This window comes from Amycolatopsis sp. NPDC057786, assembly GCF_042797905.1.
Classification (GTDB): Bacteria; Actinomycetota; Actinomycetes; order Mycobacteriales; family Pseudonocardiaceae; genus Amycolatopsis.
In genome coordinates this window covers 1-57,671 of the sequence record NZ_JBHVKW010000013.1, presented here as the reverse complement: position 1 = coordinate 57,671, position 57,671 = coordinate 1, and the positions used below count along the sequence as shown (strand labels likewise).

Sequence of the window (57,671 nt, the reverse complement as noted above, 5' to 3'; positions counted from 1 at the left end):
ACCGCGCCTGCTCGGCCAACTCCTCTGGCGAGGGCAGCGGCGCGGCACCTGGTGCCTGACCATCGGGAATCCACACCGGGGCCCGGTAGAGCGCGTCCCGCTGCCCCTGACCGGAACACTGGTAGACATACCACGCGCCGCCCGGCCCTGGACCTTGTGCCAGCACCACATTCTGGGGCCGCGGACGGGCCAGCGACACGAACTGCACCCCACCGGAATCCGAGCGGCGTGGGTGGAAGCGGACCGTCTGCACACCGTTCCCCGGTGGCTGGTAGTTACTGCGCACGTACGAGCAATCGGCTTGGTTCTTGTCACCGCCGACAACCCGGTCGCCAGGCGGCGGAGCGGCTTTGCCCTGTTCGCCTGCCGGCGATTTCGGTCCACCAGGTTTCGGGCCGGGCGCTGGGCCCGGGATGGGAGCGGAGTGGCCGCCGCGACCAGCGCCGAGATCACAGGACGGGTTTCCGGCTTCACCGCACTTGACGTTGCCCCAGCCATCGGCCAAAGCCGAGCTTGCCGCAGCGAGACAAAGGACGATCGCCGCGCCCGCTGTCAGCGCGGTCCTGCTTACCCGGTGCATGATCCGACCTCGTGTACCGCGAAGGTCGTCACTTTCCAAGAGCCATCGACGGCTTTCTTCACCAAGGCCTCGATCTGCCGGCGTCCACTTGGCCCGTCGTTGGCTGGTTGACCATTGTCAGCCCGGTACTTGAGCCAGTTCGTCGAGTCGCCGCAATCGGTGAGCGTGACCGAAGTCGGGTTGTCCAGTGGCTCTACCGAAGCTGGCTTCGGGTTATTGACGGGCAGCCCTTTGGTGACCAGGCCATTGTAGTGATCGGCGTACAAACTTCGGGAAATGGTCTGCAGCGCTTCGCCTGTCGCGTTCTGAGCCAGTTTTGGTGTTTGCCAGTCCGAGGTCGTCGCAGCTTCGGCCATGTCGCTCCACATCCCCAGGTAGGCAGCAGTGGCCTTCTGCTTGGCGATGTCGGCGGGCGAGGCGGCTGTGGTGCTGGGTGCGATTGGCGGTGCCGGCGACGCGGAAGCCGAGGTCGAGCTGTCGTCCGAGCTGCAGGCGCTCAAGCCAAGTCCGGCCGCGGCGGCAAGGCCGGTCAGGGCGAGGCGGGTGCTGCGGTAGTGGGTCATTACGGTCCCCCGTTTCATCGACGATCGCAGATCAGAGCGGGCGGACCGCACCTCCGTGATGCTCCACTGCAGCAGGTTCGCCTCAAGACCGACTTTCGTGGTGATGGCGCTCCGGACAGCAGCTCTCGCGTGAAGTTCACCCGTTGGTTTGAGAGCCGGTCGACCGGAAGATCGGGCGGGCAGGATGGCGTACAAGGTGATCAGACGAGGGGTGGAGGACTTGTGCAGCTGACGGCGAGCAGCTGGTGGTGGAGTTGCGGTGCCGCCGCCGGCCTGGTGCTCGGTGCGGCGGCGAGCGGGCTCACACGCCGGTTCCTGCGACAGGAGCGGAGGCTGGTCGCAGCGTGGTGGTTCGGCGCGGTGCTCACGGCCGCCACCCTCGGCTTGCTGGGCTGGCGAGTGGGAGCACGCGGCGAACTCGCCGTCTACGGGTTCGTGACCGTCCTGGCGGTTCCCCTGGCGGTAATCGACTGGTGCGAACACCGGCTCCCCCGGGCCTTGATGTGGCCTCTGCTTGCCGGCGCCATGGCGGGTTTCGCTGTCCTGTGTTTGGTCCGTCGCGACCCCGCGCCAGGTGTACGAGCGCTTGCCGCACTCGCCGCAGCGGGAGGACTGTTCCTTATTCTCGCCGTGGCCACCAGCGGGGGTATCGGTGCCGGCGACGTCAGCGCCGCCGCCGTGGTCGGGCTGGTGACCGGTTGGATCGGCTGGGCCCAGGTCGCCGGGGCACTGCTGACGGCCTCGTTGCTCGCGCTGGTCATGGTCGCTGCGCCCGGCGTCCGACGCCGTGATGACGACGACGCCGTGGTGGTGCCGTTCGGCCCGTGCCTTCTGGCCGGCACGCTGGTTATGGTGCTGGCGAACGGTTAGAACGCCTGTCGCCGTGTGATGTGACTCCACGGGTGCCTGGCTCATCATCGTTCTTCCCTGCTTCCCTGACAAACCTCGTAGCGGGACTGTCCTACCTGCTGGCTTTGTGCGCTTGAGGGGTTGCCGGGGTGGCGCTTGAGGGGAGGGGCGCCACCCCGGCGGCTTCCGTCGATTTCCCGAGGACACCGACGGAGCGCTTTGCCGCTGAGCGGCTAGTTGGGGTGCGGCGTGACGGGCCAAACTGGGGCGGAGAGCTTGGATTCCCGCCACGCCGCGTCCGGGGCGCTGACCTCCCCGGAGCACCAGAGCAACCGCCGATCAGCAAGTCCCGGGCCAGCGGTGGCAACTCTGGCGAGTCTCGATCACGCTGGGCCGTAATAGCCCGGAATACAGCCGAAGCCCCCGTTCCACCAGGCACCAGTCACCCGCCATCTGATCACCGGCTGGAGATCGGTCGTGCCGGGCCCGACGCAGTAGCGGAAGAGACCACCAAAGATATCCTCGACGTCCAGCATCACAGTGGACCCGGTACCGCCATCGCAGTGCCGATACTTCCCCCAGCCGAGAAAGCCACATCCCTCGCTGACGGTGACAGGACCGCCAGCCGCTGCTTCCCTTGCCATGGCAGCGTTTGCCGTCACACCCGACCCCGCGACCGCGAGCGCTGCGACCACTCCAGCCAAACCGTATCGGACTGCACGGGTCCGCGAAATTCCAATCATATCCTCAGCCCTTAAGAGTAACGGAACAGAATAGTCGAACGACGAGCCTCTGAAATCCACAAGATCGATGAAATCGATCTGCGGCGGGTTGCGTTGTTCTGCTAATCACTATCCACCGTCGCAAGATGAGCGGGAACCCGTCAGGCGAGTACAACGTTGTGCCGATTCTGTGTTGATCTTGTCATGACCCTGTCAAGACGGCAACGGTTTTCATTAAGCATGAAGACTTCTAGAACCTGGAAGACAACGTGCTACCCGGCGCCAAACCAGTGTGAGCCCAGCCAGATCTAGCCTGAGTGAGCTCACACTGAATACCAAATTCATGAACTAGAGAGCGCGTGCCAACCTAGCCGCACCTTAGGCTGACACCATCGCATTCAACCGCGACTAAAAATGCTCTACCGTGCCCACAAAGGAAAGTGCAACACTGTTCCAGCTGGCTCGTTCTTCGCTGCCCACTCAGGTTTTCCGCCCAACGCGGCGCGAGCGCGAATTTCGTGTGCCCGGGAATCACGGAGGCTCTCCAGTATGTCGGCAGCTTTTTCGTAGGCGGCTACGGCCTGCGGACGAAATCCCAGGGCTAGCAGGGCGTCCGCTCGGGCGATCAGTGTGTCGGCGAGGTTCCATCGTTGCCATGGACGCTGCCGAAGGGAGGCCGCGGCATCGAAGTGTGTAAGAGCCGCCCTATGTTCGCCTCTGCGCTGCAGCAGGATGCCGAGGCTGTGGTGCGCGACGCTGTGGATGCCGTCAGAGTCGTGCCTTTGAGCGAGGCTCAGTGCCTCGCGCGCGGTGTCGACGGCTCGCTCGCGATCACCGGCCTCGTGGAAGGCAAGGGCGAGTGCTGCCCGGTTCATGACGACGCCGATGCCGTGGTGAAGTGCCTGGAACCGGTCGTCCGCCGCCAGGAAGTGGGTGATCGCTTCACCGTGCCGTTGACTATCGGCGAGAGCGAGCGCTAAGCCGTGTGCGGTCCATGCCGTGGGCAGCTCGTCGCCGAGTTCGGCGAATAGCTCGAGGGCTTGTGTGAGATGCGAGATGGCTTCAGATGTCCGGCCGAGGTCACGCTCGGCCCAGCCGAGGACTTGCAGGCTTCGAGCAGTGCCTGCAGTGCTTTCCACTGCAGTCGCGGCGTCGAGCCCGTCGTTGGCGGCAATGAGCCAGTCCGTCCAGCTTCGAGTGATGGCGAAGTACGGGAGGAATGCCGTCGGCAGGACCCACAGGAGGTCCTTTGCGAGGTGGCTGCGGGTGTTCTTCGCGATTTGCAGGGCGGTCGCGACCTCGGTCTGACACCAGGACATCGCCTCATCGAAGCTGGGGCTGCCTTGGTCGAAGTCTGCGAGCAGGCTGTCGATCGTCGAGTCACGCCAGTTCGGGATGAGTGAGTTGTTGGCGGAAAGCGCTCGTGCCGTGTACCACCTGAGAACCCGGTCTTGGGCCTTCTCGACGTCGCGGAGGTGTTCCTCGACCAGGGCGCGCTGGTGTGCGTATGCCCGGAGGAGGTAGTCGATGCAGTAGCGGCCGTCCGGCATGGGCGTTACCAGGTGAGCCTGCCGAAGCACGGTGAGAAGTGATTCCGCGAGGTCGGGTTCGATGTCGGCGAGCACTGCAGCGGAGTCCGCGCTGACGGTGTACGCAGGACTTATCCCCAACAGACGGAACAGCCGTGCCGCAGCCGGCGGCAGAGCGAGGTAGGACAGGTCGATCACGCCATGGATGTTGACCGTGGGGTCCGGCGAGGTGAAGAGGTCCAGTCGGTGGCGGTCGGTCGCCAGCTGGGCGGCGATCTTGCCCAGCGTACTGTCGGGACGCTGCTGGAGGTGTTCAGCGACGATCAGGGCCGCCATGGGAAGCCGGCCGCAGCGCCGTACGATCGCTTCGGCGGCAACGGGGTCCGCGTCTAGCCGATGACGGCCAGCACGGCTGGCGAGCAAGGTCAGTGCGTCGGCGGGCGGCAAGGCGGTCAAGTCGATCGACGCGCCGCCGGTCCGCAGCAGCAGGCTGGCTTGGTGCTCGCGGCTGGTAGCGACGACGACGCTGCCGCCGCCGGGCAGCAGCTGCCGCACCTGGCTGTAGTCGGCGATGTTGTCGAGGACCACCACGGCGGGGCGTTCGGCGAGGATCGATCGGAAGCGTGCGGCCCGGACCTCGAGTGCGCCGTTCAGGTCTGCCTGACCGGCGCCCAATGCCTGCAAGAAGCCATCGAGTACCTCCTCCGGCGTCCTGGGTGCACCGGGGCCGAGCCCGCGCATATCGGCGAAGAGGCAGCCGCCGGGAAACCGATCCAGGTTTCGGGTGACCCAGTGCACGGCCAACGCCGTTTTCCCGACCCAGAAGCCTCCTTCGATCACGATCGTGTGGGCACCCCCCTCTGCCCGGCTCGCGAGTGCGGCGTCCATCGTCCGCAGGACGTCTGCGCGTCCGACGAAGCCTGGGACGTCGGCGGGCAACTGCATCGGCTTGCCCCCACCCGCCGAGCCTTCGGAGCGTTGTTGTTCGGCGAGGCGTTCGAGTTGCCCCTTCGCGTCGAGGGCCGTGTCGATCTGGCGCACGACTTCCGGCAGAAGGCGCCGGTGGCCATGGAGCAGCTTGGATAGGTAGCTCGGGCTGTAGCGAGCCTTCGCGGCCACGTCACCCAGGCTCATTCCACGCTCACGGCGCAGCCGGTGCACCGCCTCGGCAAAGCTGTTGATCTGTCGCATCTGCGTCTCCCCATCCGCAGAGCAATCGACCGCGCTAGACGCGAGCCGCTCTTGCCCCGCTGCGCCGGGGCGAGCCCGGACCTGCCTTCTGCACTGGCGCCATTGCGGTCACCATCAACTTCCTCCGACCTTGAGGCTCCACGCCCGCTAGCCCACCTGGGTGGCGAACTTTCTCCTCAGTTGAGGCTTCGTGGAGTCGAGACTATTCTCAGGAGAAAGTTCTTTTCAACTGACGAGAAAGTGATCACCCGATTGGGTGTCTCATCAGTGAAGACACGGCGGCTGTCATGGAGGCCTGGGGTGGCAGGGCAAGCGACGCGAACGCTCGCCGCGAAGCTGAACAACCTCTTCGCGACGAAGAAGCGACCGGACGGCAAGGAGTACAGCAACGAGCAGGTCGCCGAATTCATTGTCGCTGGCGGATACGCCAGGACGGCATCTCAGAGCTACATCTGGGGACTCCGTAACGGCACGAAGACCAATCCGACGAAGAGCTACCTGGAAGGGCTAGCCGCCTTCTTCGAGGTCCCGGTCGCGTACTTCTTCGATGACGACAACGAGCTGGTGCGGCAAGTCGACCAGCAGCTGGAAGCGCTGAAGGCGGAGCGCGCCAGGATGGCCAGCCTTTCCGGTGACGAGGAGATTCAGCTGCTGGCGATGCGCGCCGGCCAGCTGTCACCCGAACGCCTGAAGCTGGTGAAGGACATGCTCGAACTCGTCTACCAGCAAGAGCAAGCCGAGAGGCCCCCGCCACCCGATGGAGGGCTTCCAGGCGTCTAGAACGGACTGGCTATAGCGATTTCTGCGATGCTGCCTGAAGTCGCTGCTGCGAAGGGAGGTGCGGGTGTCTGAACGGCGCATACGCCGACAATGCCGTGAGATGCTGAGCAAGCTCGATATTCGCCCACCCCTGGACGTGACCGAGCTATGCCGTCAGATGGGCGAGATCCGCGGCAAACCGATCCGCCTGATCGCCTACCCCATCCCCGTCCCCGGCCCTTTCGGCATGTGGATCTCCACCCGAGAAGCGGATTACATCCTCTTCCAGAAGGAAACGTCCAAACTGCACCAGGACCACATCGTCCTGCACGAACTCGGCCACATCCTCGGCGGCCATCAGGGTGCTCTCGACAGCGACGTCCTTCCCGACGGGCTCACAACGCCAGGAACACGATCGCTGAGCGAGCAGTACCCGGATATCGGCGATGACGCGGTGAAACGGGCGCTTCGGAGAACTGCCTACGACACCGACCACGAGCGGGAGGCCGAAGCAGTCGCGACGATCATCCTCGAATGGGCGTCCATCCTGAACATCGCGGCCCCGCGGCCCTCTGACGGCGCCGCGCGCGGCATGGACACCGCTCTCGGCGCCCGGATCGGCTGGCTATGAGCTGGCTCATCAGCGCCGCACTGATCAGCTGCCTCCTCGGCGGTCTCATCTGGAAGGGCTACCAGCTCAGCAGGCAACCCTGGAACCTCCCCCTACAAGGCATCGTCGGCTTCCTCGCCTTCGCGCTCATCGGGCGCATCCTGCGTGACGTCGTCGGCGACGCGTCGCTCGTGCGCGGGGGTCCAGTGTGGTCCGCCGTCGCATGGCACGCTCCCACGTCGGCCGCCGTTCTCTCCCTGCTGTTCTTCTTCGATGCGGCGACGCTGCCTCGACAGGTGGCCAAACGCCGCACCCGCCGCAACGTGCTGGTCCTCCTCGCCGCCGAAGTCGTCATGATCGGTGCCGCCATCCTGGCGCCGGCGCCGATGTCCATCCCGTACATGTCGGTCATCTACTTCGCCGCGAACGCATTCATGGGCTGCGCGCTGGCCGCCTGTGCAATCTCAGCATTGCGCTACGCGCGCCAGGCCGAGCGGCGACTGGCCCTGGGACTCCGCGTCGCGGCTGTCGGCTTCGCACTGACAGCCGTAACCAGCGGAATATTCGCCGCGATCGACGTGGAGTACTGGTTCACCGGAACCCTGTTCATGAACATCATCGGCGTGAACGGGACGCTGTCGTTCACCGGCATCGTCGCGATCGTGGCCGGCCTTCTCTATCCGGCGGCCCGCATGCGACTGACCGCCATACGTATCTGGTGGCGGCAACGTCAGGCCTACCATGCACTTGGGCCATTGTGGACAGCTCTACACCACGCGTTCCCTGAAGACGAATTTCTCCGAGCCTCCACCACGCCATGGGACTCCCTCCGCGTATGGGACGTACACCGGCGCTACTACCGACGCATGATCGAATGCCGAGACGGACTCGTCCGAATCAGCCCACGCGTAGCGAAACTCCGCGAAGACCATCCAGCCGACACGCCTCTGTCAGACCTCATCGCCGAAGCGCTCCAGGGCTCCCCTGACGACCACGGCGACCATCAGCGGGCCGTCCCTCTCGCAATCCCGTATACCAACTCAGCGCACGACGAGGTCGACGAACTCATAGCGCTCTCACGTGCCTTTGCTGCCACACGTTCAGCTACTTCAGGGAGGGCCGCGTGACCCATCACGCGATCATCGTCGGCGGCGGCATCGCGGGGTCCGCAACTGCCCTAGCTCTGCGCAAAGCCGGCATCACAGCCGAACTCTACGAAGCTCGGCACGACGGAGGCGACTACGGCGGAGCCGCACTACGCCTTCCACGCAACGGTCTCAACGCCCTGCGCGCCATCGACGCACACGACATCGTCACCGACATCTCCTACCCAGTCGCCAACACCGAACTCAGCTCAGGTACCGGCCGACACCTCGGCACGGTCTCCTTCACCGGCAACGGACCCAACGACGTCCCCCGCACGATGCCCCGTGCCCGCCTCGCCCGCGTCTTGCGCACTGCGGCCGCCGATCGCGGAGCGGCCGTCACCATGAATAAGCGCCTGATAGCCGCGACTTGCCACTCCGGCAGCGTTCTAGCGACCTTCGACGACGGATCCACAGCCGAAGGCACCGTGCTCATCGGCGCAGACGGACTCAACTCCACAACCCGCCGGCTGACCTTTCCCTCCGCGCCAGAACCCCGCTACGCCGGAACCCACCTCGTCTACGGCTACGCCCCCGCGAGCACCGCAGCTCCTCCGTCGCCGGACGCCTTTCACATCTACTGGGGGCGGAAGGCGACGTTTGGCTATACGACCGCCGGCGGCGACATCTACTGGTATGCCAATATCGCCTCGCCAGAGCCACTATCCGCGAAGGAACCGCGCGACACCGAAACCTGGCGCAAACGCCTCGTGAAGCTGTTTCGGCGCGACCGTACGCCGGCCGTGGACATCATCCGAGCCGCGACCGTCATCCTGCCCTCCAACACACGCACCCTCGACACCATGCCGACATGGTGCACAGACCAGGTCATCCTCATCGGCGACGCCGCCCACGCCGTCCCACCAGCTACAGAGCAAGGCGCCGCGTTAGCCCTCGAAGATGCAGTTGTTCTAGCCCAACAACTTCGCAGCAACGAAGAGGCAGCGGCGGCACTCGAAGCCTTCGAAGCCTTGCGGCGCGAAAGAGTCATGCGAGCTGGGGCAAGCCGTCGCAGCCGCACGGCGCACCGCCGCGGCACGCCGCGGTGGATCGAACAGCGAGGCCGCGATCGCAGAATCGCCCAAGCAGCTCGAAGCGGTGCCATGGATCCACCGGCGTGGTTACACGAGCACCAAATCGTTTGGGACTAAGCAGTTTTTCAGCCACTACTACCTGTTCAACTTCTATTGCTGCGACCCTACGGGGTTCGACCGAACTCGGCGTAATACGTCGAACCGTCAAGAAGTGCTCGATGCGCCAGGCTAACTCGCCGAGCCATTGATGGGCGAAGGTGTTGTTTGGCAGCGTCAACGTGGAGGAACTCAAGGCGACTGACCTCGTTGGCCGCCGGTCGAATCGCCTCGATCTGTTCGACACTGAGGACGCCGCCGTCAAAGATGAACTGGACACTGTCACGCCACACACCATGAGTCGGCATCCAGTCGATGAGTAGCAGCCGGCCAATCTGCAAGTCGACCCCAAGTTCCTCTCGAACCTCGCGGTAGCAAGCGGCTAGCGGCGATTCTTCGTCCTCGGTCAAGCCTCCCGGTATGTCCAGAAACGGCTTGTAGGTCGGTGATATAAAGAGGATCCGACCTGACTCGTCACGGATGAGCACACCTGCTGCAACGTTCTTTCGCGGCAGCCGTTCGGCAACTCCCACGTTGAACTCGGGCTCTGGATCGCCCTCGTCCTTCAAGTCGTGCTGGAAGACTGTGCGATCACCGCAGTGGTTGGGCTGCTCATGCGTCAAGGTGCCTCACTTGGTAGGAGCGTGGCCACCGTCTCTGTCAACTCGCGTACAGGCCGCAGCTGCCGGTGCCCTTCAAGCTGGCTGAGCAGGTCGCGGACGATGTGATGCGAGCGCTTCGAGTTGGCGGCCGCAGCGGCTTTGGCCGCCATCGTGCCATAGTGAACACATCGCTCCACATCCTGCTCGAGCAGGGCAGCCTTGGCGCGTTGCCCAGCCGCGAAAACCTCGCGACGCACCTGCCCCTGGGCCCTGTCCGCCAGGAGCTGCAGGTACGGTTCCGCCGCGCGGACATCTCCTAGATCGAGCCATGCCGAGCTGGCGAAGCTCGCGAACACCGCGTCATCCCAGTGTGCCATCCAGTAGGGCGTCTCATCTGCCGAACCGTGATGGTCGTACGACTTCTCACCTCGGCGTAAGGCCTCAGTGCTACCCCTGTGATCGCCAAGGGCCGCGGATGCAGTTGCTTCGAGCATGGCTGCTTCGGTCTTCACTGCCGCGACGGAGCCGGACGAAGCAGTCTCCTGTGCAGCCCGAGCTAGCGCCAACGCCTGGTCAGGTCGATCAAGGTACAACGCCTGATGGCTCATGGTGGCGAAAACGAACGATCCGTACGCAGGGTTACCCGCTTCTTTGGCAAGCCGGAGAGAGTGGACAAAATAGTGCTGCGCGAGACGATGAAACTGAGAATCATAAGCCATGTATCCGATAACCTCGGCCAATACCGCCGAAGCCTGAAATAGCTCACGACGCACCGAATCAGATGCAGGCCTCCGAAGGGTCGGCAATACACGGCTCGTCAGATACTTCACAGCTAGCCCGCGGCAGTAGTCTCCACCAAACTGGCGATCGAGGCGATCAAGCGCAGTAGTCGTCGCTTTAATCTCGTCGATGTCGCGCACACTTGTCGGGGCTCCGGTCGTCGGCACATCGAAATACTCCACACCGAAACGCCAAGCACGGACCGCCTGCGCTGGCAGTCGCCCCTCAAAGACACGCATACCGGGCTTCGTGTCCGCCCCGTTGTCAACGAGAGCCACTGCTTCCAAGGCACTTAACGCATCATCAAGCGACGGGGCATAGCGGGGCGACGTCGTCAGCTCTAATGACGGAGCCTGCCGGGACGGCGAGAGCAAGACCTCCAACTCGGCCAGGCCCACTTTGAGCACCTGAGCAATGCGCGGCCGCCGGTACGGCTGCGGAGTCAACTCGCCCCGTTCCCAACGCCCGACGGTAGAGAACTCCACCCCGACCGCTCTACCGAAGCTCTGTTGGGTGTAGCCCATCTGCTCGCGCCGGTCAGCGAAGGCAACTCGCCGGTCCCCCATGAACATCACCTCACCCGTCGGTCACCGTCACAATAGCCAGCTATCCGTCAAGTCTGATCACCCACTCGACGAGCTGCACCCATTCGGACTACGAACCCGCAATGAGGTGTTTGTGCAGGTCAGACCTAGTGGCGCCTCATAGCCGCCTCATTGTCGCCTTATAGCCGCTCTGGCTGCCGCTTGATCACCGAGCGTTTACTAGCTTCCCTGCAATCCGGAAGGCCGCGCGGGGTGGACGCGCGGCGTCTGCGGATGTGGAATGTCTCGCTTTCCGACCAACCGCAGGCGTACCCACAGCGGCCTGTCTGACGACCCGGAATCGGTCGCAGGCGTGCGTATAGCGCTGGCGTCCACCCGCCGTTATGGAGGAGTCGTTCCATGCCCCACCCGCTCGATGCCGTCACTACGGCTCAGCTTCACACCGTCAGCGGCGTCGACTATGCCGACGTGTTCACCGCCGCTGCCGCGTGGTTCGCCGCGCCAGCCCAAGCCGATGTGGCGATTTGGAGCCTTGAGCTCGACCAGCAAGGTCGGCTATACATCGAGTCCGACGAACGTCTCTATCTCGAAATCTACTTTCAGCGCTTTGACAAACCGCACCTCCTACGGGGGGAGAGTTGAGCTGGGCGGCCAGCGCGCCGGCGCTGGTTTCCTGTCCGCCAGGCACGGCGGTGCTCCGGACTTCGGGCAGGTCAGCGTGGGCAACGATCTATGAACGCCGCATCGCCGCCACATAACCGCTCTGGACAGGGGCCTGTGCAGACGTTTAGCTAATTGGCGCCTGCGGACCGCTGCTACACCGGGCCATGGACCGGCTGGACACCGTGAGGCTTACGAGAACGCTTTGACAACCTGCGCGGACGCAATCCAACGCAATAAAACAAATAGGGACTCGCTGACTATTGGAGTAATTATGCTCTTCCAGCGATTCGTGGCGCCACGCGCGTCACGATACCCAAAGACTCAGCTCGCTGTGCCGTGTTTGTTCGTGCAGCCGGTGTGTCGACGGGAATGGAGTAGGGACACCGCGCGAGGTGGTGGCCGCATGACGAACACCGGACCCTGGTCCATCGCGTGCCGTGACGTGAACGGCCGTGAAGGGACGCTGCGTGTTGCCGTGCGCGACTCGGAAGTCGTGGTCGTGGCTCCCCCAGGAGAGAGCTCGATCCTCGACTACGGGGCCGCCGCGAAGTTTCGCTCTGCCGTTATGAAAGCCGCCGAGGTGGCGGCCACACCCGTGCCGACCACATCTGGCGCCGTCACGACCACGGACACGGCGAGCACGGCGGAGCAGAACCTCGGCGGTCTTCCCCCAGCCGCCGTGGAGCGCCCTGCTCTGTCGCCATGTCGCGGCGGGACCACGACCCCGATATCTGGTCCCGCCGCGATCCCCGCCTCCAGGGGTGAGGACGCATGATCCCCTTGAGCATCACGGCGAGCGCCGCGCTGACGTTTATCTGTTGCCTGCTGCGTATGGCGTGGCGGCGACGGCAGCAAGCCGAGTCCGTCTACGCAGGTTCGCACCGCCGCGCGCCGCACCAGCCTCCCAACCGAGTCCTGCGGTACGCGATTGCGACCGCCGGGACTCACGGCCTCGGCTTGATCAGGAAGGCCGAAGGCCCATGAGGCGGCCATGTCACACCGTGCCCGCCGCCGCCTTGCTTCGTCGGCTGGGTTGGCAGCACCGCAGGGTCGACTGCCGCGACGGTGACGGCCAGCGGTCCGCGCTGCACCTACGGCGGCGTACTTCCGCGGACGTCGAGATCGAGCTGCCGGGCGGGCGACTCGCCCGGTTGACCAACGTCGAGGCCGGGCAGCTCCGTGCGGCATTGCGCGACGTCCTGCTGGCGGATCAACCGTCGCACCGAGCGGGGGCCGTCTAGCCAGATCTTGCGGGCCAGGTCGGCTATCCCGAGGTGCCTTATCGGCTGAGCACGTCCGCGACACCGACTGCGGCCGGGCGGGAGTGGTTACTCGACGCCTCCCGTCCGGCCGCGCCCAACGCCCAACTCTCTCGAGGAGGAACGAATCATGACCACCGTCATCGACGCCCCACCCGCCCAGACCGAACAGCAACCCGGCCAACGTGTGCGGAATTACCGCGACGTATTCGCGTGGCCAACTACCATCGACAGCGCCTCCGGCGACGTCTACCTCCAGCTCGGCACCACCGTCGACGCGCTCATCATGCGAGCCGGAGCTGGCGCGGAGGTCAACAACTTCCTGGCGCGGCACATGTTGCGTGTGCCCATCATCGTGGTTCCAGGTGATCCCAATGACTGGATTTTCCTTACCCAGCCGCGCACGACCATGCGCATGTCGTCGTGGGGTGATCTGGTGCGCACTCAGATCGGCTGGAAACGGCACGGCGACACTGTTCTGCTTCCGGCGTCGGACAACGTGAAGGAGGGCGTCCGGTGGCTTGAGCGGCCACAGCCGCACATGACCCTTCCGCCGTGGACAACAGTCGCCGACGCTGCCCGCCGGGCGTCCTCACCGTGCGGGACGTGGTGATCGTGCCGATCGGCTCGCCTGCTCACCGGCACCCGAGGCACGCCATTGTGATCGCCTCCGGAGGTCTGGACTCCACTGTGCTGGCGTACTGGCTGGCCGCGCGCGGGGCCGAGCTGACCCTGTTGTCCTTTGACTACGGTCAACGGCACCGGGTCGAACTGGAGCACGCGACTGAGATCGCGCGGTTGCTTGACTGTCCACATGAGATCGTTGACCTGGCGATGCTTGGCCGGCTGCTGGCCGGGTCCGCCCTGACCGACGCCGACGTGCCGGTGCCAGACGGCCACTACACCGACGAGTCGATGCGGGCGACAATCGTCCCGAACCGCAACGCGATCATGCTCGACATTGCGGTCTCGCTAGCCGTTGTCCGCAACGCCGACGTGGTCGCGTTCGGCGCACACGCCGGTGACCACGCCGTCTACCCGGACTGCCGCCCCGAGTTCGTCAAGCGGTACGCCTGGTCCGCCCGCGTCGCCAACGACGGACTTCTGGACGACGATTTCGAGATCCTCGCCCCGTTTATCACCCAAAGCAAGACCGACATCGTCCGTATCGGCGCGGCATTCCGCGTGCCGTTCGAGAAAACGTGGTCGTGTTACCGGGGCGGAACGACGCACTGCGGCAAGTGCGGGACCTGCACCGAACGCAAGGAAGCGTTCCAGCAGAACGGCATCCCCGACCCCACCAACTACGGCAGCGCGTGAGGAGATGACGACGATGGCGGACGCGGAGTTCGGATCACCGGCAGGGCCTGGGCGGGGCCGTCGTTCCCAGCGCCACAGCTCACGCGTGTCGGGTAGCGAGCCGGTACAGCGTGGCGAGGGGATCGTTCCTGCCGCCCAAGCACCCAGCACGGTAGCGCACCCGGACGCACTCGCGCCAGCGTCCCCGGCCGCCGGGCCGCAGTCGCACTCGTTGATGCCGCTGCTGTCCGAGCCGCGTCTGCGCCGCGCGTTGCGCCAGTGCGGCAGGCGGGCCTCCACCCCCGGTGCCGACGGCATGACCTGGGGGCGGCTACGCAGCGAGGCCCACGTGATGCTGCCGCAACTGGCCCTCGAACTCGCCGAGGGCACCTGGCGACCCGGACCTGTCCGGGAGGTCCAGCTGCCCACCTATACCGGCAAACAGATGCACACCTTCATCCCCACCGTGCGAGACCGTCTGGTGCACCGCGCGCTGCGCACCGCACTGGAGCCGGTGCTGGAAGCGAGCGCCTTCCACGACTGGGTCTCGGGATTCCGCCCACGCCGAAATCGCATAACCTCGTTGCGGCAGGCCGCAGTGCATCATCAGGCAGGCTTCCGTTGGATCGCCGATCTCGATGTCGCGTCGGTGTCCGAAGGCGCGACGCTCGACGAGGTCATCGACTGGCACGCCGAGCACATCCACGACGGCACCTTCCTGGCCCGCTTGCGTACGGCGCTCGCCGCGATGCCGAGCCCGATCGCGGCAGGCTCCGGCCTGGCACCCCTGCTGATCAACCTTCGATTGTCCCAAGTGGACACCCGACTCCCGCAGCTTCGGGTCGTCCGCTTCGCCGACAACTATGCCGCCTTTGCCCCGACCCGCGAGGAAGCGCACGGGGCCTTCGACACCATCAGCGACGCGCTCCTGCGGCTTCGGCTACGTCCCAACGAGCGCAAGAGCCGCATCCGGAACGACGCCAACGTCGAAGACCTGTTCCTGATCGGCGGCTGAGGCATGCACCTGGAATGGATCAAGATCGCCGGCGGAGTCTGCGCGTACGGGGATGCCGGGCGTGCCGTCAAGGTCCCGACCCTGTTGTGGACGCGCACCCCGATCGCCTGCGGACACCTGCCGAGCGACCGCCCTGGTCTGGGGCCGCGGTACCCGGTCACAGAGATCAGCCACGCCGAGGCGACCCAGATCGCCGGTCGTCTGGGCGGCCGGTTGCCGCGCTCGGCGGAGTGGGAATGGATGGCTGCAGGTCCCAGCCGCCGTCGCTGGCCGTGGGGCGCCAGCCCTTGGCAGCCGGCGTTCGCGAACCTCCGTGATTCCCTGCACGACACGGTCACCCCGGTCGACACGCATCTCGCCGGAGCCACACCCGAGGGCATGCTCGATGTCGCGGGCAACGTGTGGGAGTGGACCGCCAGCACCTCGATGAGTGAGGGAGCCGTCATCCGGGGCGGTTCTTATGCCTCGCCACCGTTGTACGCGCAATGCACGTTCCTCAACGCCGCTCCCGCGGAATTGCGCTCGCGTGGCATCGGCATGCGGGTGGTGCGCGAGCTATGACTCTCCGGCCGCCCGCCACTCGCGTCCTCGCACCCGACCAAGGGTTGATCATCCTCAACTGCTCACGGCGGAAGCTTGTTACCGCCGCACCGGTCGAGGCGCTCGACCTCTATCAGGGCGGATGCGTCCCGAGCGCGCGAGAACATTTCGCCGCGGATCCCGCTCGCCGAGCTCGGATCCGGATCCTGTCCGGCGCCTTCGGCCTGCTGCGACCTGAGACACTGATCAGCACCTACGACCACCGGCTCACGACGCGGGCCGCGGCCGCGCGCCTGCACGAGCGGACGGTCGCCGCGCAACTGGACACCGAGCTCGCCGACGCACCGTCGCTGCGGCACGTGCTGATCCTGGTCGAGCCTCTGTATCTGCACGCTCTACAACGTGTGTTCGACCATCCCGCCCGATTCGGGCAGATCACGATCATCCCGGATCCGAGGGCATGGCGCGACGCACTGCCCCACCTCCGGGACTGGGGGTGGGCGTGACCACGCTGCACCAGGAATTACTGCACCGGAACAACTTTCACACCAGCAGCACCCGAAGCTGGGAAGCCGTGTCCGGAATCGGCTGGCACGAGCCCACGCCGTCAGGCCTTCCGCTGGCCGCCGTGCGCACCCTCTCGGTCGTCATCCCGGCCCACAACGTCGGCTACTGCCTTGCCTCCGTGCTTGACGCCTTGGAAGGCCAGCACCACCGGTACAAGTTCGAGGTCATCGTCGTCGACGACGCCAGCACCGACACCACCGCCGCCATCGCCGCCGTGCACCCGATCGTCACCACCGTCCTGCGGATCCCTGAACGCGCGGGCGCGGCCACCGCGCGCAACCTCGGCACAGCGCTCGCCCGCGGGCAAACCGTCCTCTACCTCGACGGCGACATGGTCCTGCCCCCGCACGTGATCACCGACATCGCCGCCCGCGCAACCGACACCACGGTGCTCGTCGGGTTCCGCCACAACCTCCCCTACGACCTGCACCAGGGCGGGCGCGGAGTGCTGGACGATCACCCGGACCTCGCCGCCGACCACCGAGTCGTCTGGCGGCCACCAATCGGCCGCCCGCTGCTCTACACCGGCATCACCCTGGATGAGCGCTTCGACGGCCGCCCGCTGGACGACACCCATGACTTCCTCGACCTCGGCTACGGCCGGCGCTATGTCGACTGGGACCTCCCCCGCATGGTCGTCACCGCCCTGGTCGCCGTTCCCCGCACCGCCGTCCTCAACGTCGGAGGCTTCGACCCCGAGTTCGGGCGAATCGGCTGGGGAATGGAAGACACCCACCTTGGCGCGTGCCTGATCGCGTCGGGATTGCTGGTCATCCCGCTCCGGCAAGCCGTCGGGTTCCACCTCGATCCCCCGGACGCCGACCAGCAATGGCAACGCAAACTCGCCAGCTGGCCCGGCACTCTCGCCCATTACTGGGACCTCATGCGGCGCCCCGCCCCCACCGGCCGCTCCCGTTCATTCACCGCCGAAATGACCGAGCTACTGCGCTACTGCGAGGTACTGCGATGACACCACCTACGCCAGCGACGACCACCAACATCGAACGCCGCCACGACACCGACCAGCAAGAAAGGGCTGCGCGATGATCGACCCTTTCTCCCTCGCGGTGGGCGCTGGCCTTTTCGGCGCCGGGCTTCTGGCGGGCAAGCTGACCCGCCGCCAAACAGGTGCAGGCACGACTCCGAAACCGGTCTGTGGCTGTTCGCATGGGCTGGAACAGCACGACCCCGACACCAAAGAGTGCCACGGCCAGGTACTGCACAGGGACTGGATCGGCAACCAGTGGGTGCCCTGTACTTGCCGCCAGTACGTCGGCCCGAAGCCGTTCGAGGAACTCTTTGTCTCGCCGATGCGGCCCCCGCAGGACACAGCATGACGGCACCACGCACGACCACGACACGTACCTTTGCGGCGCGAACACAGGGCAACGAGAGCGTCATCCATGATCCGCTCACCGGACTGACCCACCGCGCCAGCACCGCCCTCGGCTCCGGACGCGTCCGGTTGTCCGGCACTGACGTCGGTTCCTGGCCTGAAATCCACCCGTCGGCCGTGCACGCGGACGTGCCGATCAGCGTCTGCTGGTCGCCCCTGGTGCGCTGCAACCTGGCCTGTCCGTACTGCCTGGACGACAAATCCGTCCTCGAACTGGGCCGGGCCGAGCGCTACCGCGTCGCGAACCTGCTCGCCGACTCCGCGGTCCTGGGAGTGGACATCTCCGGCGGCGAACCGCTGCTGCTGCGCGATTTGCCCGAATTGATCGACGTGCTCGTGGCGGGCAGGTGCGCGGTCAGCGTGACCACCAACGGAACACACCTGGCCCGCCGCGCCGAAGTCCTGGCCGCCCGCGTGGACGCCGTACGGGTAAGCCTGGACGGCCCGGACGCCGAACGCCACGACCGGTGGCGCGGTGCAGGCAGTTTCGATCAGGCCATCGCCGGAATCCGGGCGGCGATCGCCCAGGGAATCCCGACACAGATTCAGGCCGTGATCCTGCGCTCTACGGCCCGGGGCAGCATCCGAGCGATGGTCGGCCTGGCCGCGTCCCTGGGAGTGAGCGGAGTGACCTTCCTGCAGATGCTCCCCATCGGCGAAGGCGCCGCGATGGCCGACGACGAGCAGCTGACAGATGACGAAGCTCTCGCTCTCCTCGCCGAACTGAGCTCCACCGCGGACGTACCCGTGCGACTGCGTACTCGCGAGGCGGCCGGAGGCTTCACGGTGATCCGCGCCGACGGCCAGATCTGGCGCAACCAGCCCGGCGCGCACGCCATCAGCTCCCTTCACCCCCTGCGCACGACCAGCGACCTCGCACTGACCGCACGCGACGGCTCAGCGTGAACAGCTCCGCGGACGACGTCGAAATCCGGCCCAGCTCCCAAGCACGCTCCGCATTACGGAGGACAGACCATGAACACGCCGACGAGTGATCAGTTCGACCAGTTCGCGCGCGCTCTGGGCGAATTGCTGCGTTCCGCGCGGAGAGAACGCGGCTGGACCCGCAAACAGATGCGTGCCGCGATGTGCGCGGGCGACGATGAACTTTCCTTGCAAACGCTCGCCAGCTATGAACTCGGGACGCGCCGGATATCCGTCGAGCGGCTGGTCGAAGTGTGCGCTGTGCTGAAAAAGCAACCAGACGAGCTACTGCGCCGCGCGACGACCCTCGCGTTCAGCGGTCACTACGGCACTCGCATCAAGGTCGACCTCCTTGGCCTCGCACACACCACCGATCCCAGGCTGCGGCCTCTCCGACGCTGGGCACAGGTCCGTGCCCAGCAATCCCCGGCGGAACGAATCCTGGTCGAAGAGCTCGACGCCACCGCGTTGTCTGCGATGGCCGGCATCGCCGGAACCACCGAATACGACCTCGTACAAGCCCTGCAAGAACTCCCTACCGCCCACGACACAGGCATCCACCTCGCTGACGCGATATCCCCCGCCCTGTAAGGAATAGACCCGCGAATGACCACAGCACAACGCGACTTCGATCACCACCAGATCTGGCGCGTGACACCAGAAGCTCTCCACCACGCCGCCAGCCTTCTGACTGACGCGGTCCTGCGTGATCACTCGTCGGTCGAGCGCGTCATCGGCATCGCCAACGGCGGTGTCCCGCCCGCCCACCTCATCGCCTCCACACTTCGGCTGAACGCCCGCATCGTCCGCGCCCGCCACAACACCAGCGACGACGCCTACCAGCAGGCCACCGGCACCGTGTCCCTCGATCTCGCCCCACTGACCCGCGGCCTCAACGGTCAAAGGCTCAGGGGCCGCGTGCTCGTGGTGGACGACATCTGTGGCAGCGGTGCCACCCTTCGCCGCGTCCACGACGACCTCACCCCCTTACTTGGCCCGGACGCCCAGATCCTGACCGCGGTCCTCTGCCTCAACACCGGGGCGACCACGCTGCCCGACTACTCGATCTGGACCGTCTCCGACTGGGTCGTCTTTCCCTGGGAAAAGCCACCCGCCGACCACGCCACCACAACGCTGCCGCCGCCGAAGAAGGTCCTCCGCCATGTCTAGCGTGCCCCCGCTGACCGTCGCGTTCGTCCTGGCCTCCTACACCCCGAACGCGCCGGCCGGGATCGAACGCGCCACCGCCGCCCTCGCACACGGCCTGCGCCAACTCGGCCACCGCAGCCTCATCCTGACCGCCGCCCCGGTCGCCACTCCGGATGACACCGTGATGCGCGTGGGATCGGTGGGCGTCACCTTCCCCTGCGACGACGACGAATTGCGGGACGCGATCAGCACCCACGGACAGGACGCCCTGCTCGCCGCCGAACTACGCGAGGTGTACCGCGAGCAGCAGGTCGATGTCGCCGTCTACACCGACGGCTTATGGGGCCTCGGCAGAGCCGCACCGATCAGCCAGGCGCGCTCGGTGCTGGCCATGCACGTCGTCGGGCATCACCAGGACCTCGAGCCCGCACTGGACCGTGCGGACCTGGTCATCGCACCGTCCCAGACGGTGCTCGACCAGGCGCACGATCGCGGCTACGACACCGACGGCTGGCAGGTCGTGCCCAACGCCCTGCTGCACGACCCGGCACCACCACCCGACTCGCGACGCGAGGCGCTCCGACGGCATGGCCCCATCCGGATCCTCGCCCGGCTCGGACCGGAGAAGAACGTCCGGGCCTTGCTGGACGCCGGACGCCTGGTCGACCGCACGGTCGAGGTGATCGTCGGCGAGGCCGGGTTCGAGGCCACCGCCGGCGGTCAGGCGGCCGAACTGGACCAGTGCCGCTACTCGGCGGCCCACCTCACACTCGCCACCGTCCACAGCGGCGGCCTCGACTGGGACCAGGTGCCGCCCTGGCTCGCGCAGGCCTCGGTGGTGATCGTGCCCTCGCTGCGCGAGACCTTCGGGCTGGTCGCACTCGAGGCCATGAGCGTCGGCACCCCGGTCGTCGCGTTCGACGTGGGCAACCTGCCCGCCCTGGTCGGCACCGGTCACGACGCGGGCGGAGTGATCGTCCCCCGATCGTGGGCCGAGCACGGCCTTTGGCGCGCCGCCGAACAGCTCCTCGCAGATCCAGTACGCTACGCACACCTATCCAGGGCTGCGTACTACCGCTCACGGGACTATCTGCCCACCACAGTCGCCGAGACATTCGTAAAGGCGGTGCGGTGATGCCTGCTGGCGTCCCTTTGCTCCTAGTAGACGGTCACAACCTGCTCTGGCGCGCGGCGTTCGGGTTTCCCGCCGCGATCCTCTCCCGCGACAAGACCCGCGATCTCACGGCCGAGTTCGGGTTCTTCGCCCTGCTCCGCGTCGCGATCCGTGAGGAGATGCCGGAACCACCGGAGGTCCTCGTCGTGTTCGACGGCGAGCACGGCACTGCCGACCGCAAGGACAGCGACGCCGACTACAAAGCCAACCGTGTCATCGACGAGGCTGCCCTCAAACCCCTGCGCGCGATCCCGCACGTTCAGCGGGCCCTGACCGGCTATGGCATCCACTGGATCGAGATCGACACCGCCGAAGCCGACGACGTCATCGCCACCCTCGTCGCCACCACCCGCGAACGCGAACCCGGCCGCCGGGTCTGGATCATGTCCGGCGACCGCGACTTCTACCAACTCGTCGACGAGCACGTCCGCGCGCTCAACACCGTCATGAAACGCGGCCGACGGCACATCGGCCCCGCCGAGGTCACCGAACGCTACAACGTCACTCCCGGACAGTGGCCCGACTTCTGCGCCCTCAAAGGCGATCCCGCGGACAACATCCCTGGTGTGAAAGGGATTGGGGAAGGCACGGCGGCCACGCTCCTGGCAGGCGGGCTGCACCTCGACCAGCTCCCGGACTCCGGACGACTGGCCGGCGCGAGGAACGCCAAGGTCGCGGAGACCTGGGACCAAGTACTCGCCTGGCGCGAGCTCATCCGGATGCGCACCGACCTCACGCTCCCACACCACCCGACCGGCGATCCCACGCGAGAGCTGCCCAAGCCCGCCGACGTCATCGAGAAGCTCGGACTCTGGTGAGCGGCGTGCCGTTCACCACGCCAGCGTCCGTGCTGACCGTGATGGCCCACCCCGACGACGCCGAGCTCTGGGCCGGCGGAACCCTCGCACGCTGCTCCGCCTCCGGGGCCGCCGTCACCATCGCCGTCCCGCGCCACGCCGAACCAGGACGGGACACCGAAGCCGCGACAGGCGCGACGATCCTGGGGGCCACGCTGTACCAGTACGACCAGCTCACCGTGACGATCCTGCGCGAACTGCTGCTCGCCGTCCGGCCCGAGGTGGTCATCACCCACCCGCTTCGCGACGTCCACCCCGACCACCGCGCGGTCGCCGACACACTCGTCGCGGCCCTGCCCGACGTCGTCATCGCCACTGGGCATCCGCACCGGGTCTACACCGCCGACTCCTACAACAGCATCACCCTCGACGGCCCAATTCCCGCGCACACGATCATCGACATCACCGATACCTACGAACAAAAGCAGCGTGCCCTCGCTGCGCACGCCTCCCAGCCGATCACCGACCACTTCGGGCCGATGGCCGAGACACTCGCACGCCTATGGGGAAGCCGGATCGGCGTTAACCATGCGGAGAACTTCGTGCCGCTGCCCGTACTCGGACGCCTCCCCACCGCGCCCGCCATGTGATCGACCGAACCACATCGTGCAGCGAGCCACCTCATCTGCCCAAATCGGACGCGACCGCGCTGCGCAGAGCGGAGACGACGTACGACCAGTCGGAGGTGGCCAGGCCGTCCTCGGCGCGGGTGGTGATCGTGTCCGGGGCGAGCAGCGTCACACCGGCCTTCGTCAGTCGAGAGGCGCTGTCCGCGTACGCGAGGTGCCGACGAAGGACGGTGTCAGCGACTTCCTAGCCCAGCTCCCGCATGAACACGGCCGAGAAGTCTTCGGCGTCGGCGGCCGTCGTGACAAGGCATGCCAGGTCGGGTACTGGTCGGCGCCGAGAATGAGTTTCAGCGCGGTCAGCTGCTTGCCCTCTTCCTCGGCTTCCAGCGCTTCGAGCGGAACTCCTGCGAACTGGGCGAAGCGAACCGCTTGCCACGCCAAGTCACGGACAGAGCGGCTCCAGCCTGGGCGGGCTGGCCGGTCGCCTCCGACTCTCTGTCGAGTTGCCAACGTAGAAGCTCCTTATGAGGTAACGACCGCAGATCAATGCGGTCAGAGAGAGGTAGTCCGGCATGCGACTGGCGCAGCCGGGGGTAGCCTTGCGCCATATGGACTAGCGCACGGAAAGTAGTGCGAAGGACTTAGATCTCACCCAACTGGATCTAGATCTGACCATTAGCCTGTGTAACTATCAAGTTTGTTATTTGCACACAGCAACAGTGCTCATGCTGCGATCTGGGGAATTCGACTTACTTTATCGACAGTGGCGTCTGACGTTGCGGGTTCTTCTTCTTTAAGCTGGGCCAGTTGCTTTTTCGGGAGGGAAATTAGTGCGAAGAACATCGAGATTAATGCTGCCCATTTTTCTGTCGGCACTCGTCGGGCTAACGTCAGCACCTTTAGCCACCGCCGCAACAGAAAAACCACTGTTCTACATTTTAGAAGAAGACGGGAAAACTCCCGTTTCCGCAGGCGATGGCCACGCGCGCAACGCATTCGGCGGCTCGAAAGATACGCCCGAGCAGCGGTCGCTACGTGACAAGGAACTCGCCTCGAAGTTCTACAATAAGGACGGTTCGGGACTCGTCACCCCTGGCAGTTCGAGCGCCCGCACGCAGGCGATCACTCCAGCCGAGTGCATACCCATGGATACGGGCGAGCCGAACTTCAAGCACAGGGATCGTTTCACCAGCTGTCGTACCATGACATTCGGAATCGGCTACCCCGACGAGAAGGCTCTCGAATTCGATGTGACGGTCGCCTACACCGCGGCGGCCGATGGAAGCCAAAGCGTGCGCGCCGAGTTCTACGTCTACGACGGGCGCGTCATCGGCGATCCTCCGGCAGACTGGTATGACACACAGGTCGGCATCCAGGTGTTGTGCAGCGCTATCAACTCGACCAGCTGTAGCGGTCCAGGCGCTCTGATCAAACCAATGAATCAATGGATCGCGCAGGAATATCTGTTCACGCACGTCGTCTCGACGAGCGGAACGACGACGGCGAGAGATGGCAAAGCACTTTACGAAGTAGGGCACGCCTTCTATGACCCGATTAGCGGTACCTGGCCTGTGCTGGACCGAACAGATCTCTTCCGCTGTGACACAGCCACCTACCTCGGCTTGCCCGCAGGTTGCGTGTTCACTGCACGCACCTTCTCATTGAACGTCCAGTTCGCCCGAGACCGATACCCCGACGTCGTTGACCACATCCGCGATGCCCAGTACAACCCAGCGGCCACGAAACCGGGTCATTTCACCCTGATCCCCGGAAACCCCAAGAATGGGACACCTCTAACCCGACTCTACCCAGGCTACGACAAGGCATTTTACGACCGTAACCATGCCAAAGCAGTGCAAACGTGCATTGAATTCTGGGGGACCGGCTACACCGAGGGTGGAACGAAAGACTGCGATGAGTACCCCTTCCGGTCCACCTATCAAGGCGCCGCATACAGCGACAACGGCGGATCGGTCGGCTACTCAGCGAGGCCTCTCGCGAAAGGTCAAAATCGTTCTGCAGGATCTGATCTCGGAATATTCTACAAGGATCAACGCCTTCTCGATGGTGACGGATTCTTCGTTAACTCTATTTGATCATCGCTAGCTAGCGAGTTGGGGAGCGGCAGGCCCACTCCCCAACTCGTGCGAGGTCTGATAGCTTGCAGGCATGGCGGCTCTGAAGCGACAGCAATACACGATCGAGGTCTATCCAGGTCTTTTCTACCTCGCCAACGCTCAGCCTGTCGGCGAGCACGATCCAAGCGACCTTGTCTCCGAACTCGACGTCGACAACGCTGTCTGCCTGTTCGGGGACAACGGCATCACCTTCAATAGCTCATTCCAATCCCATCTAACAGAAGTCACAGTCGAGTTCCTGGCCGCAGGCGCCGAGAATCACGACGCGGCCGATGACGTCACTGCCGAACCAGCTGTTCGGACCGTCACGGGAAGAGTCGTGCTCCGAGAAGGAGGCCTTCTGTTCGCAAACCCCGACCAGGTGATGCCGGAAAAGGCGGTCGATCCACCCTACTTCGGCATCTGTCACGCGCGGGTTACGCGACGCCTTCTTAGAGCCCCAGAAACATATGCCCCGTCGGCAGCAGAAACGAACCCAGTTGGGCTAGAGGAATGGGTGGTTGCCTTCTGGCAAGCCATCTCGGACGTTGATCGCCGTTGAGGCCGCGAAGTTCAATCGACGCAAAGCCTCGATGATCTCACGCCGTACTCTTCGGGACCTTGGTGATGACGTCGAGCGCACCTGTTGTCACTGCCGGGGCACCGAACAGCACGGCCGGATCGTTGGTCAGTCATACCGCGATGCAGGTCTTGCCCTTCGGCGTTGCCAGGGCTGAGAAAGTCATGCCCCAGCGGGCTTCCTGCGTCCGGGAGAACTGCGAGTCCTGGGTTTCGGAGACTTCGGCGGGCGGCAGGTAGAGGTGGTGACGGGCCAGCGTGGTTCCGTCCGGCGTGGACAGGCCCAGTCGGGTCACGCTGCCCCAGCAGCGCAGTGGCGTCGACCGGTTCCGGGGTGTCCGGGGAAGCGAGCGATACTTCGCCGGTACCGGGGACGCGCACGAGCGCGGAGTTCATTGCCATATAAGGAAACCTTTCAAGCGATGCGGGGAGACCGCGCCGCATGTGAGGCACAGGCCTCCCAGAACCAGGTCAGTGAAACGGGTCAGGATCGGATCGGGGCTCCGGACGTAGGCGGTGGGCTGGCAGTGGCCAGAGGCGCGGCCGTGTATGGGTCGAAACTCGCGATGGGTGCGACGACGGGTATGCCGCGTAGCAGCGACCCGTCCAGTTGCGGCGCGACCAGTAGGCCGAGTGCGTCATATGCGTAGACGGCGGCCATGTTGCGGGGCGACACACCCCCCGGATCACCGGGGCCGTGTCGCCCGGCAGGACGGCGGTGCAGCACCATCCGTATTTCAGGGTCGCACGGTGCACCGCGGCCTGGCGACGCGCCAGGCCGTTGCGGTTCAGTACGACCGGCCCAGCGGCTCGTCGGCCTGGTCGTCGCCCAGTGCACGGTAGCCGGCCACGAACAGGTTCTGCGCTAGCAGTTGCATGAGCCTGCGGCACCAATTCGTTCGCGAGTAGTCCAGCAGCCACCGGTAGGCAGCGCGGGCCGAACGGGGCGCGAACGGCCGATCATGATCACCCTGGACATAGCGGTAAATCCTGTTATTTCAGGCCTGATCCGGCCAGACGGCTTCGATACGGTACGCGATATCGGAAGCCAGCGAATCCTTCAGCGTCATACAGCTCCCTTCTGGTTGTCGACCAGGCCCTGAGCGCAGGACTTCGAGAACGATCAAGACTCGCCACTGAGTAAAGTGATCGAAATGCAAGCACCTTGGTGGACCACGATCGCAGCGGCGATAGCAGGTGGTCTCATTGCACTGACAGCGACAGTTCTCACCTCAGCCCTGACGGCAGTCGTCTCCGGCCGCCGCCAGCGCCTAGAACTGGCGCACGCTCGAAGCCTGGAAAGAGAAAAGCTTCTATATATTCACAGGCTTCCACTTTACCTCGAAATCCTGCATTCAGTCGACCAAATCGATAGCGACCTAAGTGCATTAAGAAGATTCTGCGAAGAAAATCCATTTGGCAAGAAGCAGCGTCACGGCGATTCCCAGAAGCTGTTGAACGAAATTAATTCTCTTGCGGAGAAGCGGAGCGTTGTTGTTGTCGTGAGCGACATGGAAGTAACCGAGGCATTCATAGACTTCTGCTCGGGCGTCGCCTTGGAGACATCTTCCTTGGACGTGGGCGACCTTGAACGCTCGCGCCCGGACTCTTCTGAGAGGTGGGACTTGGTACCCAAACGAGCGCGCCTGTACGACGACCTTGTCAACGCTATCCGGCGTGAGATTGGGTCCAGGACAGATAAGCTGGATGGGCGACACCGCGTTTACGTCGAAACATCTAGTCGGCCAGGTAAACACGCGTAGTCGGCCGGTGCGCTTGCGTCCGCGCTCGGCCCATTCCGGGAACGCGAGAACCAGGCGCCGGAGGTGGCGGGCGCCGATCAGCAGTGGCAAGGTCGATCTTGTGCGGTGAGTCCCGCGTTTTCCCTGCGGTTGAGGACGTCGTAGCGGTCGGCAGGCGGCGCGCGTTGAGCACCTACCAGGCCAATTGGGAGGCCCGAGGCCTGGCTGCGTCTACCTCGGAGACAGGACGTACTCGTTCAGCTACAGCAGTTGCCTGCGTTCACCCAGTCGGATCATCTGAGGAACCCTGACCTGGTGAACACGTACCGACTGATGAGCTCGGTGGCGTCGCATCGCTTCCCTGGTCAGGGTGAGCGACGCAGTGTCCACGCCTCATTGGCGCCTCATTGGCGCTCTGGATCTCGCTGATCATCCGGCATTGACTGAGGCGTGGTGTGCGGCGGAAGGCACTCCCGCCCCTCGACCTTCCGCCGCAGACCACACCCACTTCCCGTTTAGCGAAGCGCGCGCTGTGCGCGCTCGCGGCGAAAGGATCCGGCATCCGAGATGTACGACACGGAGGCAAACGGGCGCATCATCGCCGGCCAGGAGAAGCCCGCAATGGCCGTTGCTGCGCCGACGGCCCATCTGATCAGCGTCGAGCACACTTTCGAAACCGCGCATCGGCTACCGCATTTGAACGGCAAGTGCACCAGCCTGCACGGACATTCCTGGCGGGTCACAGTATCGGTGTGCGCTCCCGCTCTGAGTAGCGACGGCACCGTCGTGGAGTTCGGCGCTCTTAAAGCCGGAGTTCGGCGATGGATCGACACTCACCTTGATCACGGAACCATGCTCGGCATCCGTGATCCGCTCGCTATGCACCTGGACACCGCAGGATCCAAAGTCTTCCGCTTCGGCGCGAACAACCGTGAGGCGGTCAGCAGTGAGGAACTGCTGGCTGCCGACTTGCCCTGGCCGACTGTCGAAGCAGTGGCGGTGTTGTTGCGGCGAGCGAGCCAGGCCGTACTCGTCGGGCTGCCTTGTGCTCCCGAGGCCTCGGTGGGCCGGGTGTTCGTACGTGAAACGCACCTCAACGCGGCGAGCTACGGACCGGCGGACGTCCTGTGAAGCCACCCGCTGTGTCCGATGTAGCCCGCGACCTCGTGGTCAACGAAACCTTCGGCCCCACCTTTCAAGGTGAGGGTCCCAGCACTGGCAGGTACGCGCACTTCATCCGCCTCTTCGGCTGTCACTTGTCCTGCGCGTGGTGCGACACCCCCCAAACCCATGACCCAGCCCGGTACGATCTCGCCGCCGAGCAGCAAGTTCTCTCGATCGACGACATCCTGTCCTGGCTTGCCTCTACTCCCGCCGAGCTGCTGGTGATCACGGGCGGCGAGCCGTTGCTACAGCCGCGCGCTCTGGAGCGGCTGCTGTGCACGATCCGAGGGCGCGCGCTCGCCGCCGATATCGAGATCGAAACCTCCGGCACCATCCCGCCCACGGACTTGCTCACCTCGGCAGTGACACGGTTCAACGTCTCACCGAAGCTCGCACATTCGGGGCTGCGCCGCCATCAGCGCGTCCGCCCAGCAGTACTGCGCCACTTCGCCAGCACCGGGAAAGCCATCTGGAAGTTCGTCGTCCAAGAGACCGGCGACTTGGACGAGGTCCAAGAGCTAGTCGGGACCTACGACCTCAAGCCGGTCTGGATCATGCCGGAGGGCACCGACAGCGCCACTGTGCTGGCACGGATGCGGCTGCTGACCGAGCCAGTGCTGGCCCGCCGGTGGCACCTATCTACCCGACTTCACACCCTGTTGTGGGAGAACGATCGTGGCCACTGATACCGATTTCACTGATCCGCACCTAGTCAACAGTCACTCAAGGAACGACCCGACGGTATCCGTCAGCGACAAAGCATCTGAGGGATCAGATGGCGCAGCGACCTGATCTCACGTTCGCGCTCACGGCTGCGCACAACGCCATGGATCTCGCTGTGGAGCATGTGCTTCGCCACCCTCCACGCCAGATCCGCTACAAAGGTGACCGCGATCCTGTTTCGGACGTCGACGAGACCGTCGAACGACTGATACACCAGCGCTTGACCGGCGCGGACAGCACCAGCATTGGGTTCCTTGGCGAGGAGACAGGACCAGTCGGAAACCGTGACACCTACTGGGTTCTCGATCCCATCGACGGCACGGTCAACCACCAGCACGGCAACCCGCTCTGCGCGATCGCCCTCGTCGGTCTGGTCCACAACGAGCAACCAGTACTAGGAGTCACCGCACTGCCCTTTCTCGGGCACCGATACTCAGCAACGGAAGGCGGCGGCGCCTTCCGCGACGGCGAGCCGATCACAACATCGAACACCGACAAGCTCAACAAAGCCTTGATTGGCTTCGGTGACTATGGCAGCGGTACCGACACGGGCCTGCGTGACGTCCTGTGCGCGTCCCTGGACCACTCCCTTACCGCACGCGCACAGGGACTTCGCCGCTATGGATCCTCCGCACTCGACCTGGTCTGGGTCGCCGACGGAACCCTCGACGCCTGCATTCTGCTCGGCAACCGCACCTGGGACACCGCAAGCGGCGCTGTCATCGCCCGAGAGGCCGGAGCACTGGTTCTCGACTCGGACGCCAGCCCACACTCCGTGCGTTCCCGCTGCGTCGTCGCGGTCAGCTCAGGACTCCCCGAGGAACTGCTACCCCTGCTACACCACCTGCGCGGCAGCCGGTTCTGGCCCGGCAACTGGACGAGTGCCTGATGCCCCACAGCAACCGGACCGACGATGAACCCGGCCCTGCCCGTCGGCCTCGTGACCGTCCTGCTGTTGGCTGGCGCGGTGCTCGCCATGCGAGCCCGCGCCCGCCAACGGCGTCGGCGCTGGAACTCCCGCCCGGACTCGGTAGCGGGTATCACCGCCCGCATCGCGGCCGAACATCAGCGACGTCGCCCGGTCTGGCCCTCGTCCGACCGCGACCTCCGGCGAACCACCGCGGATCACGACCAGCAGACCCTCCAGCTGCCCCGCGTTCTTACGCCGCAGACGCGACGAAGGCCCAGTCCACGGCCGCGCTAGTAACGCCTCCCGCACTGCCTGCTGTCCTCGCACACGGTGAGGCGGTGGGCTAGGTGAGCCTTGCTCCGCCGCGCGTAGACCACTCCGGACGCGGGCCGCCATACCGCAGATAGCGACTCCTTACTGCGCAGTTCAAGACCATTCATCGACTAGAAAGACAGCTCCCTTGCACAGAAAGACATTGTCGTTCGCAGCCGCCGTAGCGGTGAGCATCGCCACCGCGTTGACTGCCCCCGCGACGACGGCCGTCGCCGACACTCCACCCCCGCGGGTCGAGCCGATGCTGATCGGTGGTCACCCGGCTGCGAGCGCGCCGCCGGGGATCGCCTCGCTGCAGTACGACGCACCCGAACACGGTGAGAAGTACGTCGACTACCACACCTGTGGCGGCGGCCTGGTGTTTCGCGGGTGGGTGTTCACCGCCGCGCACTGCGTCACGGATCCGCCTGCGGGACCTGCGGCTCGATCGACGGCAAGTCAGTGGTTCAACACTGATGACGCGCCGATTCCGACCGCGGACAAGCGATTCCACGTCCGGGTCGGCAGCCTCGACCGGCTCTCCGGCGGCGAGACCGCGAGCGTCAGCAAGATCGTGGTACACCCCGGCTGGCAGTGGGGACAGGGGGCGCCAAAGAAGAAGGTCGTCGACGCCGCGATGGTCAAGCTCGACCGTCTGCTCCAGCAGCCGACCGTGCAACTCGCCCGCGACACCGCCCGACGTGGTGACAAGGTCACTCTGTACGGGTGGGGCGTGACCGAACCTGACAGCACCCGCTCTGGTCTGCCGAGGCGGCTGCAGAAGCTCGACACTCGTGTCACTGCGACGTCGCGCTGCGCTGCAGCGTTCATCTCCGCCGGAGAGATCTGCACCGACAATCCCAGCGGCACCGACGGCAGCTGCTTCGGAGACTCCGGGACCCCCGCCCTGGCCACCATCGACGGAGTACCCCAGCTCGTCGGAAACGCCAGTCGTTCCGCCGACCCCCAGTTCTGCGGCGTCCAACCCGACGTCTTCACCAGTTCCCCGGAGCTGCGGGACTGGGTCTACCACGTCGCCCGCACCGGCAACGCCACCTAGTCACCGTTCTCGGGGTGCCGCCTCCTCTAGAGAGGGGGCGGCACACCCCACCTTCCAGGACATCGGCGTTGATGAACGTCTCAACCAGAACACCACCGGACGGGCAGGGACGGTGATGGGTAACCGGACTGCGCGCGCCGTCTCGTCACGACGTCGCCGAGACTCACGTCCGCCGTTGGGGCTGAGCGTCCGTTATCAGGCTGGCGCCACCTTGCGCGACCTCGCGGTTGCATACCACTTGTCCGTCCGGGCCGTGCGCGCCTTCCTGGTCGCGGACGGAGTCCAGATCCGTCGTCTTGGCCACAGAGTCCGAACCTCATCGGTGTCCGCGACTGCGGCAGCGGACCAGCATCCCGTACGAGCGGGAACAGCGAAGCTGGCGACCGTACACCCGTTGCACACGCCCGCCCGCGATTCAGAGCCGCAGCTCGGCGTGGACGCGCTGTTCTGGCCACCCTGCGACCTCGACCTGCCGCACGAACCGGACGCCGGACAGCTCGTCGCGGCTGATACTCCAGGCCAGCCATGTATCGGCGTCACTGCCCCGTATGTCGTACATCAGGTCAACGAGAAGCCGATACCGACCAAGCCCGGGGAGTACACCGCGGTCCTGACCCGATGCGCACGCATCGGCCTCGTCGACGCTCCCCTGCCGCCGGACGCGCAGCTCTGCGCCGAATGCCACCGTGAACCGACCACCCCGTGAGAGACCAACCGTGCCGAACTCGCTCCCGTACGACGTGGCGAACGACGAAGACGCCGAGCACTACATCCGCGAAGCCCTCACCCCATCTCACCGCGGCAGGTGGGAAGCCCTGCTCGCCGACGACCGCATCTCTCAGACCTACCGCGTACTCAAAACTATTGAAGCCCAGGCGAGTCACACGGCCTCATGCCGCCGCGACCAGATGAAGCTCGCCGAGAAGCAGCACGACGCTGGGCTCATGACGGCTGTCGAGCACGCCTGCCAGTATCGCGAGTTCATCGCCTGGCGTGAACGCGCCAGCCGCTTCAATATCGTCCTGCACCAATACCTCGCCCTTGCCTCCGAGCGCGTCCGCCTGGTCCATCGCGACAGCGTCGTGGAGTCCCTACAGCGCTCGCTTCTGGCGCTGGCGGTCGCTGTTGACGACCACCGCCAGGCCCATGCCGGCGAGGAATCACTCGTCGACACCGCACTCTGGGCCCGGCTACAGCTCCTCCTCTGGCCCAACTCGGCCAACGCCAGCTACCGGCTCGCCGATGCGGTCGCCGCCGAACGAGGCCGCCGCGGTGCCGCTCGCCATATCAAGAAGGGACTCATAGAGTTCCAAGGCACGCCAGTCTCCGGCGAGACCGTGGACGTCGCCGACCTCCTCCTCGAGATCACCGACCACGCCCAGCCGACCTGCGACCGCACCCGACTTGTCGAACTCTGGCACCAGCGAACCCCGGACCTGATGCAATCACCCGCCGCAAAAGTCGCAGCAACGAAACACAACGGTCGCTACGTCACCCACCGGCTCCGCCGGTCACTCCTCTACCTGGAGCTACTAGGACTCATCGCCCGAACGACACACGAGAACAAGCCCGAGATCACGGTCCTAAATCGAGCCGCCCTGATCGCGCTACGCCAACAATGGGACAAAGAGCACTTCCCACTCGGCGACGCCGACTTCTAAGGGCCCTGAAGCCGCGTCGGCAGCTAGAGGTCGGCTGCGGCCACTACCTCATCGATGGCCACAGCCTCCGAATCGAGTTAAACCAGGCTGTTCGCGTCGACTCTGCCGCGCAGGATCCGTAGGCCGTGCTCCAGAGCGGATTGAGTGTGATCTGTCCGACCTGGTCAGCCAGCGAATCAGTAGTGGCGGTGTGCATGGAGGCGAGCACGTCGGAGAGTTCTAAGGTCTTCATAGGCACGGATGGCAGCAGGTACCACCGACACAAACGCTGCTCCGCAGCCGCTCAGGAATACGGATCCACCAGATCGTGGTCAGGCGAATGAGATCGTTTCCCGAACGTCACGACAGCTAAGTCAGTCCGGGCTCCTGTTCGCGTATGGAGACGGCTGCCGAAGGCCGGAAGTGCTCATTGCGCAACATCGCCTCCTCGAACGAAGCGCCGTTCCTGAAAGTCACCTCGTCGAACCTGGCCTCGCTGGTGAATGCCGCCCTGTTGAACGTGGCGTCGTCGGTGAAAGCCGCCCCCTCGAACCTGGCGGCACCTGTGAAAGTAGCCCCGTTGAACGTGGCCTCGCCGGTGAAAGCCGCGCCCTCGAACTCGGCGGTGGCAGCGAAAGCGGTCTCGGTGAACACGGCGAGGTTGCTGAATTCCGCCTCGTAGAACTTGGCGTTGCCAGAGAATGCCGCCCCGTAGAACATGGCGGCGCCTGTGAAAGTCGCTCCGCTGAACGTAGCGTCGTCGGTGAAAGTCGCCTCGGAGAACCAGGCTGGGCGCGCGAAAGTCGCCTTGATAAATGCGGCGGAACCAGTAAAAGCCGCCGCACTGAACAGGGCGTTGCCGGTGAAGGTCGCCCCGCCGAACCAGGCGGCACCGGTAAAAGTGGCTCGGCCAAAGAGGCCGGTCCCGACCCGACTCTTGGTCAAGGTGAAGTCGATAAGGTGGGAGCCGGTGAGGTCCAGGTGGCACTCCCCCCAGTAAGCCGTCTTGAGGTCGGGCCTGAGGTGGTCGTCGAGAAGCCGCTGGGCAGTGAGACGGACCTCGCGTTCCTGCGCTCGCTCACGGTAGAGCTCGTGTTGATCGGCGCCGGCCCCCTCTTCGCGGTCCTGTTCGTCCGGAAGGTCGTAGGGCATGCGCAGGTAGGCGCAGAAGACGTTGACGATGGTCTGGCGCAGGGTCTCGTTGTTCTGGGCGAGGCGCTCCAGGGCGTAGAGTCCTCCGAGGCGGACCGGGGCTTTGTCGGAGCCGAGCTGTTCCACAGCCTTGAGATAGAGCTCGTTGATCCGGCGCTCGACCGCGTCGGCACGGGCATCGTCGGCGACACGCTCCTGGTAGGCATGGGTAGTGGCGGCGACGTCCTGCTGGTGGGCGAGGACTTCGTATTGCTGGGTGAGGGCGCGTTCACGGTTGTCGAGGTCGGCTTCGGTGGAGTGCTGGCGGCGCCATGCGAGGTAGAGCGCGACCACGCCGCCGCTGCCGACGCCGATGCTGAGCCCGATCTTCAACGCGTCCAGCCGCGCCTTCACCAGATCCGCGCCGGTGAGCCCGGCGGTGGCCGGCCACCACAACAGGGTCACCGCGCCCGCGGTCAGGATGGCGATCACGAACGCGGTCCACCACATCGCGGCCCGGCTCAGCCTAGGCAGCCGCTTCACCGAAGAAAGTGCCGGACCAGGCGCCGCAGAGGTGCTCGCGGTTGTCGGCCGCGCATCGTCGGTCATGACCTCCATCGTTGCGGATACCCGTAACGTCGCGGAAGTCGGCAGAGATGTTGCAGAGCCAGGCACGCCGAACCGCTCACACGACGAGGAGCGCATCAGCGTGACGTGACCCCAGTGCAGCTACTTGGGCACGAACTTCAGCACAGCAGAGCGAACGGAGACGAAACGGAGCCCAATCGTGGTCGACACCGAGGCAAACACGAGCCAGAAAAGACAACATCCCCGCAGGCCAGCGGGGATGTTGATGTTGTGGGCCGCCTGGGGCTCGAACCCAGAACCTACGGATTGAAAGGCTCAGCTGTGGTGGCAGGTGCCGTACAGAACCAAGTTTTGCCGCCTTATGCAGGTCAACGCGAGGCTACGTCAAGCCCGAGTGTCGCGGCGGGTTAAGGCGTGCCCGGCTCTACGTCGGCAACGGCGCCCAATCGGAGACGACATGGGGCCGACGCAAGACCGCGGCGAAGAGGCCGTCAGATCACGGCTGCCTGCCGCTGAACCGCTGAAGCGACACACCGAGAGAGCAATAAACTAGACCTCATTTGAGGCGTGTTTTATAGTCGCCTCGACGAAGGAGGCAGCTTGACACACGCCCACACCCTGCCTGACCCCGAAGACCTCGACGCGTGGCGGACTTGGTCAGCATCTCAGCTCGAACCGCTAGGCCTCACGGTAAAGCAGCTTCACAACGTCGCCGAGGGCAGTCAGCGCAAGCGGGAAGCAGTCAGCCCCCTCGCACCTGCGCAGACTCCTGGCCAAGACCAATGGAGTGAGGCCGTAGTCATCTTCCGGGAGCAGACGGGCTGGGACAAGGACGAAGAAGGTGGCCTCTCTCGAACCTGGCACCCGTCACGTCAGCTGTTCGTCGTGGTGCGGGCCGGCGACGACAGCACCGGCCTGTTCGGGCGGTGCCCGTCACCGAAGACCGGGCTCCGCCCGACCCTGCGCGACCTCATCGACAACGTCCCGACGACTGTGCCCTTGTTCGACATCACCGGTTCAGGCAAAACCGCAGCTGCCGCAGGGCAGCCTCAACTCTGGCTGTTCCTGTTCAACTTCCGCGACGGGAACCTGCACTCCGAGCTCTCCCGGCCCGCGGAACGCGTGGAGGACAAGATCACGAAGTACCACCAGCAGATCCCACTTCCCCCGCTGCCGTACAACCGTCCGGATACTAGTGTGATCGTCACCCCTGACGACGAACCAGACACCGGCCTGGACATCGACGTCCAACCGTACTGAGCTAGAAGTGGAGTTATCGCGTGCCCGTCTCACCGTCACGCCTCACACTGGCGCGCAAGCTGCGCGGCCTGACGCTGGCTGAGCTTGGCCGCATGACCGACTTGAACGTTCAGACGATCAACCGCTGGGAGAAGGACCACCAGGAACCGTCGCGGGAGAGCCTGGAGCGGCTCGCCGAAGCACTCCTGCTGCCGGTCGAGTTCTTCACGCAGCCAGACGTCGACCCGATTCCTGCCGACGCGGTCAGTTTCCGTGCACTGAGCAAAACGCCGGCGTTCCGTCGCGACGCAGTGCTCGCCGCAGGCAGGATCGCATGCGAGATCGCATCCTGGATAGCTGCACGCTATCGACTGCCTGAGGCCGATGTTCCCTCGCTGAACCTGCCATCGAAGCCGTCCTTGCACGACGTCGAGACCATCGCTCTCCGCGTCCGAAGCCAATGGGGTATGAGCCACAAGCCCATCCCGAACATGGTCCACCTGCTCGAGGCGCACGGTGTGCGGGTTTTCTCGTTGGTGCAAGACGTTCGCGACGTCGATGCGTTCTCCCTGTACGTCGAGAAGACCCCGTTCGTGTTCATCGACACAGGCAAAACCGCTGAGAGACAACGCTTCGACGCGGCTCACGAACTCGGCCACCTCGTTATGCACCAAGGTCGAGAACGACTTCAGGGCAGAGAGGCCGAGCGTCAGGCAGATCGCTTCGCTGCGGCATTCCTGATGCCTCGCGAAGACGTCCTCGCCCAGAACTTGCGCAATGCAACTCCGGATCAGCTCATCCAGGCCAGCCGACGATGGCGAGTATCGGCCATGGCGCTGACACATCGGCTCGGCGAGCTTGGCCTACTTACCGAGTGGGGCTACCGAAGCGCCTGCATCGACCTCGGCAAACGCGGATACCGCAACAGCGAACCAGACAGCGATCTCGTGCCAGAGTCCTCACAGGTTCTGGAAAAAGTGTTCGCGCACCTTCGCACCACAGGGACCGGCGTCAAAGCCATCATCAACAGCGTCAAGCTCACTAACGAAGAGTTCAACCGACACGTCTTCGGCCTAGCACGAACCCTGACCCTCGGGACAGCGGCCAAGGCCAAGAAGACCTCCCGCCCAGACCGCGAGCACCTACGCGTTGTGGCCACATAGTTTGTCTTTGCGGCGGACCTCGAACTCGGGGCACAGCTGCACCCGGTAGTCACCACCAGAACCGCGACGAGCAGGACTTCAGGTTGCCGAACCACGGGCCGCACCTCGCGCTTCTGCACGAACACCGCATTCGAAACGTCGCACGACATGAACTCGTCGTCACGCCTCCGCGTGGAGTCGGCCGAGCCAGGGAAGGAACCGGCCTGTGCGGGCGGCGTAGTCGCGGAAGGCCGCACCGTGTGTGGCAAGCAGGTAAGGCTCTTCGACGGCGCGGACCTGGATTTCGATGGCCGAGATCAGGCACCACATCGGCGAGCGCCGCGAGGTTCGGCGCGAGTAAGGCGAGCCCCAGTCCGGCGGCGATCATGGCGGTGAAGATCGGGTTGCGGGCGAAGGCGAAGGCCCGGGTGGTGACCAGGCTGGCGGTTTCGTCGTGATCGACGCCGATACGCCACGACGTACCCATGCTGCGCTGGGCGGCAAGGGTCCCGGCGATTCCCGCACCGGCGAGCACGAGTCCGGTGATCCACAGCGGTGTCGCGTCCAGTGCGGCGAGGGGATCGAGCGTGCCGACCAGTCGCAGGATCGGCGCGACGAGTCCGAGAATCAGTGCCAGGACGAACAAGGCGCCGCCCCACCATTCCAGGCTGTCGGGCCTACCAGGTCACGCCACGGAAGCCGGTTTCCCCGGTCCGGCGGTAGTGCTGCACGGTGCGCAGGCCGAACGCGGCCAGCCCATTAGTGGGCCGTCACCGTGTCCGCGGCGTGGTGGCAGTCAAGGCCTCCGGGTTTCATACCGAGTGCCCCGGAGGCCGCACTCACTAGGCGGATTCGCCGACCGCGATGTCGGCGTGGTCGATTACCCGGGCCGAGACATCGTGCAGCTTCAAGTGGTGCATAGAGAGGTCTCGACCAGCATCGCGAAGGCTTGCTCGTCGGTCCACCGTGACGCTTGCATCATGATCCCTTCGCGCTGGCGATCACCTCCCTGGCCCTGCAGCGCCCGATTCTGCTCCGACCGCCGACGTGCCCCGGCCAACGCGATCGCGGCGTACGCGAGCTCGTTGACGTTCTGCGCGGAGTCGATCTGATCCCGCAGTTCTAGGACACCTTGGCATGGGGTTACAGCGCGCGACGCTGCGACGCCTCCAGGTTGTTCGGATCCGCCACCGTGCGACTGGCACGCTGGGCAGAAGCTTGACCTCGGGAACCAAATCAACCCTGAGGACGGTTCCCCTTAGGCGGCACGAGTGGAATCGCATTCTTTGGGCGCACGAAAAAGACCCTGTGTCGCGCACGAGTGATGGCCACTCGTATCACACGACGCTGCTGGACTATACGTTTATCACTCCAGTCAGGATCGACGAGTTTCGGGGTATACAACCCTTCGGCGATGACAACACCGTCAAACTCTTTTCCTTTTGACTTATGCATATTCATCAACGTGACCGCGCGCGGTTCGGCCGGGCGGCCGTCGATAAGCTCCTCTGCGAGGACGCGGCGCACGATCTCTGCGGCACCAGGATAGGATGCTTGACCATCCCATGCATCGGTCAGCCCCCACGCCAGAGCATCGGTGGCGTGCAGCAGTCGGAGCATGCGGGCCTTGTCGAAAATCTCGCGCAGCTCCTTTGAGCCGCGCAACCGGGCACGCGCTAGTTGCCAGTCCGTGACCGGGTTCCCTGTTAGCTGAATTCCTTTGTCGGCTTCTTCTATCACCAGCTTGCCGGTCTTGGAAAGAGGAGTCTTTCCAAGACCGAAGGCTTTGATTGCGTTGTTGGTCGTCTTGATCGCCGAGCGAGCAGTCTCGGCTTGCTTGTCGGTGAATTTGACACGATAGAAGTCCGCGATCCTGTGAAGGGTGAATGTGACGGCCTCGTCGCGTGAGAGTGTTGGCCATTCGAGGATGCTCGCCACGACATAGCCTGCGGCCGCTGCGAGCACAGGGTCCCAGACCAGCTCGTGGTCGACGGCGGGCAGCTGGGTTCCGTTGATGGATTGTTCCGCAGATATTGCTTCGGAGATGCTGGCAACAAAGGCGCTAGATGGCCCGAGAACAACGATCGTGGGTTCTCGTCCGAGCTGTTCGGCCAACATAGCTTGGAGGCGGAGGACCACATGGTGGGTAACAGCCTCGGGAGTGTACGGGTAGCTGTAGCGGACGTACTGGACTGATGACGGCTGTTCGGCGGGGCTATTGCGTAGGACTGCGTTGGCGTAGTCGAGGATGCCGTTGCCCGGGCTGCGGTGGTTGCCGCCGGCGAGGTCGAACGGTGTGGGCTGCAGTGCGGTGACCGCGTGGTGCAGGCGCTCTTCGTCAACGCCTTTGACGAAGCCTTCGTAGATGCGTTGGTCTGGATCCGCCAGACAGATCACGGTGGACTTATCCGCGAGAGCCTGGACGACGCGCCATTGATCGACATTGGTGTCTTGGAATTCGTCGACGATCACGAGTGGATAGCGGTCGCTGTAGAGGGCTCGCAGGGCGGAGCTGCGTTCGAGGAGGGTGGCTGCCGTGGCGGCGAGTTGGTCGAAGACGAAGATGCCACGGTTGGCCAGTGCGATGGTCTCGCTGTCCCAGTCGCCGTCGTGGTCGGCTTGGCGTTGCCGTTCAGCGTCGGGGGCCAGGAATTCCGCAGAGGTGCCGGTGAGCAGGGGGCTGTGGGCGCGGACCAAGTCGAGGAAGAATGCGTGAAAGGTGCGCACTTCCAAGAGGGGGCGGATGGCCAGGGGAAGGTGCTCGCCGACGCGATCGGAGATCTGCCGCACGGCGGCGCGGGAGAATGACAGGAAGACGACGTGCTGCTCAGCAGCCAGTGTCTCCAGCGTTTGTGCGGCTTTGAGTAAGGCGATAGTGGTCTTTCCGCTTCCTGGGCCACCTTGGATGAGCAGGTGGCCGGAAGCTGCGAGGATCTGCTTGCGGGTGTCGTCGAGCCGCATCAGGCGTCGCCGAGATCGTTGGGCTGGGCGGTGTCTTCGGGGTGCGGGTGGCCGGCGTGCGGGAGCGGGGACAAGTGCCGGTGGATATCGAGCAGAAGCGTCACCAGGGTCGTCGGCAACTCATCGCGGCTGCACTCGGCGATGAGTAGTGGCGCGAATGACTCGGTGCCCTTTTTCTTCTTCAGGACATCGCGTGCCAGGGTGCGAACTTGCTCGTCGCTCGCCTGCGCGGCAAGTTGGCCGCACTGGGCGGGGTAGTCGCTGCGCGTGGACACCGAACCGAGGAACTTGCGTTGGACGGCCGTTGAGATCTCTGTGACGAGGAGATCCTCAATCCCCGGATAGCCGATTTGAGAGTGGATTGCGAATGACTGGGTGTTGGCGTTCTGCTCTGCTGTCAGGGGCGCGTTCGGAGTGTCGTGCACTCCGAATACTGTCTTGCCCATCGCGGCGAAGATCGGGCCATATTGTGGGACGCCCGTATCGCTGCCGGCGTTGAACAAGCTCAGACCCGCGACATCAGGGTGCTGGTAGGGAGTGGCCGGGTCGGCGTCGAGGGCGTCCGCGATCGCGAGAAGAGTCACGACTTCGGTGGCACCTTCGACGACGAGAACGCCACGAGCGAGTACGGCCTCGGCGAACTGGCGCCGTTCCTGGCGGTACCGCTTCGGCTTGAGTTCACTCCCGAGTTCGATCGTTTTGCTCGTCAGGACTCCGTCGTCGTCGCGTTTGAGAACCACGATCTGGCCGGGGTCGAACCGCTCGATCACGTAGGGCGAGTGGGAGGTGACGATGGCCTGCCCCATGGTGCCGGTGACGAAATCGACAAGACGTCGCTGCGTATGCGGGGGCAAGGCGATTTCGGGCTCCTCCATGGCGAAGATGACCGAATCCGGCCCGCGGAGGTCCGCGATGTAGGTCAGCAGCGCGAACACGAGGACATTGAGCGCACCGGTCGACAGGCGATTGAATGGCACAGGATATGTACCTGGCTGGGTGGCAATGAACATGCGCAGCACTTCGCGCAAGTGCTCCCGGGTCAGGTCGGAAGGACGCACACCGAGCGCGCTGTCGTCGGCGGGCACCGACAGGAAATTCCGAACCCGAGACAGCACAGCACTGCGGATCTCGGCGAACCCAGCGGTGCTCTCAGCCAAGTCGATCTCACCCAGCGCATCGAGCGCGCTGGTCCACAATGACCCAGTCCGGTCTGATTCCAGCCGAACGATGGTGTCGATCAGCGAGCCACGTCCGAAGCTCAACGCGCGGTTTCCAGTCCGATTCGGTCGCAGGTAAAGGAACCCGCAGTACCGTTTGTCGTCTCGCCGGAATGGCGAGAGTGCGCCACCGAGATCATCTTCAGCGTAGTCCCCGTCGGGACGGCGAGGATGGGCGAAGAAGGTACCGCCTTCGAAATCGTCATCGGCGATGTTGAATCGCCCGAGAAACACCACGGGCAGGCACCACTCGCCTTCGACCAAGTCGACCGCGTCCTCAGCCGCAGGCGGAGTGAAGTCGTTGTTCTCGCCGGACCAGGGCCGCAGATGACCGCGGAAGCGACGACGCGCCTCCTCTGAAAGGTCTGTGAGCACGACTTCGATGTGCACCTCGGTCGGCGCAGCGGGACCGTCGACCGGTGCCTCGGCTGCCCGGTAGTGAGTCCGATGGAAGTCGTACTCATCGATGACGGGCCGGCGATAGAGCCTTTCCAGACCCAAGACTAGATCAAGCGCCTCGCACACCGTGGATTTCCCCACCGCGTTCCCGCCCACCAGCAGGCTGTGCGAGTCCAGCAGAACACTGCCGCTCCGGACGCCCCGGAAGTTGCTGATCGATACTCGTCGTACCCGCACCGGTCTCCTACCCACTACATCTAGTGACTTACCGCCCAATCACATAGGGACGCACACACAGGAATCGGCGCACTGAGCAGGACGTTCCAGCGAACTAGGTATCGAATCCAGATCGTAACTCTCTGCCACCATGCTTCAGCCGAGCAGCATGCACGTGACCTCGGATTGCCTCAAGGGTTCGACCAAGGCCTCCGCGCCCGCAATGGGAACCCTTCCCCTCAGCAACGTGGCGCTCCATGTTCGTCGGCCGATGCTGGTCTTCGAGGCGGCGACGAGATCGGTCGACGGTGGACTCGTGGAGAACCATGCACGACGTTGTCGAGACGCTGCCTGAGCTCATCATCGAGCAGGGCGCCCCCATCTCCGGGATATCGCCGCCGCCCGTGCCCGGAAGAATCCCCGCGGCCTAGAGGGCCGCTCGCGCCCGCCGGACGACAACGCTGCCGCCCACGGCAAGTCGAGCAACCGACGCACCAGTGCCAGCCCGGGTTTCCGGGCTGGCACCCGACACACCCACCCGCCCGACGTGGTGCCGGACGACCTGATCTTGCCCGTCAGGCGTTCCTCGCACGGGCGGTGGCCCGATCAGCCGGGGGCTTACGTGCCAAGTCGACGCTCAGAGCGTGCTCGCTGATGTCGACGTGAGCCGCAACCCCGTTTTACCTCCCAGGGACAGTCGCAGGGCCCAGCCTACTTGGACCCCGGGCCGGGGGCGCCGCGGATGGCGTTGCAGAGCCGGGCCGACGTCAAGGAGTGGAGGCGCCATCCAGCGGTACCGCTCCGGCTACGATGGGTGATGAGGACTTTGCCTACCTCAGGGGCTTGTCCGGGCGATTGCCCGGACAAGCTCCCAGCTGTGCTGGCGCTCCCATCAGCCGCCGAATGTATTCAAGAAGCAGGCTGCGCGACCTGGCACGTGCCGAATGACCTGAGGCCCGGCTATGCGGCGCGCAGAGAACGTTGACGATGGTCTGACGCTGGGTCTCGTTGTCCTGAGCGAGGCGTTCAAGGGCATAAAGTCCGCTGAGTCGGACCGGGGCCTTGTCCGACCCGAGCAGCTCGGCGGCCTTGAGGTACAGCTCGGTGATCCGGCGGGCGGTGGCATCGGCGGGGGCGTCGTCAGCGACGCGTTCCTGGTGCGCCTGGGTGGCGGCGGCAACGTCCTGCTGGTGGGCGAGGACTTCGTATTGCTGGGTGAGGGCGCGTTCACGGTTGTCGAGGTCGGCTTCGGTGGAGTGCTGGCGGCGCCATGCGAGGTAGAGCGCGACCACGCCGCCGCTGCCGACGCCGATGCTGAGCCCGATCTTCAACGCGTCCAGCCGCGCCTTCACCAGATCCGCGCCGGTGAGCCCGGCGGTGGCCGGCCACCACAACAGGGTCACCGCGCCCGCGGTCAGGATGGCGATCACGAACGCGGTCCACCACATCGCGGCCCGGCTCAGCTCAGGCAGCCGCTTGAACGAGGCCGACGCTGATCTCGGTGCCGAGGAGGTGCTCGCGGCCCCCGGCCGCGCGTGGTCGGTCATGACCAACAACGTGGCAAAAATCGGCAGAGATGTTGCAGCGCCCGGCGCCTCGGGCGCTTACCAGGTAGCAAGACCATCAGTGCGCCGTGGACCAGCTGCAACTAGCGTCAGCACACGCTTCGGCACACCGGAGCAAACGGAGACGAAACGGAGCCCAATAACGCCGAATCAAACGTGAATACCACTCGCATAACCCGCTATCTCAGCAGGTCAAGCACCATGTTGATCTTGAGCCGCCAAGGGGGCTCGAACCCCTGACCTTCTGTTTACAAGACAGATGCTCTACCAGCTGAGCTATAGCGGCCGCGCCCAGGGCAGCCCGGGCAAGGCCAGTATATCGGCGCCGGTTCAGCGGTCCGCAGGGCACACCCGAGGGTCCCCGGCCACCGCACGGAAGGCGCGCGCGAACGTCGCGGGGTCCGGCGGCGTAGTCCCATTTCACCCGGACGACATCCGGACCGAAGTACGATGCCGGGAATGGGGCAGGCATACTGGGAGAGCGCTATCGATTTCGACAACCGCGGCCGCCATAAAGTGATTCAAGAACAATGGACGTGAGTGAATATTGGCCGATTTCGATGAAGCAGAAGTCACAACGACCCTAGTGCGAGCAACCGGAGAAGCGGCCGCCCTTGCTTATCCGAACTGGACATACGGGGTTTCGGCGCGGGTCCTTCCTTCGCGAGGTGTCGGCACCTGGACCGTGGTCGCCTACCAAGGCGGCGAAGGAAAGGACGTAGACCTGTGGGACCATCGCGACCTCGATCGGCGAATCCAGAAATCCTCCACCGGGCTACTCGATGCACAAGGGGTCGAGTGCATGGGAATGAAATGCACCGTTGCGCGGTCGGGTGAGTTCCGGATCGAGTATTCCTACGACATCGACGAAGCGATCAAGTGGGCGAACCAGGTCTTCAGCGGGCTTCCGCCTGAGGAAATCGTGGAGATCCTGCGACCGCGTGACTGGTGAGTGGCCGACCGTTCTGATCCTGAGGTAATGGATGAGTGGAGTAGTAGCGGTTGTGGCTCAGCGCGTCTGGGACGCGTTGGTGGACAGGGGTTTCGAGCCCGCGCTGCGGCGAGGAGCCGCGGAGGTCGGCCGGTACCAGGAGTGGACCGGCGTGCCGGTCCCGGCGGAGGTCGCCGAGTTGTGGTCGGTATTGGGTGGTCGTGACCTTCTCGGGATGTGCCTGGAAGGCGCTGACTCAGCGGGGCGGTATGTCGCCGCACGGGCGGATGAGGCGGAGTCCAGTGACCCCGGCGAGCCCTTCGAGGAGTTGGACGGCTCGGCCGAAGATGCGGTGCGGAAGGTGTGGTGGGACCGCGGCTGGTGCGCGCTGTACGCGACCGCCGATCTCGCGATCGCGGTCGATTCGCACCCTGGCGCGAAAGGGCGCGTCGGACAGGTCGTGTACTGCGACATGGACATGTACGCCGACCGTGAAGCGGTCTGGGAGTCGGTCGAGGAGTTTCTCCGCGACCTGCTGGCAGTGGTTTCCTCGGAGGGGCTGACCGTGGAGGACGGGTTCGGGTCGCTGGCGGGTACCGACGGTTATCGGTACCTGGTCTCGATGGCGGTACTCGAGCTGGGGCGGGCACGTCGCGATGGTCGCCCCGTTTCGCTGGTCGCCTTCGCCGAAGGAAACGACCGGCATTGAAAGGCCGGAGATCACCCGCAGGGTTGGGATTTCCCTCATCGAGGTAGTCACCCACGTGGAGGAAGGCGTAGCGGTCGGCCGAACAGCCGTAGGGGGCGAAGTGACCGACAGCCCAGTTGGCACACGAGACCACGCCGAACCGCGGGCTCGCGACGTCCTCGTCCGTCACCTTCACCGTATGGTCGCGTCCCGACCCCGACGCGGGCGAATCCGGCATCGTCGGCCTCCTCTCACCGGACGCCACCCCGTGCTCGAAAACCGGGGCCTCCGCCCCGCTAAAAGCCCCCGAAAGGGTGAACGTCGCCACTGTTCCGGCGGCGACGAGCCCAGCCGCGTGAAGAACGTATCTCCTGCTCACAGCGGGCGCCACGGCATGCGGAGCGCCGTGAGCCGGCGCGCCCGCGACGATCTTCCTCCGACGTGGTGGACGCCACTTCGGGTTTCCTGCAACGGTCGAGGCACCGGCCCCGATGCTCCTCGGGAAAGTCCCTCGAACCAGAGTGAGGAGGTGGATCGATCATGAAGATCAACGAGCACACCAAGGGAGCCCAGCGCGGCGAACAGAGCGGGCACAGTGCCGAAAAGAAACAGGACGAAACACCCGAACGTGGCGAATGGCTGCTGGAAGCGCCGCGCCAACGTGACGGAGAGCGATCGATCCCCCAGGCTCGCTCGCACCGGCCGAATCTGCTGCGCCGCCGCGCCTGGCAGATCCTCGAGGCGCCGACGGCGGAGCAGCCCGCCGTCGAGAGCGACGAGGCGATGGGCCCGAAACCGCCCGACGACTCGACGGTCAACTTCGTCCTGGACCTCGCCCTGCGTATCGGCGAGGTCCAGATGTCGAGTGGCGCCGGTGCCTCCGACGTCACGGCGACGATCATCGCGCTGACTTCCGCGCTCGGCCTCCCGCACTGCGAGGTCGACGTGATCTTCACGTCGATCACGGTGACCTGCCACCGCGGCACCGACATGGCCCCGGTCACGGCGCTGCGCGTGGTCCGCTCGCGCAGCCTCGACTACACGCGGCTCACCCAGACCGAGACGCTGGTCCGCCGGATCGTCCGCGGCAACATCGGCGCCGAAGAGGCCCAGCAGGAACTCCAGCGGATCACCACCGCGCCGCACCCGTACCCCCGCTGGGTGGCCACGGCCGCCTGGGGCGGCCTGGCCGCGTTCATCACCCTGATCCTCGGCGGCAGCATCGACGTCGCACTGGTCGCGCTGGTGATCAGCGCGGTCATCGACCGCCTCGGCCGGTTCCTCAACCGTTTCGCGCTGCCGTTCTTCTTCCAGCAGGTGATCGGCGGCCTGGTCGCGACCCTGTCGGCGATGGCCATAGTCAGCAGCAACCTGCTCACCACGGACAAACCCACGCTGGTGGTCGCGGCGGCAGTCACCGTGCTGCTGTCCGGCCTCTCGACGGTTTCCGCCGTGCAGGACGCCATCACCGGCTACTACGTCACGGCGGCCGGGCGCACGATGGAAACCGCGCTGATGAGTGCCGGGCTGATCGCGGGCGTGGTGCTCGCACTGAAGATCGCGCTGCTGCTCGGACTCCCGCTGACTCCGCTGCCCGAGGTCGTCTCGTCGACGCCGCAGGACCTGCCGGTCATCATCCTCGGCAGCGTCGGCGCGTCGGCCTGCTTCGCGCTGGCGTCCTACTCGACGCTGCGCGCGATGATCGTCGCGGGAGCGGCGGGCGCCATCGGCGGCGCGGTCTACGGCGCCTTGATGCTGACGGACTTCCAGGCCGTCAGTTCGTCCGCGGTAGCCGCCACGCTGGTCGGTTTCTGCGGCGGCGTGCTGGCCAGGCGGCTCAAGGTGACGCCCCTCGTGGTGGCTGTGTCCGGCATCACGCCCCTCCTCCCCGGCCTCTCCACCTATCGTGGTCTATACCAATTGGGCGTCGAGCCCGGCGGGAACATCTCGACGCTGATGACCGCGGTCGCGATCGGGCTTGCCCTGGCAGCGGGTGTGGTACTCGGCGAATACCTCGCGCAGCCGGTGCGCACGGGGCTCGGCAGGCTCGAACGCAAGTTCGCCGGGCCGAGGATGGCGGGCCCGATGGGACCCGCCGAACGACGCTTGGAGTGATCGCTCGCCGACGGGCCGTGGCCTCCTCGCGCGATAGGGTTTCCGCTTAGGGCAGCGACCCGCGAATCGAGGGAGCGGCTGGTGGACGAAGTGATTGCCGAGACGAGCAGAACGGCCTCCGCGGATTTCGTGGTGGTGGCGAACAGGCTCCCGGTGGACCTCGAACGGACCGCCGACGGAAGCAGGCGCTGGACGGCGAGCCCCGGCGGGCTGGTGTCCGCGCTCGAACCGTTCCTGCGGTCACGCAAGGGAGCCTGGGTCGGGTGGCCGGGTGTGCCCGACGTCGACGTCGAGGAGTTCGACGACGACGGCCTGGTCCTGCACCCGGTCACCCTGACCTCGGACGACGTCCGTGACTACTACGAGGGCTTCTCCAACGCGACGCTCTGGCCGCTGTACCACGATGTGGTGGAGCGGCCGGTGTTCGACCGGAGCTGGTGGGAGTCCTACGTCCGGGTGAACCGGCGCTTCGCCGAGGCGAGCGCCAAGGTCGCCGCCGAGGGCGCGACCGTGTGGATCCAGGACTACCAGCTGCAGCTGGTGCCGGCGATGCTCCGCGAACTGCGGCCCGACCTGCGGATCGGGTTCTTCCTGCACATCCCGTTTCCCCCGGTCGAGTTGTTCATGCAGATGCCGTGGCGGACCGAGATCGTCCGCGGCCTGGTCGGGGCCGACCTCGTCGGGTTCCACCGGCCGGGTGGCGCGCAGAACTTCCTCTGGCTGGCGCGGCAGCTGGCGGGCCTCGAGTCCAGCCGCGGCGCGGTCGGTATCCGCACCCGCCCCGGCCTGATGCAGGTCGGCGACCGCACGGTGCGGGTCGGCGCGTTCCCGATCTCCATCGACGCCATCGGCCTCGACAAACTCGCCAAGACCAAGGGCGTCGCCGAACGCGCCGCCCAGCTGCGCCGCGACCTCGGCAACCCGAAGAAGGTCCTGCTCGGCGTCGACCGGCTCGACTACACCAAGGGCATCGACCTGCGGTTGCAGGCGCTGCACGAGCTGCTGCACGAAGGCCGCGTCCGCCCGGAGGACGTCACGTTCGTCCAGCTGGCCACCCCGAGCCGCGAGCGCGTCGAGCACTACCAGCGGATGCGCGGCGACATCGAGCAGATGGTCGGGCGGATCAACGGCGAATTCGCCCGCGTGGGTCACCCGGTCGTGCATTATCTGCATCAGTCCGTGAACCGGACGGAGCTGGCCGCGTTCTTCTCCGCGGCCGACGTCATGGTGGTCACTCCCCTGCGTGACGGGATGAACCTCGTCTGCAAGGAGTACGTCGCCTGCCGCCACGACCTGGGCGGCGCGCTCGTGCTTTCGGAGTTCGCCGGCGCCGCGGCGGAGCTCACCAGCGCGCTCCTGGTCAACCCCCATGACCTGGACGGGGTGAAGAACGCCTTGGAGACTGCCATTACGCTCGACCCCGCAGAGGGACGCCGCCGTATGCGCGCCATGCGTCGACAGGTCCTCACGCATGACGTCGACCGCTGGGCGCGCTCGTTCCTCCAAGCGCTCGGTGCCGAACCGGCCGACTGATTCCCCAACCCCCGCTACGTTCCCGAGGAGAAATCGTTGACCGCCGAGGCACTGCCCGCCGAGCTGCGGCGCGCGATCGTCCAGGTCGCGCGCACCCCGCGGTTGCTGGTCGCCTGCGACTACGACGGCACGCTGGCTCCGATCACGGCCAATCCGGACGAAGCCCGGCCGCTGCCCGAATCGGTAGGCGCGCTGAGGTCGCTGGCCGGCCTGCACGAGACGACCACCGCGGTCATCTCCGGCCGCGCGCTGCGTGATCTCGCCACCCTGTCCCGTCTCCCGGCCGAGGTGAACCTGGTCGGCAGCCACGGGTCCGAATTCGACATCGGCTTCATCCACGCGCTCGACGACAAGGCGCGCGAGCTGCACAGACGGCTCGAAGCCGAGCTGGAGAACCTGGTGCTCGACGTGCCGGGCGTCTCGCTCGAGGTCAAGCCCGCGAGTATCGCGGTGCACGTCCGCCGTGCCGAGCACGAGGCGGGCCGCCGGGTCCTGCGCGACGTCCACAATGGACCCGCGCGGTGGGAGGGCGTGTCCACCACCGACGGCAAGGAGGTCGTCGAGCTCGCAGTCGTCCAGACGGACAAGGGCCGCGCGCTGGACACCCTGCGTCACCAGGTCGGCGCGACGGCCGCGGTCTTCCTCGGCGACGACGTCACCGACGAGAAGGCGTTCGCCCGGATCTCCGGCCCGGACCTCGGCGTGAAGGTCGGCGACGGCGAAAGCCTCGCACAGTACCGGGTCCCGGACACCGTCGACGTCGCGATGGCGCTGGCCTTCCTCCTCGAAGAGCGGCGCAACTGGCTCTACGGCGAGCAGGCGCCGCCGATCGAGCGGCTTTCCATGCTGGCCAACGAACGTTCGGTCGCGCTGGTCACGCCGGACGCGCGGCTGACCTGGCTGTGCCACCCCGGGCCCGACGCGCCCGCGATCTTCGCGGACCTGCTCGGCGGGGCAGGCGCCGGACACTTCTCGATCAAACCGCACCGCAACGGCCTGCCGCTCGGGCAGCGTTACCTGCCCAACACGATGACGGTCGAGACTCGCTGGTCGCGGCTGCTCGTCACCGACTACCTCGAACCGGAGAGCCCCTCGCACCGCACGGATCTCGTCCGGGTGATCTCGGGTGAGGCGGCGGCGGAGATCGTGTTCGCGCCACGGCCCGAATTCGGCGGTGTGCCGGTGAAGCTGGTCGCCGAGGGCGACGGGATCCTGGTGCAGGGCACCTCGGAACCGTTCGCGCTGCGCTCGCCGGGCGTGGAGTGGGAGATCACCTCCGACGGGATGAACGACACCGCGACGGCGCTCGTCACTCCCACCCCTGACCACCCGGTGGTGCTCGAACTCCGTTGCGGCACCTCGGATCTCGGCGCGCACGAACTGTCCGAAGTGGATCGGCGGGCCCGCGCGGGGGACTACTGGAGCACCTGGGCGCGGACGCTCAAACTGCCCAGCGTCCAGACCGACCTCGTCGGCCGCTCGGCGCTCACGCTGCGCGGGCTGGTGAACACCGACACCGGCGGCGTGCTCGCGGCGGCGACGTCCTCGCTGCCGGAGGAGATCGGCGGCGTCCGGAACTGGGACTACCGTTACTGCTGGATCCGCGACGCGGCCATGACCGTGCGCGAACTGGTCCACCTCGGCTCGACCGACGAGGCGGAAGGCTACCTCCGCTGGCTGCACGGCGTGCTGTCCACTTTGGCCGGTCCGGAACGCTTGCACCCGCTGTACACCTTGGCGGGCAGCGTGATCGGTGCCGAAGCGGTCATCGAGTCGCTTCCCGGGTACGCCGGTTCGCGGCCGGTCCGCGTCGGCAACCTGGCGAACCACCAGGTCCAGCTGGACGTGTTCGGCCCGGTCGTCGAGCTCGTGCAGACGCTGGCGGCGGCGCGCGGCGAGCTCCGCGACGAGGACTGGCAGATGGTGCGCGCGATGGCCGAGGCTGTCACGCGGCGCTGGAACGAGCCGGACCACGGCATCTGGGAGGAGCGGCACGTGCCGCGCCACCGGGTGTATTCGCGGGTGATGTGCTGGGTGACCATCGACCGGGCGATCAAACTGGGCGAGGTCTACGGCCGCGAGGTGCCGGGCGCGTGGCCTTCGCTGCGTGACGAGATCGCCGCGGACGTCCTGGAGAAGGGCTGGAACGAAGAGGTCCAGGCCTTCACGACCGCTTACGACGGAACGGATCTCGACGCCGCGTCGCTGTTCGTCGGGCTGACCGGGCTGATCGATCCGGCCGACCCGCGGTTCCAGTCCACGGTGACCGCGATCGAGGCGGAACTGCGCAGTGGGTCCACTGTGTACCGTTACCGCCGCGACGACGGCCTTCCCGGCGGCGAGGGCGGTTTCCACATCTGCGCGGCCTGGCTCATCGAGGCGTACCTGCTCACCGGACGGCGCACCGAGGCCGAGGAACTGTTCACGCAGATCGTCGACGCCGCGGGCCCGACCGGGCTGCTGCCCGAGCAGTTCGACCCGATCGCGGAGCGCTCGCTGGGCAACCACCCGCAGGCGTACTCGCATATCGGGCTGATCCGCTGCGCGAACCTGCTTTCCCAGTAGGAGCTGAAGGACGCTTTCCCCGCGTCTCAAGAGGCGAAGGGCGCTTTCCCCGCACAGGATGCGGGGAAAGTCCCCTTCAGCCCCCGGCGACCGACGGGATGATCTGGACTTCCTTCACTTCGGCCAGGGAGGTCTTGGCACCGTCGAGACGGCGGCACTCCTCACCGTCCACGTAGAAGTTCACGTATCGCCGCAGCGCGCCGGTTTCGTCGCGCAGGCGGCGTTCCAGCGCGGGAAACCCGGCACCGAGCGAGTCCAGGACGCCGCCGAGCGTCGAAGCCTCGACTTCGAGGGTACTGCGGCCGTCCGCGAGCGGCCGCAACATCGCGGGCAGCAGAACCCGGACCACCTAGACCACCTGTGCCCGCACGCACAGCACGTCCGGCAGATGCGCGGCGACCTGATGCCAGGTGTCTCCTTCGTCGGGACTCGCCCACACTTCACCGGATCGCGTGCCGAAGTAGACGCCGTCCCGCGAATCGACGCACATCCCGTCCCGCAGCACACCCGCGTAGAAACCCTTGTCCGGCAGGCCGTTCCCGAGACCGGTCCACGTCTCGCCCGCGTCCTCGCTGCGATAGACCCGGCAGCGGCCCTCCGGCGGGAAGCGGAGAACGTCGGCCACCAAAGGGAAGTTGTAGACGGTGTCCGGTTTGGACGGATGGACGACCATGGCGAAACCGAAGTCGTTCGGCAGGCCGCCGTCGATCGACCGCCAGGTCTTCGCGTCGTCGTCGCTGCGGTAGACGCCGCCGTGGTTCTGCAGGAAGAACCGCTCGGGACGCGACGGATGCATCGCGACCTTGTGCACGCACTGCCCGAATTCGGGTTCCTCGTCGGGCAGGAAACCCGCGCTGATCCCGCGGTTGGCCGCCGTCCAGCTCTTGCCGCCGTCCTCGGTGCGGTAGACCCCGCCCGTCGACATGGCGACGGTGATCCGCCCCGGATCCGTGGGATGCGGCAGGATCGTGTGGATCATCTGGCCGCCGCCACCGGGAGTCCAGTGTGGACGGTGCTCGTGATCCCAAAGCCCTCGGACGAGTTCGAAGGTCTCGCCGCCGTCCTCGGAACGGAACAGCGCCGACGGCTCGACACCGGCATAGACGACGTCCCCGGCGAGCACGATCTGCCAGATGCCTTCGAGCGCGGTCTCCGTGTCGGCGGGGAAGGAGACCGGCGCGTGATCGGGTTCGGCCCAGGTCTCGCCGAAATCCTCCGACGTCGCGATCGTCGGGCCGAAATGCTCGTTGACCGCGGCCGCGTAGATCTTGGCGGGGGCCAGCGCGACCGCCCGGACGGCCTCCATGGGGAACTTCGGTTCGGAGATCTCCCAGTTCTCGCGATCCTCGCTGCGGGCGAGGAACAAGCCCTTCCTGGTACCGATCCCCAGCTGGAACTCCACGACGCCATCCTCTCGGTCAACACTGTGACTCAGGTCACCGTACTACCGGAAGGGCGGAAATGGAGGCGTCGCGCCGGCTGCTGTCCAAGGGGTCGTGGCCCTCGCCTTCTCGGGAGAACGAGGGTCACAGACGAACAGCCGGCGCGACGGGCTTCAGGGGCGGTCAGGTACCGCTGATCAGGCGCAGCGCCAGATCGGGGCTGAACTGACCGGCTTCGACGTTCGGCGCGATCCCGCACTTGCCGTCGGAGTCACCGGGCACCTTGACCCAGAGCAGCATCTCGGCGCCGCCGCCGGTCTGCGAGGTCACCCCGAGCTTGCGCCCGGCCGGGTTGCACCATTCGGAGCCCAGCGGGCCGTTGCCGTTGCGGCTGGTGTCGATCACGAACGGCTTGGTGTAGCCGTACTTGCTCGACAGCGCGGCACTGACGGCCTTGCCGTAGTTCGCCGAGTCGGTGGTGGTCTTGTAGTTCGACACGTTGATCGCGAGACCGCGGATCGACTTCACCCCGACGGCGTTGAGCCGGTCGGCCATGGTCGCGGCGGGGATCCAGGTCGAGTTGCCGCCGTCCATGTACGCCCAGGTGTTCGGCGCCTTGGCGGCGAACTGCTCGGCGGCGTACTTGAGCAGGTCGAGGCGGGTCTGACGCTCGCCGACAGGCAGGCAGTCGACCTGCGCGAGCGCGTCCGGCTCGATGACGACGACCGCGGGCTTGCCGCCGATACCGTCGGCGAAGTTCGAGATCCAGGTCCGGTACGCGTCCGGGCTGCCGGCGCCGCCACCGGAGTGACCGCCGCAGTCGCGGCCGGGGATGTTGTAGGCGACCAGGATCGGCAGCTTGTCGGCCACGTCGGCGGCGTAGGTGTAGCCGTCGACGGCGGTCTTGATGTTCCCGCTCCAGTTGCCGAACCAGCGCGCGCCCGCCTTGGTGGAGATGGCGGCCTTGATCTTGTCGGCGGTGCTGCCCGGGTGGTCCCGCACCCAGACCGCGGGGTTGGAGTTCGGGTCGACGTAGAAGCCGTTGGTCTTCTCAAGGGGATTGCCGTCGGCGGCCTGGGCCGGCGCGGCGATGAGGGCCAGCAACGAGGCGGCCAGCAGACCGAGCGTCTTGATGCGCATGTCCACCAGCTTCGAGCTCTCCCGTACAAGATTCGTACAACCCACGCGTTTCGTCCTCCGAACGCGTCCAGAGGACGAAACGCGGCGGGGGATCAGGCCGAGTAGCCCTTCGGCGGGATCAAGGTGGCGAGCTGGTTGAAGGTGAGCCAGTAGATCTGGTTGCCGCCGAAGTTGGCCGGGTCGGCGATCTTCACCGTCATGTTGTCGCTGTTGTAGCCGATGACCGTGAAGTAGTGGTAGATCGTGTAGTTCGGGTAGCCCGGCGGGTGGTTGTTCGCCGGGGCGACGATGTTCGCGACGATCGCGTAGCCCTTGTCGATGTCCAGCACGATGTCGCGCCACAGGAGGTCGCGCTGCGCCTGGGTCGGCGGGTCGTTCGGCATCTCCTTGGTCTCGTACCAGCCGCCGGCGACGTGGTTGTTGAGGACGCGGGTGACCTGCCCGATCCAGTCGGTGCCGTTGGTGCTGGTCGGGAGCTCGTTCGCGAGCTGCTGCTGGCTCGGCGGGTTGCCGTTCTTGGCCGAGATGGCGATCCGGGTGGCGGCCGGGCCGCACCAGTACCCGGTCTCCTGGATCTGGTACTGGATGTTGAGCTCCGCGGCGGCCTTGACCCCTTCGACCTTGGCGGGCGGCGCCATCGACTTCACGAAGTCGGGCGCGGGTACGACGTACTCGCCTTGGGCGAGGGCCGCCGCCGGAGCGGTGATCAGTGCGGACACCGCGAGCGCGGCGACGATCGCGGTCCTGAGTCGGCGCATGGTAATCCTTCCCCAGTTTCACTTTTGAATGGTGAATACTGAACATGATCTCGGGTCCCGCGCCTTTTGCCTACGGCGTCACCTGCGCTTTCCCCGTTCGGCCCACGACGAAAGTAGGATCGGATGAACGCTTTCGGGGCCATCGGGCAATAGCGATCGTGCAGGTGATGAAAGACGATCACGAGCAGGCCGGCACGCGCGGGCTGGACAGGCCGGATCTCGGCGGCCCGGATCCCGCACCCGTCTTCGGCCTGCTCTTCGACGCCCACGCGGCCCCGCTGCAGCGCTATCTCGCGCGCCGCGTCGGCACGGAGACCGCGCACGACCTCGTCGCCGAGACGTTCCTCGTGGCTCTCCGGCGCCGCGAGACGTATCGCCCCGAGGCCGGCACGGCGCGCGCGTGGCTGTACGGGATCGCGACGAACCTGCTGCGCCACCACGTCCGCACGGAGATCCGGGCGCTCAACGCGACGGCAAGGCTCGCGGCCGCCGACCAGACGGTCTCGGCCGGACACGACGGCCGTGTCGCCGAGCGGGTCGACGCGCAGTCCCGCGCGGCCCAGCTCGCGGGAGCGCTGGCCGAACTGAGCGTCGCGGACCGCGACACCCTGCTGCTGGTCTCGTGGGCGGGACTGGATCCCGGCGAGGTCGCCGAGGCGCTGGGAATTCCCGCCGGGACGGTCAGATCACGGCTGCACCGGATCCGGAGATGGCTCCGCGCCAACGCACCGGAGTCCACAAAGGACGATTCAAGGAAAGCGAAGGAGGGCGAAAGTGCACGGCGGTAACATCCGGAAGGTGTGGTCCGAGGCCGAACTCGACGAAGCGCTGGCCGGCCTCCACGCCGAGCCGGAAACCCGGCAGGACGAACTTTCCCGTGCCAGGGCGACGCTCCTGCGCGCCGCCGGCGATGTCGAGGACGAACTCCTCCCCGTGACCGCGCCCCCGGTGAAGAAGCGACCGGGCTCGTGGCGGTGGATCGCCGCCGCGGCCGCCGCGGCACTGGTGTCCGGCGGCGGGATCGTGGCGACGGACGTCTTCACCGCCGACGGCGGCCCGGACCCCGCTGCCCACTCGACCGCCACCCAAGGCGAAGACGCCCTCGAAGCCCTCCACGGCGACGACTTCCCGGTCCGCGACGACCAGTTCCGGCTCGTCACCGAGTCCACGTGGACCACGCACGTCACCGACGCCGGGCTCGTCTACCAAACCCACGAGATCCTCGAACGATGGCTGCCGCCACACAGCTGGATGCCGATCAAGACGCGCCTCACCGGCACCGGCGAGATCCGCTGGGTCAAGGGCGACTACCAGTTGGCCAAGCAGCATGGCGTATCTCTTCCGCGCCCGTCGTCCCACGTCACCCTGGCGCAAGCCGGGCCGCCGCGAACCACCACCACGGCACAGGTGCCTCCGCCGGTGAAGACCTCCGAGGATCGGCTGCCTTCGGAAAGCGGGTGGACCGACCCGACCCCGGAGTTCCTTTCCGAACTGCCCGCCGACCCGACGAAGCTTTCCGAGCGGCTCCGCCGTGACGGCCTCTGGCCGGACGGCCGCTCGCCGGACCAGGTGAACTCCACCCCCGAGATGTTCGAGATGGCCTTCAAGGTCCTCCGTTCCTCCCAGGGCTTCGGCGCGCTGCGGGTGGCACTGTGCAAAGCGCTCGCGAGAATGCCCGGTATCGACGTGGCGAGCGTGGTCACCCCCGGCGGACGGCCCGCGGTGTCCTTCACGGTCGCGTTGCCGGACCGGACGCGCACGTTCGTCGTCGACAGGGCGACGGCCGCCGTCGTCGGGAACCGCGCCGTCCGGTCCAACGCTCAGGAAGAGGGCTGGCCGGGGCTGACCTTGTTCGACACGTCGATCTCGGTGGCGATCACCGAGGACGGCGGCCCCAAGCCCAGCTAGCGCGCGTGCTTGGCGGCGTTGAGCGCGCTTCCGACGTCCGGGACCTCCAGCACCCGGATCCCCGGCGGGATCTTGCCGGAGTCCGGTGGCACCAGCGCGTAGGTGAAGCCGAGCCGGGCGGCCTCCGCGAGCCGCCGCCCGACGCTCGGCACCCGCCGGACCTCGCCCGACAGCCCGACCTCGCCCATCGCGACGAGCTTGGGCGAGAGCGGCGTGTCCCTCGCCGAGGAGATCAGGGCCAGCACCACCGCGAGGTCGATCCCAGGTTCGGTGATCTTCATGCCGCCGACCGTCGCCACGTAGACGTCCTTGTCGCCGACCTTGATGTTCGCCCGCTTCTCGACCACGGCCAGCACCATCGCGACGCGTGCCGAATCGAGGCCGCTCACCGCGCGCCGGGGCTGCGGTGACTGGGTCGCCGACACGAGCGCCTGCACCTCGCCCAGCAGCGGCCGCTTGCCCTCCATGGTCACCGTGACCGCGGTGCCCGCGACCGGCTCCGCGGTGTGGCTGAGGAACAGCCCAGACGGGTCGGGCACGCCGACGATGCCCTCCTCGACCAGCTCGAAGCAGCCGATCTCGTCGGCGGCGCCGAACCGGTTCTTGATGCCGCGCAGCATCCGCAGTGTCGAATGCTTGTCGCCTTCGAACTGCAGGACGACGTCGACCAGGTGCTCCAGCACGCGCGGCCCGGCGACCGAGCCGTCCTTGGTGACGTGGCCGACCAGCACGATCGGCAGCCCGCGCTCCTTGGCCAGCGCGACCAGCCCGGAGGTGACCGCGCGGACCTGGGTGACGCCGCCCGGCGCACCTTCCACCTGCGGCGAGGCCATGGTCTGGACGGAGTCGACGATCAGCACCCCCGGTTTGACCGCGTCGACGTGCCCGAGGATCGCGGAGAGATCGCTCTCGGCCGCGAGGAACATCTCGTCGTGGACGTTGCCGGTGCGCTCGGCGCGCAGGCGCACCTGCCCCGCCGACTCCTCGCCGGTGACGTAGAGCGCCCGGCCCGCGGTGGCCGCCCATTGGTAGGCGACCTCCAGCAGGAGGGTCGATTTGCCGACACCGGGCTCGCCCGCGAGCAGGATGACCGCGCCCGGCACGAAGCCGCCGCCGAGCACCCGGTCCAGCTCGGAGACGCCGGTGGGCTTCGCGCGCGCCGTTTCGACGTCGACCTCGCCGATCGGGCGCGCCGGGGCACTGGGCGCTCCCGCCGCGACCCTGGCTATCGCGGGGCGGGCGTCGCCGCGTTCCTCGATGGTCCCCCACGCCTGACATTCCGGGCAGCGCCCGACCCACTTCGGCGCCTCGTATCCGCATTCACCGCAGCGGTAGGTGCTGCCTTTCTTGACCACCCCGCGAGGCTAGCGGCCACCACCGACAAACCCCGGCAACGACGGGCTGAAGGGGACTTTCACCGCATGTGACGCAGCGAAGGGGCCCTTCACCGCATGACATGCGGTGAAGGGCCCCGTCGGCTCGGGGACGGGTGACTCAGTGGCCGCCGCCCGTGGCGTCCTTCTCCGGCG

55 protein-coding genes and 1 tRNA gene (1 of these 56 running past the window's edge) are annotated in these 57,671 nt (G+C 66.0%); 40 read left to right on the top strand and 16 right to left on the bottom strand.

Going from position 1 to position 57,671, the window contains the following annotated elements; genetic code table 11:
- On the top strand, window positions 1-59 hold the 3' end of the coding sequence (locus ACFVM3_RS11110) for a hypothetical protein (protein ID WP_378437705.1). Its footprint begins 217 nt before the window's first position; only the last 59 of its 276 coding nucleotides appear in the window; its start codon lies off the left edge, out of view; its stop codon occupies window positions 57-59.
- A gap of 508 nt (window positions 60-567) precedes the next feature.
- Here the strand turns inward: ACFVM3_RS11110 and ACFVM3_RS11105 are convergent.
- On the bottom strand, window positions 568-1,143 hold the full coding sequence (locus tag ACFVM3_RS11105) for a hypothetical protein (RefSeq protein ID WP_378437703.1): 576 nt from the start codon (window positions 1,141-1,143) through the stop codon (window positions 568-570).
- 222 nt (window positions 1,144-1,365) lie between these two features.
- On the opposite strand from ACFVM3_RS11105, the gene ACFVM3_RS11100 reads away from it, so the two are divergent.
- Window positions 1,366-2,013, top strand: a complete 648-nt coding sequence (locus ACFVM3_RS11100) for a prepilin peptidase (protein ID WP_378437701.1) — start codon at window positions 1,366-1,368, stop codon at window positions 2,011-2,013.
- Between the two features lie 362 nt (window positions 2,014-2,375).
- On the opposite strand, the gene ACFVM3_RS11095 is transcribed toward ACFVM3_RS11100, so the two are convergent.
- A complete protein-coding gene (locus tag ACFVM3_RS11095) occupies window positions 2,376-2,636 on the bottom strand; it encodes a DUF6355 family natural product biosynthesis protein (RefSeq protein WP_257489815.1) in 261 nt (86 codons plus the stop codon).
- A gap of 497 nt (window positions 2,637-3,133) precedes the next feature.
- The gene (locus ACFVM3_RS11090; RefSeq protein WP_378437700.1) at window positions 3,134-5,434 is read right to left on the bottom strand and encodes a helix-turn-helix domain-containing protein; all 2,301 of its coding nucleotides are present in this window, start codon (window positions 5,432-5,434) and stop codon (window positions 3,134-3,136) included.
- 300 nt (window positions 5,435-5,734) lie between these two features.
- On the opposite strand from ACFVM3_RS11090, the gene ACFVM3_RS11085 reads away from it, so the two are divergent.
- The 4 genes from ACFVM3_RS11085 to ACFVM3_RS11070 all read left to right on the top strand — a co-directional run bounded on the left by ACFVM3_RS11085 (window position 5,735) and on the right by ACFVM3_RS11070 (window position 9,099).
- Window positions 5,735-6,214 carry an XRE family transcriptional regulator gene (locus ACFVM3_RS11085; protein WP_378437698.1) on the top strand — a complete coding sequence of 160 codons (480 nt, stop codon included), beginning with the start codon at window positions 5,735-5,737 and terminating at the stop codon, window positions 6,212-6,214.
- Window positions 6,215-6,278: 64 nt separating this feature from the next.
- The gene (locus ACFVM3_RS11080) at window positions 6,279-6,824 is read left to right on the top strand and encodes a hypothetical protein (protein WP_378437696.1); all 546 of its coding nucleotides are present in this window, start codon (window positions 6,279-6,281) and stop codon (window positions 6,822-6,824) included.
- The gene (locus tag ACFVM3_RS11075) at window positions 6,821-7,930 is read left to right on the top strand and encodes an MAB_1171c family putative transporter (protein ID WP_378437694.1); all 1,110 of its coding nucleotides are present in this window, start codon (window positions 6,821-6,823) and stop codon (window positions 7,928-7,930) included. Before ACFVM3_RS11080 ends, ACFVM3_RS11075 begins: the two co-directional genes overlap by 4 nt.
- A complete protein-coding gene (locus ACFVM3_RS11070; protein WP_378437693.1) occupies window positions 7,927-9,099 on the top strand; it encodes an FAD-dependent monooxygenase in 1,173 nt (390 codons plus the stop codon). Before ACFVM3_RS11075 ends, ACFVM3_RS11070 begins: the two co-directional genes overlap by 4 nt.
- Before the next feature lie 47 nt (window positions 9,100-9,146).
- Here ACFVM3_RS11070 and ACFVM3_RS11065 read toward each other — a convergent pair whose 3' ends face one another.
- Both ACFVM3_RS11065 and ACFVM3_RS11060 read right to left on the bottom strand, forming a co-directional pair.
- Window positions 9,147-9,701 (bottom strand): NUDIX domain-containing protein, encoded by a 555-nt coding sequence (locus ACFVM3_RS11065; RefSeq protein ID WP_378437691.1) that lies wholly within the window; start codon window positions 9,699-9,701, stop codon window positions 9,147-9,149.
- The gene (locus tag ACFVM3_RS11060) at window positions 9,698-11,026 is read right to left on the bottom strand and encodes a multiprotein-bridging factor 1 family protein (RefSeq protein ID WP_378437690.1); all 1,329 of its coding nucleotides are present in this window, start codon (window positions 11,024-11,026) and stop codon (window positions 9,698-9,700) included. The genes ACFVM3_RS11065 and ACFVM3_RS11060 overlap by 4 nt, the downstream gene beginning before the upstream one ends.
- 378 nt (window positions 11,027-11,404) lie before the next feature.
- Here ACFVM3_RS11060 and ACFVM3_RS11055 point away from each other — a divergent pair, with 378 nt between their 5' ends.
- From ACFVM3_RS11055 to ACFVM3_RS10975, 17 genes are all read left to right on the top strand, one after another.
- Entirely contained in the window at window positions 11,405-11,647 is a 243-nt protein-coding gene (locus tag ACFVM3_RS11055; protein WP_378437688.1) for a hypothetical protein, read from the top strand.
- Between the two features lie 1,001 nt (window positions 11,648-12,648).
- Window positions 12,649-12,909, top strand: coding sequence for a hypothetical protein (locus tag ACFVM3_RS11050; protein WP_378437687.1), 261 nt, complete (start codon window positions 12,649-12,651; stop codon window positions 12,907-12,909).
- 148 nt (window positions 12,910-13,057) lie between these two features.
- Window positions 13,058-13,540: a hypothetical protein gene (locus ACFVM3_RS11045; RefSeq protein ID WP_378437686.1), complete on the top strand. Its 483-nt coding sequence runs from the start codon at window positions 13,058-13,060 to the stop codon at window positions 13,538-13,540.
- Window positions 13,540-14,247, top strand: a complete 708-nt coding sequence (queC, locus tag ACFVM3_RS11040) for a 7-cyano-7-deazaguanine synthase QueC (protein WP_378437805.1) — start codon at window positions 13,540-13,542, stop codon at window positions 14,245-14,247. The genes ACFVM3_RS11045 and queC overlap by 1 nt, the downstream gene beginning before the upstream one ends.
- A gap of 214 nt (window positions 14,248-14,461) precedes the next feature.
- Window positions 14,462-15,241, top strand: coding sequence for a reverse transcriptase domain-containing protein (locus ACFVM3_RS11035; RefSeq protein WP_378437684.1), 780 nt, complete (start codon window positions 14,462-14,464; stop codon window positions 15,239-15,241).
- 3 nt (window positions 15,242-15,244) lie between these two features.
- Window positions 15,245-15,802: a formylglycine-generating enzyme family protein gene (locus ACFVM3_RS11030; RefSeq protein ID WP_378437683.1), complete on the top strand. Its 558-nt coding sequence runs from the start codon at window positions 15,245-15,247 to the stop codon at window positions 15,800-15,802.
- Window positions 15,799-16,287 (top strand): DUF6884 domain-containing protein, encoded by a 489-nt coding sequence (locus ACFVM3_RS11025; RefSeq protein WP_378437682.1) that lies wholly within the window; start codon window positions 15,799-15,801, stop codon window positions 16,285-16,287. Before ACFVM3_RS11030 ends, ACFVM3_RS11025 begins: the two co-directional genes overlap by 4 nt.
- Window positions 16,284-17,318 (top strand): glycosyltransferase family 2 protein, encoded by a 1,035-nt coding sequence (locus ACFVM3_RS11020; protein WP_378437680.1) that lies wholly within the window; start codon window positions 16,284-16,286, stop codon window positions 17,316-17,318. Before ACFVM3_RS11025 ends, ACFVM3_RS11020 begins: the two co-directional genes overlap by 4 nt.
- Before the next feature lie 73 nt (window positions 17,319-17,391).
- A complete protein-coding gene (locus tag ACFVM3_RS11015) occupies window positions 17,392-17,685 on the top strand; it encodes a hypothetical protein (protein WP_378437678.1) in 294 nt (97 codons plus the stop codon).
- Window positions 17,682-18,650, top strand: a complete 969-nt coding sequence (locus ACFVM3_RS11010; protein WP_378437676.1) for a radical SAM protein — start codon at window positions 17,682-17,684, stop codon at window positions 18,648-18,650. Before ACFVM3_RS11015 ends, ACFVM3_RS11010 begins: the two co-directional genes overlap by 4 nt.
- Before the next feature lie 69 nt (window positions 18,651-18,719).
- Window positions 18,720-19,259: a helix-turn-helix domain-containing protein gene (locus tag ACFVM3_RS11005; protein ID WP_257489641.1), complete on the top strand. Its 540-nt coding sequence runs from the start codon at window positions 18,720-18,722 to the stop codon at window positions 19,257-19,259.
- 15 nt (window positions 19,260-19,274) lie between these two features.
- Window positions 19,275-19,838, top strand: a complete 564-nt coding sequence (locus ACFVM3_RS11000; protein ID WP_378437674.1) for a phosphoribosyltransferase — start codon at window positions 19,275-19,277, stop codon at window positions 19,836-19,838.
- A complete protein-coding gene (locus ACFVM3_RS10995) occupies window positions 19,831-20,952 on the top strand; it encodes a glycosyltransferase family 4 protein (RefSeq protein WP_378437672.1) in 1,122 nt (373 codons plus the stop codon). The genes ACFVM3_RS11000 and ACFVM3_RS10995 overlap by 8 nt, the downstream gene beginning before the upstream one ends.
- A complete protein-coding gene (locus tag ACFVM3_RS10990; protein WP_378437670.1) occupies window positions 20,952-21,809 on the top strand; it encodes a 5'-3' exonuclease H3TH domain-containing protein in 858 nt (285 codons plus the stop codon). Before ACFVM3_RS10995 ends, ACFVM3_RS10990 begins: the two co-directional genes overlap by 1 nt.
- Window positions 21,806-22,438, top strand: coding sequence for a PIG-L deacetylase family protein (locus ACFVM3_RS10985; RefSeq protein WP_378437669.1), 633 nt, complete (start codon window positions 21,806-21,808; stop codon window positions 22,436-22,438). Before ACFVM3_RS10990 ends, ACFVM3_RS10985 begins: the two co-directional genes overlap by 4 nt.
- Before the next feature lie 830 nt (window positions 22,439-23,268).
- A complete protein-coding gene (locus tag ACFVM3_RS10980) occupies window positions 23,269-24,513 on the top strand; it encodes a hypothetical protein (RefSeq protein WP_378437667.1) in 1,245 nt (414 codons plus the stop codon).
- A gap of 73 nt (window positions 24,514-24,586) precedes the next feature.
- Entirely contained in the window at window positions 24,587-25,096 is a 510-nt protein-coding gene (locus tag ACFVM3_RS10975; RefSeq protein ID WP_378437665.1) for a hypothetical protein, read from the top strand.
- Window positions 25,097-25,226: 130 nt separating this feature from the next.
- Here ACFVM3_RS10975 and ACFVM3_RS10970 read toward each other — a convergent pair whose 3' ends face one another.
- Window positions 25,227-25,409 carry a hypothetical protein gene (locus tag ACFVM3_RS10970; protein ID WP_378437663.1) on the bottom strand — a complete coding sequence of 61 codons (183 nt, stop codon included), beginning with the start codon at window positions 25,407-25,409 and terminating at the stop codon, window positions 25,227-25,229.
- A gap of 858 nt (window positions 25,410-26,267) precedes the next feature.
- Between ACFVM3_RS10970 and ACFVM3_RS10965 the strand changes: the two genes are divergently transcribed.
- From ACFVM3_RS10965 to ACFVM3_RS10930, 8 genes are all read left to right on the top strand, one after another.
- A complete protein-coding gene (locus ACFVM3_RS10965; protein WP_378437661.1) occupies window positions 26,268-26,876 on the top strand; it encodes a hypothetical protein in 609 nt (202 codons plus the stop codon).
- Window positions 26,877-27,422: 546 nt separating this feature from the next.
- A complete protein-coding gene (locus ACFVM3_RS10960; protein WP_378437660.1) occupies window positions 27,423-27,986 on the top strand; it encodes a 6-pyruvoyl tetrahydropterin synthase family protein in 564 nt (187 codons plus the stop codon).
- 11 nt (window positions 27,987-27,997) lie between these two features.
- On the top strand, window positions 27,998-28,705 hold the full coding sequence (locus ACFVM3_RS10955) for a 7-carboxy-7-deazaguanine synthase QueE (protein WP_378437658.1): 708 nt from the start codon (window positions 27,998-28,000) through the stop codon (window positions 28,703-28,705).
- A gap of 89 nt (window positions 28,706-28,794) precedes the next feature.
- Entirely contained in the window at window positions 28,795-29,631 is an 837-nt protein-coding gene (locus tag ACFVM3_RS10950) for an inositol monophosphatase family protein (RefSeq protein WP_378437656.1), read from the top strand.
- 24 nt (window positions 29,632-29,655) lie between these two features.
- A complete protein-coding gene (locus ACFVM3_RS10945; protein ID WP_378437654.1) occupies window positions 29,656-29,946 on the top strand; it encodes a hypothetical protein in 291 nt (96 codons plus the stop codon).
- Between the two features lie 181 nt (window positions 29,947-30,127).
- Window positions 30,128-31,024, top strand: a complete 897-nt coding sequence (locus ACFVM3_RS10940; RefSeq protein WP_378437652.1) for a S1 family peptidase — start codon at window positions 30,128-30,130, stop codon at window positions 31,022-31,024.
- Between the two features lie 394 nt (window positions 31,025-31,418).
- Complete coding sequence (locus tag ACFVM3_RS10935) at window positions 31,419-31,730, top strand: hypothetical protein (protein ID WP_378437651.1); 312 nt, start codon at window positions 31,419-31,421, stop codon at window positions 31,728-31,730.
- A gap of 10 nt (window positions 31,731-31,740) precedes the next feature.
- Window positions 31,741-32,685 carry a hypothetical protein gene (locus ACFVM3_RS10930; protein WP_378437649.1) on the top strand — a complete coding sequence of 315 codons (945 nt, stop codon included), beginning with the start codon at window positions 31,741-31,743 and terminating at the stop codon, window positions 32,683-32,685.
- A gap of 348 nt (window positions 32,686-33,033) precedes the next feature.
- Here ACFVM3_RS10930 and ACFVM3_RS10925 read toward each other — a convergent pair whose 3' ends face one another.
- On the bottom strand, window positions 33,034-34,404 hold the full coding sequence (locus ACFVM3_RS10925) for a pentapeptide repeat-containing protein (RefSeq protein ID WP_378437647.1): 1,371 nt from the start codon (window positions 34,402-34,404) through the stop codon (window positions 33,034-33,036).
- 579 nt (window positions 34,405-34,983) lie between these two features.
- On the opposite strand from ACFVM3_RS10925, the gene ACFVM3_RS10920 reads away from it, so the two are divergent.
- Together ACFVM3_RS10920 and ACFVM3_RS10915 are read left to right on the top strand one after the other, a co-directional pair.
- The gene (locus ACFVM3_RS10920; RefSeq protein ID WP_378437645.1) at window positions 34,984-35,643 is read left to right on the top strand and encodes a hypothetical protein; all 660 of its coding nucleotides are present in this window, start codon (window positions 34,984-34,986) and stop codon (window positions 35,641-35,643) included.
- A gap of 20 nt (window positions 35,644-35,663) precedes the next feature.
- The gene (locus ACFVM3_RS10915) at window positions 35,664-36,785 is read left to right on the top strand and encodes an ImmA/IrrE family metallo-endopeptidase (protein WP_378437644.1); all 1,122 of its coding nucleotides are present in this window, start codon (window positions 35,664-35,666) and stop codon (window positions 36,783-36,785) included.
- Window positions 36,786-38,000: 1,215 nt separating this feature from the next.
- Here ACFVM3_RS10915 and ACFVM3_RS10910 read toward each other — a convergent pair.
- The 4 genes from ACFVM3_RS10910 to ACFVM3_RS10895 all read right to left on the bottom strand — a co-directional run bounded on the left by ACFVM3_RS10910 (window position 38,001) and on the right by ACFVM3_RS10895 (window position 43,408).
- Window positions 38,001-39,725, bottom strand: coding sequence for a UvrD-helicase domain-containing protein (locus tag ACFVM3_RS10910; RefSeq protein ID WP_378437643.1), 1,725 nt, complete (start codon window positions 39,723-39,725; stop codon window positions 38,001-38,003).
- The gene (locus ACFVM3_RS10905) at window positions 39,725-41,578 is read right to left on the bottom strand and encodes an ATP-dependent endonuclease (protein WP_378437642.1); all 1,854 of its coding nucleotides are present in this window, start codon (window positions 41,576-41,578) and stop codon (window positions 39,725-39,727) included. Before ACFVM3_RS10905 ends, ACFVM3_RS10910 begins: the two co-directional genes overlap by 1 nt.
- 809 nt (window positions 41,579-42,387) lie before the next feature.
- Entirely contained in the window at window positions 42,388-43,104 is a 717-nt protein-coding gene (locus ACFVM3_RS10900; protein ID WP_378437640.1) for a hypothetical protein, read from the bottom strand.
- Between the two features lie 231 nt (window positions 43,105-43,335).
- A tRNA-Thr gene (locus tag ACFVM3_RS10895) sits at window positions 43,336-43,408 on the bottom strand.
- Window positions 43,409-43,669: 261 nt separating this feature from the next.
- Here ACFVM3_RS10895 and ACFVM3_RS10890 point away from each other — a divergent pair.
- From ACFVM3_RS10890 to otsB, 5 genes are all read left to right on the top strand, one after another.
- Entirely contained in the window at window positions 43,670-44,074 is a 405-nt protein-coding gene (locus tag ACFVM3_RS10890; protein ID WP_378437639.1) for a hypothetical protein, read from the top strand.
- A gap of 31 nt (window positions 44,075-44,105) precedes the next feature.
- Window positions 44,106-44,762, top strand: a complete 657-nt coding sequence (locus ACFVM3_RS10885) for a hypothetical protein (protein WP_378437638.1) — start codon at window positions 44,106-44,108, stop codon at window positions 44,760-44,762.
- Between the two features lie 519 nt (window positions 44,763-45,281).
- Window positions 45,282-46,856: a threonine/serine exporter ThrE family protein gene (locus ACFVM3_RS10880; protein WP_378437636.1), complete on the top strand. Its 1,575-nt coding sequence runs from the start codon at window positions 45,282-45,284 to the stop codon at window positions 46,854-46,856.
- An 81-nt stretch (window positions 46,857-46,937) separates the two neighbouring features.
- Window positions 46,938-48,389, top strand: a complete 1,452-nt coding sequence (locus tag ACFVM3_RS10875) for a trehalose-6-phosphate synthase (protein WP_378437635.1) — start codon at window positions 46,938-46,940, stop codon at window positions 48,387-48,389.
- Between the two features lie 36 nt (window positions 48,390-48,425).
- On the top strand, window positions 48,426-50,954 hold the full coding sequence (otsB, locus tag ACFVM3_RS10870; RefSeq protein ID WP_378437633.1) for a trehalose-phosphatase: 2,529 nt from the start codon (window positions 48,426-48,428) through the stop codon (window positions 50,952-50,954).
- Between the two features lie 76 nt (window positions 50,955-51,030).
- Here the strand turns inward: otsB and ACFVM3_RS10865 are convergent, their stop codons facing one another.
- The 4 genes from ACFVM3_RS10865 to ACFVM3_RS10850 all read right to left on the bottom strand — a co-directional run bounded on the left by ACFVM3_RS10865 (window position 51,031) and on the right by ACFVM3_RS10850 (window position 54,234).
- Window positions 51,031-51,303 (bottom strand): MoaD/ThiS family protein, encoded by a 273-nt coding sequence (locus ACFVM3_RS10865; protein WP_378437631.1) that lies wholly within the window; start codon window positions 51,301-51,303, stop codon window positions 51,031-51,033.
- Window positions 51,304-52,356 carry a WD40/YVTN/BNR-like repeat-containing protein gene (locus ACFVM3_RS10860; RefSeq protein ID WP_378437629.1) on the bottom strand — a complete coding sequence of 351 codons (1,053 nt, stop codon included), beginning with the start codon at window positions 52,354-52,356 and terminating at the stop codon, window positions 51,304-51,306. It abuts the gene before it with no gap.
- Between the two features lie 163 nt (window positions 52,357-52,519).
- Window positions 52,520-53,476, bottom strand: a complete 957-nt coding sequence (locus ACFVM3_RS10855; RefSeq protein WP_378437627.1) for a glycoside hydrolase family 6 protein — start codon at window positions 53,474-53,476, stop codon at window positions 52,520-52,522.
- Window positions 53,477-53,568: 92 nt separating this feature from the next.
- Window positions 53,569-54,234, bottom strand: a complete 666-nt coding sequence (locus tag ACFVM3_RS10850) for a C39 family peptidase (RefSeq protein WP_378437626.1) — start codon at window positions 54,232-54,234, stop codon at window positions 53,569-53,571.
- Between the two features lie 158 nt (window positions 54,235-54,392).
- Here ACFVM3_RS10850 and ACFVM3_RS10845 point away from each other — a divergent pair, with 158 nt between their 5' ends.
- Window positions 54,393-55,022, top strand: coding sequence for an RNA polymerase sigma factor (locus ACFVM3_RS10845; protein ID WP_378437624.1), 630 nt, complete (start codon window positions 54,393-54,395; stop codon window positions 55,020-55,022).
- Entirely contained in the window at window positions 55,009-56,142 is a 1,134-nt protein-coding gene (locus ACFVM3_RS10840; protein ID WP_378437623.1) for a CU044_5270 family protein, read from the top strand. Before ACFVM3_RS10845 ends, ACFVM3_RS10840 begins: the two co-directional genes overlap by 14 nt.
- Here ACFVM3_RS10840 and radA read toward each other — a convergent pair.
- Window positions 56,139-57,497 (bottom strand): DNA repair protein RadA, encoded by a 1,359-nt coding sequence (radA, locus tag ACFVM3_RS10835; protein ID WP_034310209.1) that lies wholly within the window; start codon window positions 57,495-57,497, stop codon window positions 56,139-56,141. The two genes, ACFVM3_RS10840 and radA, sit on opposite strands and share 4 nt — an antisense overlap.
- Window positions 57,498-57,671: the final 174 nt, after the last annotated feature.

Excerpts from the sequence above, each read along its gene's own strand:
- ACFVM3_RS11060 (WP_378437690.1), bottom strand. The coding sequence starts at position 11,026 with ATGGGGGACCGGCGAGTTGCCTTCGCTGACCGGCGCGAGCAGATGGGC.
- ACFVM3_RS11035 (WP_378437684.1), top strand. The coding sequence starts at position 14,462 with ATGCCGCTGCTGTCCGAGCCGCGTCTGCGCCGCGCGTTGCGCCAGTGC.
- ACFVM3_RS11095 (WP_257489815.1), bottom strand. The coding sequence starts at position 2,636 with ATGGCAAGGGAAGCAGCGGCTGGCGGTCCTGTCACCGTCAGCGAGGGA.
- ACFVM3_RS10885 (WP_378437638.1), top strand. The coding sequence starts at position 44,106 with ATGAGTGGAGTAGTAGCGGTTGTGGCTCAGCGCGTCTGGGACGCGTTG.
- ACFVM3_RS10850 (WP_378437626.1), bottom strand. The coding sequence starts at position 54,234 with ATGCGCCGACTCAGGACCGCGATCGTCGCCGCGCTCGCGGTGTCCGCA.
- ACFVM3_RS10900 (WP_378437640.1), bottom strand. The coding sequence starts at position 43,104 with ATGACCGACCACGCGCGGCCGGGGGCCGCGAGCACCTCCTCGGCACCG.
- ACFVM3_RS11015 (WP_378437678.1), top strand. The coding sequence starts at position 17,392 with ATGATCGACCCTTTCTCCCTCGCGGTGGGCGCTGGCCTTTTCGGCGCC.
- ACFVM3_RS10950 (WP_378437656.1), top strand. The coding sequence starts at position 28,795 with ATGGCGCAGCGACCTGATCTCACGTTCGCGCTCACGGCTGCGCACAAC.
- ACFVM3_RS10925 (WP_378437647.1), bottom strand. The coding sequence starts at position 34,404 with ATGACCGACGATGCGCGGCCGACAACCGCGAGCACCTCTGCGGCGCCT.
- ACFVM3_RS11050 (WP_378437687.1), top strand. The coding sequence starts at position 12,649 with ATGAGGCGGCCATGTCACACCGTGCCCGCCGCCGCCTTGCTTCGTCGG.
- ACFVM3_RS11030 (WP_378437683.1), top strand. The coding sequence starts at position 15,245 with ATGCACCTGGAATGGATCAAGATCGCCGGCGGAGTCTGCGCGTACGGG.
- ACFVM3_RS10975 (WP_378437665.1), top strand. The coding sequence starts at position 24,587 with ATGGCGGCTCTGAAGCGACAGCAATACACGATCGAGGTCTATCCAGGT.
- ACFVM3_RS11005 (WP_257489641.1), top strand. The coding sequence starts at position 18,720 with ATGAACACGCCGACGAGTGATCAGTTCGACCAGTTCGCGCGCGCTCTG.
- ACFVM3_RS11055 (WP_378437688.1), top strand. The coding sequence starts at position 11,405 with ATGCCCCACCCGCTCGATGCCGTCACTACGGCTCAGCTTCACACCGTC.
- ACFVM3_RS10855 (WP_378437627.1), bottom strand. The coding sequence starts at position 53,476 with ATGCGCATCAAGACGCTCGGTCTGCTGGCCGCCTCGTTGCTGGCCCTC.
- ACFVM3_RS11025 (WP_378437682.1), top strand. The coding sequence starts at position 15,799 with ATGACTCTCCGGCCGCCCGCCACTCGCGTCCTCGCACCCGACCAAGGG.
- ACFVM3_RS11075 (WP_378437694.1), top strand. The coding sequence starts at position 6,821 with ATGAGCTGGCTCATCAGCGCCGCACTGATCAGCTGCCTCCTCGGCGGT.
- ACFVM3_RS10945 (WP_378437654.1), top strand. The coding sequence starts at position 29,656 with ATGAACCCGGCCCTGCCCGTCGGCCTCGTGACCGTCCTGCTGTTGGCT.
- ACFVM3_RS10980 (WP_378437667.1), top strand. The coding sequence starts at position 23,269 with ATGCTGCCCATTTTTCTGTCGGCACTCGTCGGGCTAACGTCAGCACCT.
- ACFVM3_RS10910 (WP_378437643.1), bottom strand. The coding sequence starts at position 39,725 with ATGCGGCTCGACGACACCCGCAAGCAGATCCTCGCAGCTTCCGGCCAC.
- ACFVM3_RS11090 (WP_378437700.1), bottom strand. The coding sequence starts at position 5,434 with ATGCGACAGATCAACAGCTTTGCCGAGGCGGTGCACCGGCTGCGCCGT.
- ACFVM3_RS11045 (WP_378437686.1), top strand. The coding sequence starts at position 13,058 with ATGACCACCGTCATCGACGCCCCACCCGCCCAGACCGAACAGCAACCC.
- ACFVM3_RS11105 (WP_378437703.1), bottom strand. The coding sequence starts at position 1,143 with ATGACCCACTACCGCAGCACCCGCCTCGCCCTGACCGGCCTTGCCGCC.
- ACFVM3_RS10965 (WP_378437661.1), top strand. The coding sequence starts at position 26,268 with ATGCAAGCACCTTGGTGGACCACGATCGCAGCGGCGATAGCAGGTGGT.
- ACFVM3_RS10990 (WP_378437670.1), top strand. The coding sequence starts at position 20,952 with ATGCCTGCTGGCGTCCCTTTGCTCCTAGTAGACGGTCACAACCTGCTC.
- ACFVM3_RS10960 (WP_378437660.1), top strand. The coding sequence starts at position 27,423 with ATGTACGACACGGAGGCAAACGGGCGCATCATCGCCGGCCAGGAGAAG.
- ACFVM3_RS11000 (WP_378437674.1), top strand. The coding sequence starts at position 19,275 with ATGACCACAGCACAACGCGACTTCGATCACCACCAGATCTGGCGCGTG.
- ACFVM3_RS11010 (WP_378437676.1), top strand. The coding sequence starts at position 17,682 with ATGACGGCACCACGCACGACCACGACACGTACCTTTGCGGCGCGAACA.
- ACFVM3_RS10995 (WP_378437672.1), top strand. The coding sequence starts at position 19,831 with ATGTCTAGCGTGCCCCCGCTGACCGTCGCGTTCGTCCTGGCCTCCTAC.
- ACFVM3_RS10880 (WP_378437636.1), top strand. The coding sequence starts at position 45,282 with ATGAAGATCAACGAGCACACCAAGGGAGCCCAGCGCGGCGAACAGAGC.